Annotated in this window: 46 protein-coding genes and 2 pseudogenes (1 of these 48 running past the window's edge); 24 read left to right on the plus strand and 24 right to left on the minus strand. The window is 53.4% G+C overall.

Annotation, left to right across the window (positions count from 1 at the left end):
- Positions 1 to 26 precede the first annotated feature (26 nt).
- Both GTPT_RS03440 and GTPT_RS03445 read right to left on the minus strand, forming a co-directional pair.
- Entirely contained in the window at positions 27 to 2,417 is a 2,391-nt protein-coding gene (locus GTPT_RS03440) for a membrane-bound PQQ-dependent dehydrogenase, glucose/quinate/shikimate family (protein WP_029990727.1), read from the minus strand.
- A gap of 362 nt (positions 2,418 to 2,779) precedes the next feature.
- Entirely contained in the window at positions 2,780 to 3,739 is a 960-nt protein-coding gene (locus GTPT_RS03445) for a LysR family transcriptional regulator (RefSeq protein WP_029990726.1), read from the minus strand.
- Between the two features lie 94 nt (positions 3,740 to 3,833).
- On the opposite strand from GTPT_RS03445, the gene GTPT_RS03450 reads away from it, so the two are divergent.
- The 3 genes from GTPT_RS03450 to GTPT_RS03460 all read left to right on the plus strand — a co-directional run bounded on the left by GTPT_RS03450 (position 3,834) and on the right by GTPT_RS03460 (position 8,462).
- Complete coding sequence (locus GTPT_RS03450) at positions 3,834 to 5,036, plus strand: MFS transporter (protein WP_025904073.1); 1,203 nt, start codon at positions 3,834 to 3,836, stop codon at positions 5,034 to 5,036.
- Positions 5,037 to 5,217: 181 nt separating this feature from the next.
- On the plus strand, positions 5,218 to 6,186 hold the full coding sequence (locus GTPT_RS03455) for a helix-turn-helix transcriptional regulator (protein ID WP_025904074.1): 969 nt from the start codon (positions 5,218 to 5,220) through the stop codon (positions 6,184 to 6,186).
- A gap of 128 nt (positions 6,187 to 6,314) precedes the next feature.
- Positions 6,315 to 8,462, plus strand: coding sequence for a TonB-dependent siderophore receptor (locus tag GTPT_RS03460; protein ID WP_051170813.1), 2,148 nt, complete (start codon positions 6,315 to 6,317; stop codon positions 8,460 to 8,462).
- Between the two features lie 67 nt (positions 8,463 to 8,529).
- On the opposite strand, the gene GTPT_RS03465 is transcribed toward GTPT_RS03460, so the two are convergent.
- The 4 genes from GTPT_RS03465 to GTPT_RS03480 form a co-directional block, all read right to left on the minus strand.
- Entirely contained in the window at positions 8,530 to 9,843 is a 1,314-nt protein-coding gene (locus GTPT_RS03465; protein WP_029990724.1) for a sigma-54-dependent transcriptional regulator, read from the minus strand.
- Positions 9,836 to 11,707, minus strand: coding sequence for a sensor histidine kinase (locus GTPT_RS16670; RefSeq protein WP_025904077.1), 1,872 nt, complete (start codon positions 11,705 to 11,707; stop codon positions 9,836 to 9,838). The genes GTPT_RS03465 and GTPT_RS16670 overlap by 8 nt, the downstream gene beginning before the upstream one ends.
- A 101-nt stretch (positions 11,708 to 11,808) precedes the next feature.
- The gene (locus GTPT_RS03475; RefSeq protein WP_025904078.1) at positions 11,809 to 13,473 is read right to left on the minus strand and encodes an aspartate:alanine exchanger family transporter; all 1,665 of its coding nucleotides are present in this window, start codon (positions 13,471 to 13,473) and stop codon (positions 11,809 to 11,811) included.
- 77 nt (positions 13,474 to 13,550) lie between these two features.
- Entirely contained in the window at positions 13,551 to 15,176 is a 1,626-nt protein-coding gene (locus tag GTPT_RS03480; RefSeq protein WP_025904079.1) for an NAD-dependent malic enzyme, read from the minus strand.
- A 306-nt stretch (positions 15,177 to 15,482) separates the two neighbouring features.
- Here GTPT_RS03480 and GTPT_RS03485 point away from each other — a divergent pair, with 306 nt between their 5' ends.
- The 7 genes from GTPT_RS03485 (at position 15,483) to GTPT_RS03520 (ending at position 21,828) form a co-directional block, all read left to right on the plus strand.
- Positions 15,483 to 15,752, plus strand: coding sequence for a hypothetical protein (locus GTPT_RS03485; RefSeq protein ID WP_025904080.1), 270 nt, complete (start codon positions 15,483 to 15,485; stop codon positions 15,750 to 15,752).
- Positions 15,753 to 15,970: 218 nt separating this feature from the next.
- Positions 15,971 to 16,126, plus strand: a complete 156-nt coding sequence (locus GTPT_RS16910) for a YlcI/YnfO family protein (protein WP_071780125.1) — start codon at positions 15,971 to 15,973, stop codon at positions 16,124 to 16,126.
- 449 nt (positions 16,127 to 16,575) lie between these two features.
- Complete coding sequence (locus tag GTPT_RS03495; RefSeq protein ID WP_029990718.1) at positions 16,576 to 17,886, plus strand: CitMHS family transporter; 1,311 nt, start codon at positions 16,576 to 16,578, stop codon at positions 17,884 to 17,886.
- A 354-nt stretch (positions 17,887 to 18,240) separates the two neighbouring features.
- Positions 18,241 to 19,572, plus strand: a complete 1,332-nt coding sequence (gene aptA, locus GTPT_RS03505; protein WP_029990716.1) for an omega-aminotransferase AptA — start codon at positions 18,241 to 18,243, stop codon at positions 19,570 to 19,572.
- 708 nt (positions 19,573 to 20,280) lie between these two features.
- Positions 20,281 to 20,511 carry a transcriptional regulator gene (locus GTPT_RS03510; protein ID WP_038010889.1) on the plus strand — a complete coding sequence of 77 codons (231 nt, stop codon included), beginning with the start codon at positions 20,281 to 20,283 and terminating at the stop codon, positions 20,509 to 20,511.
- A complete protein-coding gene (locus tag GTPT_RS03515) occupies positions 20,496 to 20,810 on the plus strand; it encodes a HipA N-terminal domain-containing protein (protein ID WP_025904086.1) in 315 nt (104 codons plus the stop codon). Before GTPT_RS03510 ends, GTPT_RS03515 begins: the two co-directional genes overlap by 16 nt.
- Positions 20,800 to 21,828, plus strand: a complete 1,029-nt coding sequence (locus tag GTPT_RS03520) for a type II toxin-antitoxin system HipA family toxin (RefSeq protein WP_029990713.1) — start codon at positions 20,800 to 20,802, stop codon at positions 21,826 to 21,828. The genes GTPT_RS03515 and GTPT_RS03520 overlap by 11 nt, the downstream gene beginning before the upstream one ends.
- A gap of 344 nt (positions 21,829 to 22,172) precedes the next feature.
- Here the strand turns inward: GTPT_RS03520 and gorA are convergent, their stop codons facing one another.
- Positions 22,173 to 23,525 carry a glutathione-disulfide reductase gene (gorA, locus tag GTPT_RS03525; protein ID WP_025904088.1) on the minus strand — a complete coding sequence of 451 codons (1,353 nt, stop codon included), beginning with the start codon at positions 23,523 to 23,525 and terminating at the stop codon, positions 22,173 to 22,175.
- A gap of 196 nt (positions 23,526 to 23,721) precedes the next feature.
- Here gorA and rnz point away from each other — a divergent pair, with 196 nt between their 5' ends.
- Positions 23,722 to 24,630: a ribonuclease Z gene (gene rnz, locus GTPT_RS03530; protein ID WP_025904089.1), complete on the plus strand. Its 909-nt coding sequence runs from the start codon at positions 23,722 to 23,724 to the stop codon at positions 24,628 to 24,630.
- A 4-nt stretch (positions 24,631 to 24,634) separates the two neighbouring features.
- Here the strand turns inward: rnz and GTPT_RS03535 are convergent, their stop codons facing one another.
- Positions 24,635 to 25,477 (minus strand): 23S rRNA (adenine(2030)-N(6))-methyltransferase RlmJ, encoded by an 843-nt coding sequence (locus GTPT_RS03535; protein WP_025904090.1) that lies wholly within the window; start codon positions 25,475 to 25,477, stop codon positions 24,635 to 24,637.
- Positions 25,478 to 25,819: 342 nt separating this feature from the next.
- On the opposite strand from GTPT_RS03535, the gene prlC reads away from it, so the two are divergent.
- The gene (gene prlC, locus GTPT_RS03540) at positions 25,820 to 27,862 is read left to right on the plus strand and encodes an oligopeptidase A (protein ID WP_029990712.1); all 2,043 of its coding nucleotides are present in this window, start codon (positions 25,820 to 25,822) and stop codon (positions 27,860 to 27,862) included.
- 6 nt (positions 27,863 to 27,868) lie between these two features.
- The gene (gene rsmJ, locus GTPT_RS03545) at positions 27,869 to 28,639 is read left to right on the plus strand and encodes a 16S rRNA (guanine(1516)-N(2))-methyltransferase RsmJ (RefSeq protein WP_029990711.1); all 771 of its coding nucleotides are present in this window, start codon (positions 27,869 to 27,871) and stop codon (positions 28,637 to 28,639) included.
- Positions 28,640 to 28,690: 51 nt separating this feature from the next.
- Here rsmJ and uspA read toward each other — a convergent pair whose 3' ends face one another.
- Positions 28,691 to 29,122, minus strand: coding sequence for a universal stress protein UspA (uspA, locus tag GTPT_RS03550; RefSeq protein ID WP_025904093.1), 432 nt, complete (start codon positions 29,120 to 29,122; stop codon positions 28,691 to 28,693).
- Positions 29,123 to 29,425: 303 nt separating this feature from the next.
- Between uspA and uspB the strand changes: the two genes are divergently transcribed.
- Positions 29,426 to 29,761, plus strand: coding sequence for a universal stress protein UspB (uspB, locus tag GTPT_RS03555; RefSeq protein WP_025904094.1), 336 nt, complete (start codon positions 29,426 to 29,428; stop codon positions 29,759 to 29,761).
- Positions 29,762 to 29,980: 219 nt separating this feature from the next.
- Here the strand turns inward: uspB and pitA are convergent, their stop codons facing one another.
- Positions 29,981 to 31,468 (minus strand): inorganic phosphate transporter PitA, encoded by a 1,488-nt coding sequence (gene pitA / locus GTPT_RS03560; RefSeq protein ID WP_029990710.1) that lies wholly within the window; start codon positions 31,466 to 31,468, stop codon positions 29,981 to 29,983.
- 233 nt (positions 31,469 to 31,701) lie between these two features.
- Here pitA and GTPT_RS03565 point away from each other — a divergent pair, with 233 nt between their 5' ends.
- Complete coding sequence (locus tag GTPT_RS03565; protein ID WP_025904095.1) at positions 31,702 to 32,889, plus strand: BaiN/RdsA family NAD(P)/FAD-dependent oxidoreductase; 1,188 nt, start codon at positions 31,702 to 31,704, stop codon at positions 32,887 to 32,889.
- 147 nt (positions 32,890 to 33,036) lie between these two features.
- Here GTPT_RS03565 and GTPT_RS03570 read toward each other — a convergent pair whose 3' ends face one another.
- From GTPT_RS03570 to yczE, 3 genes are all read right to left on the minus strand, one after another.
- Positions 33,037 to 33,354 (minus strand): hypothetical protein, encoded by a 318-nt coding sequence (locus GTPT_RS03570; RefSeq protein WP_025904096.1) that lies wholly within the window; start codon positions 33,352 to 33,354, stop codon positions 33,037 to 33,039.
- Positions 33,355 to 33,453: 99 nt separating this feature from the next.
- Positions 33,454 to 34,326: a helix-turn-helix domain-containing protein gene (locus tag GTPT_RS16675; RefSeq protein ID WP_051170812.1), complete on the minus strand. Its 873-nt coding sequence runs from the start codon at positions 34,324 to 34,326 to the stop codon at positions 33,454 to 33,456.
- Positions 34,327 to 34,758: 432 nt separating this feature from the next.
- Complete coding sequence (yczE, locus tag GTPT_RS03580; protein WP_029990708.1) at positions 34,759 to 35,376, minus strand: membrane protein YczE; 618 nt, start codon at positions 35,374 to 35,376, stop codon at positions 34,759 to 34,761.
- Between the two features lie 90 nt (positions 35,377 to 35,466).
- Between yczE and yczR the strand changes: the two genes are divergently transcribed.
- From yczR to GTPT_RS03615, 6 genes are all read left to right on the plus strand, one after another.
- Positions 35,467 to 36,897 carry a MocR-like transcription factor YczR gene (gene yczR / locus GTPT_RS03585; RefSeq protein ID WP_051170810.1) on the plus strand — a complete coding sequence of 477 codons (1,431 nt, stop codon included), beginning with the start codon at positions 35,467 to 35,469 and terminating at the stop codon, positions 36,895 to 36,897.
- A gap of 413 nt (positions 36,898 to 37,310) precedes the next feature.
- Positions 37,311 to 38,879, plus strand: coding sequence for an ABC transporter substrate-binding protein (locus tag GTPT_RS03595; protein WP_029990705.1), 1,569 nt, complete (start codon positions 37,311 to 37,313; stop codon positions 38,877 to 38,879).
- On the plus strand, positions 38,879 to 39,931 hold the full coding sequence (locus GTPT_RS03600; RefSeq protein WP_029990703.1) for an ABC transporter permease: 1,053 nt from the start codon (positions 38,879 to 38,881) through the stop codon (positions 39,929 to 39,931). The genes GTPT_RS03595 and GTPT_RS03600 overlap by 1 nt, the downstream gene beginning before the upstream one ends.
- Positions 39,928 to 40,779 carry an ABC transporter permease gene (locus GTPT_RS03605; protein WP_029990701.1) on the plus strand — a complete coding sequence of 284 codons (852 nt, stop codon included), beginning with the start codon at positions 39,928 to 39,930 and terminating at the stop codon, positions 40,777 to 40,779. The genes GTPT_RS03600 and GTPT_RS03605 overlap by 4 nt, the downstream gene beginning before the upstream one ends.
- Positions 40,769 to 41,608, plus strand: a complete 840-nt coding sequence (locus tag GTPT_RS03610) for an ABC transporter ATP-binding protein (RefSeq protein ID WP_025904104.1) — start codon at positions 40,769 to 40,771, stop codon at positions 41,606 to 41,608. Before GTPT_RS03605 ends, GTPT_RS03610 begins: the two co-directional genes overlap by 11 nt.
- A complete protein-coding gene (locus GTPT_RS03615; protein ID WP_025904105.1) occupies positions 41,605 to 42,282 on the plus strand; it encodes an ABC transporter ATP-binding protein in 678 nt (225 codons plus the stop codon). Before GTPT_RS03610 ends, GTPT_RS03615 begins: the two co-directional genes overlap by 4 nt.
- 458 nt (positions 42,283 to 42,740) lie before the next feature.
- Here the strand turns inward: GTPT_RS03615 and proP are convergent.
- From proP to GTPT_RS03660, 8 genes and pseudogenes are all read right to left on the minus strand, one after another.
- Positions 42,741 to 44,212 (minus strand): annotated as a pseudogene (gene proP / locus GTPT_RS03620) (glycine betaine/L-proline transporter ProP).
- Positions 44,213 to 44,813: 601 nt separating this feature from the next.
- Positions 44,814 to 45,605, minus strand: a complete 792-nt coding sequence (locus GTPT_RS03630) for an N-formylglutamate amidohydrolase (RefSeq protein ID WP_029990697.1) — start codon at positions 45,603 to 45,605, stop codon at positions 44,814 to 44,816.
- Between the two features lie 147 nt (positions 45,606 to 45,752).
- Positions 45,753 to 48,068: a molybdopterin-dependent oxidoreductase gene (locus GTPT_RS03635; protein WP_029990694.1), complete on the minus strand. Its 2,316-nt coding sequence runs from the start codon at positions 48,066 to 48,068 to the stop codon at positions 45,753 to 45,755.
- A 52-nt stretch (positions 48,069 to 48,120) separates the two neighbouring features.
- Positions 48,121 to 48,732, minus strand: a complete 612-nt coding sequence (locus GTPT_RS03640; RefSeq protein WP_025904109.1) for a methylthioribulose 1-phosphate dehydratase — start codon at positions 48,730 to 48,732, stop codon at positions 48,121 to 48,123.
- Between the two features lie 276 nt (positions 48,733 to 49,008).
- The gene (locus GTPT_RS03645; protein WP_051170808.1) at positions 49,009 to 50,358 is read right to left on the minus strand and encodes a glycoside hydrolase family 28 protein; all 1,350 of its coding nucleotides are present in this window, start codon (positions 50,356 to 50,358) and stop codon (positions 49,009 to 49,011) included.
- Between the two features lie 158 nt (positions 50,359 to 50,516).
- Entirely contained in the window at positions 50,517 to 51,623 is a 1,107-nt protein-coding gene (locus GTPT_RS03650; protein ID WP_025904111.1) for an amidohydrolase, read from the minus strand.
- Positions 51,624 to 51,686: 63 nt separating this feature from the next.
- Positions 51,687 to 52,154 (minus strand): YjiG family protein, encoded by a 468-nt coding sequence (locus GTPT_RS03655; RefSeq protein ID WP_025904112.1) that lies wholly within the window; start codon positions 52,152 to 52,154, stop codon positions 51,687 to 51,689.
- On the minus strand, positions 52,147 to 52,830 hold the full coding sequence (locus GTPT_RS03660) for a nucleoside recognition domain-containing protein (RefSeq protein ID WP_029990691.1): 684 nt from the start codon (positions 52,828 to 52,830) through the stop codon (positions 52,147 to 52,149). Before GTPT_RS03660 ends, GTPT_RS03655 begins: the two co-directional genes overlap by 8 nt.
- Before the next feature lie 416 nt (positions 52,831 to 53,246).
- On the opposite strand from GTPT_RS03660, the gene GTPT_RS03665 reads away from it, so the two are divergent.
- The gene (locus tag GTPT_RS03665) at positions 53,247 to 54,155 is read left to right on the plus strand and encodes a LysR family transcriptional regulator (protein ID WP_029990689.1); all 909 of its coding nucleotides are present in this window, start codon (positions 53,247 to 53,249) and stop codon (positions 54,153 to 54,155) included.
- A 149-nt stretch (positions 54,156 to 54,304) separates the two neighbouring features.
- Here GTPT_RS03665 and GTPT_RS03670 read toward each other — a convergent pair whose 3' ends face one another.
- Positions 54,305 to 54,628, minus strand: coding sequence for an AzlD domain-containing protein (locus GTPT_RS03670; RefSeq protein WP_025904117.1), 324 nt, complete (start codon positions 54,626 to 54,628; stop codon positions 54,305 to 54,307).
- Complete coding sequence (locus GTPT_RS03675; RefSeq protein WP_423838519.1) at positions 54,618 to 55,289, minus strand: AzlC family ABC transporter permease; 672 nt, start codon at positions 55,287 to 55,289, stop codon at positions 54,618 to 54,620. Before GTPT_RS03675 ends, GTPT_RS03670 begins: the two co-directional genes overlap by 11 nt.
- Positions 55,290 to 55,393: 104 nt before the next feature.
- Between GTPT_RS03675 and GTPT_RS03680 the strand changes: the two are divergent.
- Positions 55,394 to 55,933: pseudogene (locus GTPT_RS03680) on the plus strand (helix-turn-helix domain-containing protein); the annotation flags it as partial.
- A 54-nt stretch (positions 55,934 to 55,987) separates the two neighbouring features.
- On the opposite strand, the gene GTPT_RS03685 reads toward GTPT_RS03680, so the two are convergent.
- Positions 55,988 to 57,052: an ABC transporter substrate-binding protein gene (locus tag GTPT_RS03685; protein WP_051170816.1), complete on the minus strand. Its 1,065-nt coding sequence runs from the start codon at positions 57,050 to 57,052 to the stop codon at positions 55,988 to 55,990.
- A gap of 518 nt (positions 57,053 to 57,570) precedes the next feature.
- Here GTPT_RS03685 and GTPT_RS03690 point away from each other — a divergent pair.
- Positions 57,571 to 57,671: the beginning of a FecCD family ABC transporter permease gene (locus GTPT_RS03690; RefSeq protein WP_025904121.1), read on the plus strand. Its footprint extends 970 nt past the window's final position; 101 of the gene's 1,071 nt are visible here — the first part of the coding sequence; its start codon is at positions 57,571 to 57,573; the stop codon falls past the right edge of the window.

The following is a 57,671-nucleotide window of genomic DNA, read 5'->3' on the forward strand; positions in this document are numbered from 1 at the left end:
ATTTCAGGCGGTAATACGTGAGGTCATCAGTTCAGTGCGTAGGCAATCACATAATCACCCACATTGGTTCGCATAAAGTGATGCCCGCCCGCCATAATCACCAGATACTGTTTACCCCCCACAGAATAAGTCATCGGTGTGGCCTGGCCTCCGGCAGGTAACGTATCGCTCCAGACTTCTTTACCGGTGTTACTGTCGTAAGCCCGGATCTTGTTATCGGTGGTGGCCGCCACAAAGGTCAGTCCGCCTGCCGTAATGACAGGACCGCCATTATTCGGTGTACCGATGTTGATCGGTAATTCGGTAGGCAGACCAAACGGACCGTTCTTCTCAGCACTGCCCAGCGGGTGCTGCCAGAGCACCTTCTGTGTATGCATATTGATCGCGGTGATCATGCCATAAGGGGGTTCGTTGCACAGCATGCCGGTCAGCGGTGCGAAGAACGGGGAGACATTAATCCCGTAAGGTGTATCCGCCATCGCGCCGTTACCCTCCGCACCCCCGCCACCAGGCTTATAGGCCGGTGAATCGATAGAAATCAGCCCCTGTTTGTCGGCTTCTTTCCTGCTGACCAGCTGGTCATACATCGGGGTATTGTTCCAGTTTGCGATAAGTAAACCGGTCTGCGGATCATAGGCCACACTGCCCCAATCGCTGCCGCCGTTATAACCGGGATATTCAATCCAGGGTTTGGTGATCGACGGCGGGGTAAATTCACCGACATAATTGGCTTGTCTGAATTTAATCCGGCAGGCCAGCTGATCAAACAGCGATATCCCCCACATTTTGGCTTCGGTCAGCGGTTTCATCCCCAGGCGAGGCATATCCACAGACCAGGGTTGCGTCGGACTGCGCGGGTCGCCCGGGATCACTCCGGCAGGTGCCGGTTTTTCTTCCGTTTTACTTAACGGCTGACCGGTGGCCCGGTTGAGGATAAATGTCTGTCCCCGTTTGGTCGGCACGATCATGGCGGGAATGCTCTGACCCTTTGTGCCAGGGAAGTCAAACAGGGTGGGTTGTGAACCGATATCGTAGTCCCAGACATCTTTGTGTACGGTCTGGAATACCCATTTCTCAGCACCTGTTTTAACGTCCAGCGCCACGATAGCAGAAGACACACGGTTCTCGTTCGGTGAACGCAGCGCACTGTAGTAATCGGCGGCGGAGTTACCGGTAGGGACATAGACCAGACCCAGTTTATCGTCACCGGTCATGGCGGCCCAGGAGTTCGGGGTGCCGCGGCTGTAATAGTGATCACCTGTCGGTTCGCTGTGCACTCCCGGGTTATTGACATCCCATGCCCATTTGAACTTACCGGTTTCTGCATCATATCCCCGGATCACCCCGGAAGGGGCCCAGCGACGCTGCCCGTCCAGCACTTCGTGGTTCACAATAATCACACCATCGACGATGGGTACCGGTGCCGTAACGGCGACGAACCCGGGCACAGTATGCCCCAGGCCGGTTAACAGGTTAGTCTGGCCGTGATCACCAAACTGCTGACATGACTCGCCGGTCCGGGCATCCACTGCAATCAGACGTTCATCAAGGGTACCGACGATCAGGCGGTTATGGCATGCCTGGCCTTCCAGAACCACATGAGAGGTATACCAGGTCAGACTTTTGCAGGCCGCGGTATACGGAATACTTTCATATTTGACGCCACTGTCATGCTTCCAGATTTGTTTCCCGGTGGCGGCATCCAGCTTGATAATATTATTGCGCGCTGAACACACATAAACGGCATTGCCGACCTTGATCGGGGTATTTTCTGCGGCCCATTTGTTGACCTGACCGGGTTGTGGCAGGTCACCGGTGCGGTAAGTCCATACCCGTTTCAGTTGGCTGACATTACTGGTGTTGATCTGACTCAGCGGAGAAAAACGTGTGGCATGAGTATCCCGGCCGTAATAGGTCCAGTCGCTGTCAGGCTGAGTGACCGTCGGAGGATTATCCTGACGGGCCAGAGGCGAATCCGGCGGGGGTGCCGAAGAACGATAGGTGTGAAACGGCACGAAAGCCATGCCAAAGGCCGCGACGAAAATAACCACGAACAGCCCCGTCAGACCACGGCTCAAGCCTTTTTTACGGCCACCATTTAGCGACGGGAGGGCCAGAGACAATAAAAACCCGAGTACGGTCAGTAAAGACAGTCGCGGTACCCAGCCCCAGTAATCGCTGCCACTTTCGTACAGTGTCCATAACACTGAAGCCACATACAGCACAAAAAACAGCCCGATCCCTGAGCGCCTGCCTTTAAACAGCAGTACAGAGGATATCAGCAGCACAATCCCGGCGAGCAGATAGTACCAGGACCCGGACAGAGAGATTAAATAACCGCCGCCAAAAATGAGCGGAAGGGCACAGAGGAACAGGATAACCGCCATTATCCTGACAAATAATGGTACTTTTTTCATTAGTACATCCCCGATACGCAGAAGACTTTCTGCCTTTGGTAAAGAAATGTCTTTCAGGTTAATGTTATGTTAATTATTAGTTCATTTAATGTAACCTTTCAAATAATGATCTCACTTATTTTCATCAGGTAATCATGAAATGGCGGGGTACATCCGACAGAAGGGTTTGCATGGGAAGGGGTTATACACCGGCCACAGGTCCGGCGAGAGAATGAAATAAAAGAGATGGGATTTTAGAGGGTTACGAAGAAAAAATGTGGCTCCGGCGGGTTTTCCCGGGGGGATGCCGATGGCCCCATGTGACCTCACCATACGGACAAATATCCCGGGGAGGCCGGTGCCGGTGAACGAAGAGTGCTCTGTTAGTTTTTCCGGACAGACGAGTCAGTTGCCGCAGGACGGATACCGGTGAGGGTCGGCATCACCTGTTTGATCATGGCAAGAAAATGGCGCATCCTGGCCGGATAATAGCTGGCCCACGGATAGGTCAGCCAGACCGGTAATGCTGTGGCCTGCCATTCAGGCAGCGGTTCCTGCAGGCGGCCAGCGGCCAGATCATCTTCTGTCACCCAGGAGGAAATCAGCCCGACGCCCAACCCTGAAAGTGCTGCTTTATGTATGGCGAAGATACTGTCACTGCTCAGACGGGGATGAATAGTGATGGTCTGGCTGATACCGGTATGTACATTCTTCAGTGTGACCTCGGTGCGATAGAAAGTACTGAGCGACAGCCAGGGAAGGGCTGCCAGTTCGGGAAGCGTCTTTAGTTCCGGAGCAAGGGCTAACAGGTCCGGAGTCGCAACGATACGTCGCGGAACTTCGGCAATCTGTATCGCCACCAGTCCCGGATCACTGAGCGCGCCTACCTGAATAGCACAATCGATGTTTTCGGCGACGAAATCCGGTGTCCGGTCATTCAGCATCCACTCGATATTCAGCTCCGGGGAGTGCTTCAGCCAGCGCACCAGTGGCCCGATCAGTTGATCCTGACCGAAAGCATGCGGAGCGCGTACCCGTAAGGTACCGACCGGTTCATCGCGGGTCTGGGTCAGATCATCTTCCAGGGCATGCCAGTTACCGACCAGTTGTCCGGCATGGCGATAGCAACGCTCCCCGTCATCCGTTAATTTCAGGGCATGAGTGGTTCGCAGGATCAGTTTCTGGCCAAGCATGTTTTCCAGGGCCTGAAGTCGCCGGCTGATGGTCGGCTGGCTGACACCTAGCTGCCGTGCCGTGGCCGACAGACTGCCACTTTCAACGATCCGGATAAAGGTTTGCATCAGTTCAATGCGGTCGATGCTTCCCGCGGGGATTATTTTCATACGCTACAGGTATAACAGTTCTTCTTTATTTACGTCTACCATGTATTACCTGTTTCAGGTCTACTGAGCGCAACTCAGAGACGGAGAAACTATCATGTCAGCAATTGAGCAGACCATGAACGAACAGAAATTATCAGCACCGCTGCTGTTTACCCTGGCCACCGGTGCAGGGTTGAGCGTTGCTGCCATTTATTACAGTCAGCCCCTGCTGGGGATTATGGGGAAGCAGTTTAACGCCACTACAGCTCAGTCAGGTCTGATCCCGATGCTGACCCAGATAGGATATGCCCTGGGGATCCTGTTACTGACACCGCTGGGCGATCGGTTTGATCGCCGCAAACTGATCGCCCTGAAAGGCCTGATGCTGGTACTGGCATTAGTGCTGTGCGGAATAGCCCCCGGGCTGAATTTATTGCTGGTTGCCAGTCTGCTGACCGGCCTGGCCGCCACGGTCGCACAGGATATTGTTCCGGCATCGGCGGCTCTGGCCCCGGAACAGAGTCGCGGAAAAACGGTGGGAACGGTAATGACCGGACTACTGACCGGCATATTATTGTCACGGGTGGTCAGCGGGGTGATTGGTGAGTACCTGGGCTGGCGCAGTCTGTATTTCCTGGCAGCGTTTTCGGTCTTACTGATCACCCTGGCATTGTGGCGGAGACTGCCGGCGTTCCGGCCGGCGGCGCCGGTGCCGTGGACAACACTGATGCGTTCGCTGTGGCACCTGTGGCATGAGCATACTACTTTGCGCCGGGCCGCCATTGCTCAGGGCCTGTTATCGGTGGCCTTCAGTGCCTTCTGGTCAACGCTGGCGCTGATGCTGTATCAGGATTTTCATCTGGACAGTGCGGTTGCCGGGGCATTCGGGCTGGCCGGTGCCGCCGGGGCTTTAGCTGCACCACTGGCAGGAGGGATGGCCGATAAAATGGGTCCGGCCCGGGTCACACAGTTGGGGGCAGGTCTGGTGATTGTGGCTTTCGCTATCATGCTACTGATGCCGTTTCTGCCGGCTCACGGACAACTGGGCCTGGTTATCCTGAGTGCGGTGATCTTTGACCTGGGGATCCAGGCCTCGCTGGTGGCTCACCAGACGCTGGTCTTCCGGCTGGTGCCTGAAGCCCGAAGCCGCCTGAATGCTCTGCTGTTTACTGTGGTGTTTATTGGTATGGCCGCAGGTTCTGCACTGGGAAGCCTGGCACTGACTCACGATGGCTGGAACGGCGTGGTCGTGGTGTCCATCGTGGCCGCGATAGCCGCGTTAATCGTACGCTTGTGCAGTCGTCATTTGCATAATTAAACCTGTCGCCGGGGCGGTTCAATACCGCCCCGGCCAGTCCTTTCCTGCGTCGACCTCGTCCTTATTTGCTATAAATGCAAATGCTTATCATTTGATTTACTGTTTGCCGGCCTCAGTGCTACTATGTTCCCTTGTCCCTAAATTGCAGAAACGTCCTGCCCTGGCCGACCCCTTAATACCTATGGATCACATACTTTCTGAACCCGGTGAACAGTCATTCTCTGTGGCGGATTTTCTCGAATTTGGTCACCGGTACGCGATTGATTACCGTTTTCCGGCAACGGATGAACAGACGGCTGTGGTGCGCGGAAAGGTAGAAGAGTGGCAACTGGCGTCCGGCCTGAACGTCACTCACTCTGACTTACACATTCTCCGGCCTTATGAGTCAACCTCCGCCGGGCATTCGCCACTGTTTTTGCTGGTGGTATTAGAAGGCTGTGTGGATTTACGCCTCAACGGCCGCCCCTTAAAGATTACGGCAGGAACAGTCTTAAGTACCAGGCTGGGGAAACAAGGCATTCTTCACGCCAGTCACCAGAAAGATCAGCGGCTGGTCACTGTCTCACTGGGCATTAATCCTTCTCAGTTTTCTGTGAACCCGTCGCGGGTCACACTGCCGGAAAGCTGGAGAAAGCATACCTCGCCCTGTGCCGTCTGGACGATGCCGGACCATATGATGATCAGCATGCGTTTTGCTATCAGCCGGCAGACACCGGCCATTGCCCGTGAACTGATGCTGGAGGGACTGATGCTTCAGCTACTGGGCCTTACGATGGATCAGCAGATCAGGAACGGCGTGCCGCGTATTCCGGCATTACCTGACGGCCATTACCGGCTGGAGGCTGTGCGTCAGTTACTGGAGTCCAGTCCGGAACAAAACCATACGCTGGATTCACTGGCAAAAACGGCGGCGATGAGCAGCAGTAGTCTGCGAACGAAGTTCCGTCAGGCTTATGGTGAGTCAGTGTTTAATTATCTGCGGGACTGCAGACTGGCGCTGGCCCGTCGTTATCTGTTGCAGGGATACAGTGTGCAGCAGGCGGCGTGGATGTCCGGTTATCAGCATGCCACCAACTTTGCGACCGCGTTCCGGCGTCGTTACGGGATTGCCCCCAGCGGCCTGAGCAGCGATCTCTCTTTCAGAGCCTGAAAAATGCCTTAAACCCGCCAGTTTTGTCGTTTGCCATACATAAACCGTCACCAGGCATAGCGGCTGACGTCATGAATACCGCAATAATAGCGCGCGAACAGTCAATAAAAAAAAGGTTGAGACGCTTTATGGCAAGGCAGATTACGGCAACACATTTCCGGTTACGTTTATGCGGGCTGGCAGTCAGCTCTGCATTAGCATTATCGCCCTCGTGGTGTGCGGCGGCGACAGACACTCTGGTGGTGACGGCCAGCGGAGGACAGGATCCACACAATGCTGTCGCACCTTATGTGAACAGTGCGACCAAATCGGCGGTTCCGGAGAGCCGTACGCCACAAACGATTGATTCGATCAGCCAGCAGGAAATTGCTCTGCGTCATGCGAATTCGCTGAACGAAATCCTGCGTTACGATGCCGGTGTTTCGACGGAGTTACGCGGGGCGACCACGTATATGAGCGAATATAAAATCCGTGGTTTTGATGCTGAGCATGAATATTATGACGGGCTGGAATTGCCCTATAACGTCACCGGGAATACTAAAGCCTCCATTGACCCGATCCTGATTGATAAGGTCGATATCCTGAAAGGACCTTCGTCGGTGCTGTATGGTAATGCTTCACCCGGCGGGCTGGTGAATATCCAGGGTAAAAAGCCTCAGTCAGTACAAAGTGCTGACGTTGGGTTCACCACCGGGAACCGCGGCCTGAAAGAAGGGTATATCGACTCCACCGGTCCGATTGCTGACAGCGACTGGGATTATCGCCTGATCGCTAAAGGCAGTGAAGGGAATGACCAGGCCGTGACCACGAAACATGAAAGCTATCTGATAGCGCCGTCGGTCAGCTGGCAACCGGATGATCATACCCGCCTGACACTGGATGCCTTATATCAGGATCAGCCCAGTCTGACACCTTCCAACCCGCTGCCACTAGCCTATTTACGCAGTGGCTATGCCTCGCGCCGGGCTTATGCCGGTGACCGCTGGAATGGTTTCAGGCAGCGTGAAGGGATGCTGGGTTACAGTTTTGAACATCAGTTCGACAGTGGCTGGGGCGTGGTGCAGAAAGCCCGCTATTTCAGCGTGGACACCCATCAGCAAAGTATTTATGCCACCGGCACCGGCAGCAGTGATACTCAGCTTTCCCGCTTTGGTTACACGACTGACGAAGGGCTGAAAAGCATCAATATCGATAACCAGCTGACCCGGACCGTCCGTCTGGGGGAGTGGCAGCACCATCTTCTGGCAGGGTTTGACTACCAGCACCTTAGCTCGCATATGACCTACCGGTATGGGACCGCCTACCCGGGCATCGATATGCTCAGCCCCGACTACAGCCAGGTGACCAGCGATAACCTGGGGCTGTATACTGCCACTAATGACCGGCTGAGTTTCAACCAGCGCGGCTATTATCTGCAGGACCAGGTGGAATATGGTGCGCTGAATCTGATGGCGAGTCTGCGCTATGACGATTACCAGTCCGCCACCACCGACTATCTGAACGCCGGCAGTCAGCAGGCTATCGATCAGCATAAAGTGAGCAAACGCCTGGGCGCGTTGTATCAGTTCCGCAACGGTATCGCGCCTTACCTCAGTTATTCTGAAGGCTTCCTGCCGGTATCTCCGCAGGGAACGCTGACCGCCAGCCAGGCGAAAGCGACGACCAGTAAACAACTGGAAGGCGGGGTAAAATATTTATTACCTGACTACGCCACCACCGTCACGGCGTCCGTTTTCTCTATCAGAGAGAAAAATGTTCTGACCACGGACTATACCTACACTGCCGCCGGATTACTGAACTACCGCCAGACCGGTGAAGTGCAGTCGAAGGGGGCTGAGGTGAGCCTGGTCAGCCGTCCGCTGGATAATGTGAATATCATTGCGAATTATGCCTATACCCATGCCGTGAATACGAAAGACGCGCTTTATCAGGGCAAGCGGGTGACTCAGGTGCCGGAAAACAGCGTTAACCTGTGGGGAGATTACACTTTCACCCATGGAACACTGAACGGCTTAATGCTGGGGGCCGGAGCGCGTTACTTCGGTAAGAGCGAGATAACCGCAGACAATTCCCTGCCCGCCCTGGGAGGAAATACGCAGTATGATGTGGCTGTCAGTTATGACATGGGCGTGCTGAGCTCATCGCTGAAAGGTCTGACCGTGAAAGCCGGTGCGCAGAACCTGACCAATAAGATGACCTATACCTGTTACAGCAGCAGCTATTGCTGGATAGGCCGTGATCGTACCTGGCAGGTCGGTGTTAACTATCATTTCTGATCCCGGCAGGCCCCCGGCGGAGTGAGGGTCGCGGGCCCCGCGAGACAGATGGCGGGGCCCGCCCGGCTTATTGCAGGGCGTACTTTTTCACTTTATCAAACAGTGTACTTTTGGCGATGCCCAGCGCCTCGGCAGCCTGCGAGATATTACCGTGATGCTTACTGAGCTCGGAGATGATCAAATCCTTTTCAAAGTGTTCAACCATCTGTGGCAGGCTCAGTACATGGTCAGAACCATGACGCCCGGCTTCCCCGGTCATCCCCAGTACGCAGCGTTCCGCTTCGTTACGCAGTTCACGTACATTACCGGGCCATGGCCAGGTCAGGTAATTCTGCATTTTGACGGTATCAATTTCCGGGATCTCCCGTCCGAAGGTGGTGGCCGCAACCCCGGAAAAATACTTAAATAACAGCGGAATATCTTCCCGACGCTCACGTAATGGCGGGATGGGCAGCTCAATGACATTCAGGCGGAAATTCAGGTCAGCACGGAATTCCCCCTGCTCAGCCAGTACGCCGAGGTCGGCTTTTGTCGCGCTGATCACCCGGATATCCACGGGAATGGGCTGATTGGCACCCAGCCGCTCAATCTGCCGCTCCTGCAGGACACGCAGCAGTTTGATCTGCATCGCCATCGGCATACTTTCGATTTCATCGAGGAACAGCGTTCCCCCCTGGGCATATTCAATTTTACCGATACGCTTCTGGGTGGCTCCGGAAAAGGCCCCGCGCTCGTGACCAAAAATCTCGCTGTCAAACAGGGTCTCCGGCAGGCCACCACAGTTGAGGGCCACGAAATTACCCGGCCTGCCGCTCAGGTCATGAATACAGCGGGCGAGTAATTCTTTTCCTGTGCCGGTTTCACCATGGATCATGACATTGGCCGGGGTGGAAGCGATGTTTCTGACCATTTCCCGCAGTTCACACATGGGCTGGGCATGGCCGATAAAGCGGCTGTCCAGGTCACTGACATGCGCCAGTTGCTGACGTAATTGAGCCACTTCCAGCGTCAGCTTACGCTTCTCCAGCGCACGTCTGACCTGCTGGATCAGCACCTGGGGAGAAAAGGGTTTCGGTAAGAAGTCATAAGCGCCACTGCGCATGGCTTCTACCGCGGTCAGAATATCGCCATGCCCGGTGATCATGATAATCGGGATGGCAGGGTCGCTGGCCTGCATCTGTTGCAGGAAATCCATGCCGCTCAGTCCGGGCAGGCGCAGGTCGGTGATGATGACGCCGGTAAACGCGGGCGGAAGCATCTTTTTGGCTTCTTCTACCGAGCCGGCACCACTGGCAGTGATGCCTTCAATCTCCAGAGACTGAATACAACTGGTACGGACAGACTCATCATCTTCAATAATTAATACGTCATAGTCAGCCAATGAGATCCTCCTGCTGTTCAGGACTTAATTGTAGTCTGATAGTGAAACGTGCTCCGCCCTGACTCAGGTTGTCAGCACTCAGACTACCGTTGAAACCTTTGATAATATCTGCCGAAATGGCTAATCCCAGCCCGAGCCCGGTGGTTGTTTTGGTGGTAAAGAAGGGCTCGAAGATATGATCGATAATGTCATCAGAAAGGCCCGGGCCGTTATCGGTCACTTCAATAATGGCTTCGGAAAAGAAACGAAACAGACGAACACTGATGACCGGAGATTCGCGATTATCCAGCACATCAATGGCATTCGCCAGCAGGTTAATCAATACCTGTTCCAGCCGCAGCCCGTTACATTCCGCGTAAATCCCGGTCGACTGAACATCCTTATGGATGACGATATGTTTTTTCTCCAGCCGGTGCTTCAGCAGCATCAGGACATTGTCGATACACCGGCTCAGCCGGACCTGGCTGACACTCTCATCTGAAGGGCGGGCGAAGGAGCGTAACTGGCCGGTCAGCGAGCCGATGCGCTCTACCAGAGCAGTAATCCGCAGCAGGTTATCCTGTGTTGCTTGCAAATTTCCGCGTTGCAGGAAAATGATCGTATTCTCTGAATAGGCCCGGATAGCGGCCAGAGGCTGATTAATCTCATGGGCCAGGCCTGCAGATAACTGGCCAATGACCGCCAGTTTCTCGGTACGGATCAGCTCTTTCTGCAGGTTTCGTTCCCGTTCTTCAAACCCGAGCCGCTCGCTGATTTCTTTCTCCAGCTCAATATTTTTATTCTGCAGTTCGCGGCTTCTTTCGGCGACCAGGACTTCTAACTGACCGTAGGCATTGCGGATAGCGTCATTATTCTCGGCAATTTTCCTCACCAATTTCATCCGTTGACTGACCAGATACCCAAAGAAAATAATTGAGGTCAGAATACTGTCCAGTAACGCAATACGCAGCCAGACATTGCGGAAGACCGGCGAGGCTGAAGCCATTCCGGTTAAGTACATGGACGTTCCGGGAATATCAGCACGGGCGGTGATAAAGGTCTCACCGCGGACAGACATTAACCGGAGATCGTCTCCGCAGATGCTCACGCGGATATCCGGCAAAGGCGTGATTTTATATCCCCCGAACTGGCGGGTATTTTCCACGGCCCGCAGAGAGTCGGCACCGGTTTCGGAAAAGGTGTGATATTTCCAGCCCGGAATATTGGAGGAGATAATAATTCCTGCGGCATCAGAAAGCGCAAGTGGCTCGCTGAGAGGAGCATCCGGAATAAACAGATGATCCATATTAATTTTTAATGCCAGTAGTCCGATATTTTTCCCCGCGACTGACATGCGGGTAGAAAGATAATATCCCGGCATATTTTGTGTGGTCCCGACGGCATAAAAGGCCATCACCTGCCCGGTAACCGCCTGGCTGAAGTAGGGACGGAAAGTAATATCATGACCCCGCAACGCATTCGGGCCGGACGTCTGTTCCGACGCGACGATGATCCCTGACTGAGAGGCAAGAAAAACCTGGTCAGCACCAATCGCATGACTGATATTTTTGAGTTTCTGGCTGATATTTTCATAGGGGTAATTCTGCGGAGACAGCAGATAATTTTGCAGGTCACTGTCCATGGCCAGTGTCAGTGGCAAATAACGGTATTTATCGAGATTACGTTCAAAGGTATTAATTTTCCGCTGAAGACTGCGGTGAATATCGGATTGAGCCTGACCCAGTAACCGGGGAACGAGGTAATGATAGCTGAGCAGATTGGCGGCTAAAACAAAGAAGATAAGACAAACTGCCAGTAGCAGACTTTTACGAGAGAAATTAAAAAAGCTATTACCTTGCGATGTGTTGTTTTCTTCCTGAACCATAACCTCTTGTCCTGCATCTTTTATTTTTTTGCCGGATCCGACCGCCGGGCAGAGACCGGCGGTCGGGAACTGAGGAGTGTTTCAGACGTCCCGGATAGCTGTCAGTAAATATTGATCAATACAATAGTCAGTACCGCCATCACCAGACGCGATACGGCGTATCCGACGGTATATCCGATAGCGGGTACGGAGCTTTTCGCTGCATCCTGAATTGCCCCTAATGCCGCTGTGGTTGAACGTGCACCGGCACAGACACCGAACAGGATCCCCGGATGGAAACGGAACACGTAGCGTCCTAATAACAGCCCTACAATCAGTGGAACCATTGTAACAATAATCCCACAGATAAATAAGGGGAGCCCGTAATGTTTCAGTCCGCCGATAAAGCCGGAAGCGGCATTAATACCGACAATGGCAATAAATCCGTTCAGGCCCAGATTGTTTAATAACCAGATAGCCGGGTTCGCGATTTTACCGAAGGTCCGTTTGACTGAACGGATATAACCACAAATCACCCCGGCAACAATGGCACCGACATTGGTTCCCAGGCTCAGAGGAATACCACCGACATGAATGGTGATAGCCCCTACCAGGCAACCAATGGCAATCCCGGCACACATAAACATTAAATCTGAACTGTTGCTGTTACGGTCAGCATAGCCGGTTTTCACCGCCAGAGCTGCCACATCTTTACCTTCACCTTTGACGGTCAGGACATCACCTGTTTTCAACGGTCTGTCCATATCCAGCGGCAGCGTTTCATCCGCACGGCTCATGGATAACAGGAAGATACCGTGGCCCGGGCGATTAAATTCGCTGTAGACCAGGTCGCCCAGCGTTCTGCCTCGGGTGGCGGCTTTACTCAGGACGATATCCACTTTTTCGGTGGCAAAGTTCAGTAAGTTAACGTCGGCACTTTCCGGTCCGATTAATGACTGGCTGGCAACGATATCTTCCAGACGACCGGAGGCAATAATCTCCGCACCTTCAGTCAGGAGGGTATCGGCTTCACACTGAGTGACCGCGCCTTCCGGTTGCATACGGATACGACGGATAAAGACTTTGTGACCCAGCATGTCTTCGGCTTCTGCGACAGTTTTTCCTACGAAATCAGGGTTTCTGACATTCAGTGCGCGGGCAACATGGCTGATGTAGGCCGAATCTTTAACTTCCTGCGAACCGCCGTGGGTTTTTTCATAGTCGCGGCAGGCCTGAGGCAGATCGATTTTCATCAGTTTCGGACCAAGAGTGGCCAGGAACCAGGCTGAACCTGCGGTACCGAACGGATAGGTCACGGCGTAGGCGACAGGGAGTAATGCGGCGGCCGCGGCAGCATTCTGAGACATCACGCTGGAGGCGACGCCCAGCACGGTGGAGTTAGTATATCCCCCGGATAACAGCCCGGCGGTCAATGCAGTGTCGTAATGGAAGATTTTACCCAGGGCGAAAGCGGTTCCCAGGCCGGTTAAGCAAATAATAACGGTGAAAATAACCTGAGGTAATCCGTCGCTTTTTAATGCACGGATAAATTCAGGGCCTACGGCATAACCGACGGCGAATAAAAACATATCAAAGAACGTGGATTGCATGACCGGAGAAATATGCAGGCCCAGCTGACCAATCAGCAGGCCGGCAATTAATGTACTGGTGACCACGCCGAGACTAAATTTTTTAATTGTAAATGTGCCGAACCATGCCCCTAATGCCAGAGTCAGATATATCGCAATATCCGGATTCTCACGCAGAGTGGAAATTAAGAAGTTCATGATTTTCTCCTGAAGGAAAAAAGCGGGGCGGCTCGCGCCCCGAAAAGATAATCCCTGAAATAAATCTGAATGAGTAATTAGTACTGCGGGTTATAAAGTTTTTCTTCGATCCAGCTACGGATATTTTCCGGACGTTCAGCCTGTGCCAGGCCATTGTCGAACATATATTCGGCAATTTTCACTGCGGTAGTAATTTCTGTTTCCAGAATGTTGTGCTGGCTTGGGTAGAGCATGCCTTTTTTCTGCATGTCAGCAGTGACCTGATTTGCGGTGGCATGGGCTGCAACAATAAAGCACTCATCGTCTAACAGCAGTGGTCGGGCAGCGTAAGTTGCCAGGCCAATCGCAGGATAGATGTAGAAGTTGTTGGCCTGACCTGGCAGGAAGGTTTTACCGTTCATTTCAAATTCAGGGAACTGAACACCGGCAGCAAACAGAGCTTTACCTTTTGACCAGGTGTAGGCTTGTTCTGCAGTACATTCGACTTTACTGGTTGGGTTGGACAGGGCAAAAATAATCGGACGTTCATTAATTTCACTCATTTTTTCAACCACCGCCTGAGTAAAGGCACCGGCACTGGTACTGACACCAAACAGAATTGTCGGTTTAAAATCATTGATGACTTTAACCAAATCCCGGGTAGGTTCGGCATTCAGTGCGAATTTCTGTTGTTCAGGGCTCAGATCGTCACGGGAAGTTTCAATCAGACCATTGATGTCCATATAGGCCACACGGGAGCGGGCTTCTTCCTCTGACAGACCCAGGTCGCGCAGTTCTGAACAAATCAGTTTACCGATACCGATACCGGCTGAACCTGCTCCGTAGAACAGAATGCGTTGTTCTTTCAGGTCTCCGCCTGTGATATTCATGGCACTGAAAACACCGGCTAATGCGACGCTGGCAGTTCCCTGAATATCATCGTTGTAGCACAGGACTTTATCTTTGTAGCGATCCAGATAGCGGATAGCATCGGTGCCTTTCCAGTCTTCGAAATGGATGCAGCAGCCAGGGAATACAGTCTGTACAGCCTGAACAAACTCTTCGGTCAGTTCATTCAGTTCTTCTTCACTTACCGGCGCTTCACGGGTACCCAGATACAGCGGATCGTTACGCAGTTTTTCGTTAGTGGTACCGATGTCGAATAATACCGGCAGCAGGCAGTCTGGTGGTACCGCAGCACAGGCAGTGTACAGCTGCAGTTTACCGATAGGGATGCCCATACCGTTCGCACCGATATCACCCAGGCCCAGAATACGACCACCGGTAGACACACAGATAAAGCGGACGTCTTTGACTGGCCAGTTTTTCAGGACTTCCGCCATACGGCCTTTCATGTGGCGGGTGATATACATACCGCGAGGACGGCGGTAAATATGACCGAATTCCAGGCAGGCATCAGCAACGATTGGATCGTACAGGATAGGGATGAAGCGCATAGGGTCTGACATGACGGTTTTATAGAAAACCACTTCATTACGTTCTTCCAGGCCGATCAGATAGATGTAGCGTTCCAGATCATCCTTTTTGCTGTCCAGGTGATTGAGTACACGTTGTACCTGCAAATCCAGCGACTCAACAGAAGGAGGTAACAGACCTTCCAGTTTTTTGTTTTTACGTTCCTGGTCGTTAAAGGCAGTACCTTTGTTGTGTGCTGCATTATGCAGTAATTCGAGACCTGAAAGGGTAGTGGTTTCCATTGTCATGATATAGCTCCTGTAGATAAGGAATAAATCAATTAAGTAACTTGCTCGCTAATACTTATTGCAAGGGGTGTGCCAGTTTTTATTTAAAATTATCCCCATGAAAATAAAGGTTTTTTTATTTTAGGCTTTTTTGCGGCGTGCGGAATTCCGGAAATAGGCAAGTAAATCCGGCTGGTTTCCCGACCGGGAGTTATTTTTGTACAGACCGAGGGGTTAAATTAATGTAGCCGGAAGACCCTATAGGTTAAATCAGGGGAGGCGTTTTTTAGCATTTTTTTAAGGTTACGTCCTGTCCGGAAAAATAGCATGACTTTGAGTTTCATCCGGACGACAGCTTTTATTCCGGCGGCTAAGTCACGTAATAAACAATTATTGCGTAATGGCGATTTTGTGAACGTCAGCCGGCGATCAACGCGCTTTCAGCAGTCCGTCGGCGTCGGTTTTGTCCGGTTTTCCGTCCCGTATCTGTTGCCGGCCAGGGAAACCTGGCGTGTCACCGGATTTCCGGTTTGCCGGAAGGTATCCGGAGTCCTGAGACCCGGTACTTATAAAGAAGAAGGGAAGCCGGATGGATAACACAGGATTGCGGAGCCGTAACGCAGGGCCGGCAGGCGGGGAACATGTAATGGCACAAAAATTCATGACCCGTAATATTCATCTCTGTTGTAATTATTTCCTGTTGAGCCCTCCGGCTTTCGGTCTTTTTTATACCGGCCCTATGGGTCAGACAGAGGGGCATTTCACCGGGCGATCATCTTTCTGCAGTGAGTAAAGCATTAAAGGAGTCAGAAGTAATGAAAATGAGCACGTCAAAGACACGGGCTAAACATATTCGTTTTCCGCATCAGATGCTCAGTGATATTCAGGAGTCTCTGAAACAAGAGAGCAGTGAAAATTTCTCCGCCTGGGTGATTGAAGCCTGTCGCATCAGACTCAGAAAACGTAACTGACAGACGTTCCGGTGATCCGGACAACGTTTGTTGCTGGCCCTGACGGGCCTTTTTTGTCTCTGTGATTTACCGCCCGGCACAGCGAATGGGCTCAGCGGAGTTCCCTGCCGGTATCCGTCTTTCCTGATATACCTTTAGTCTCTTTCACCGTCTCCCGGCTGCTGTGAGCCGGTCATACCGGTTACTCCGGGACCGGCCGGTCGGACGGTGTTCTGATGTGGCTCACAAAATACCCTCTGCAGATCCCGAAAACATGATGCACCTCGCTTTTCAGTATTAAAGTTGCATGAATGTTAAATTCTATTGCTACTTTATTTCTATTGCCTCTGTGTGAGGCAAAATATTTCTGAATGCCGGGCGCGGAGTCTCTGACGAAAAACGGGGCCTGCATGCAGGTAGTCAGGGGCCGAAATGCGGATGAGTCAGTGAGCAATGACGGGGGTAGCACTGTGTTAACCATACTGGGTTTTGCGATGGTTGTCTGCTTTATGTATCTGATCATGACCAAACGGATGTCGGCGCTGATTGCCCTGATCATTGTACCGACAGTGTTTGCCCTGGCGGGCGGCTTTTATCACGGTCTGGGAGAGATGATGCTCAGTGGTGTGAAGGCGCTGGCACCGACCGGGGTGATGCTGACTTTTTCGATCCTTTATTTCGGCCTGATGATCGATGCCGGGCTGTTTGATCCGCTGGTGCGTTTTATCCTGAAACTCGTTCGCGGGGATCCTCTCAAAGTTCTGATGGGGACTGCCATCCTGACGTTGCTGGTTTCGCTGGACGGTGACAGTTCTACTACCTATATGATAGCGATTGCCGCGTTTCTTCCGCTGTACCGCAAGCTCGGTATCAATATTCTGGCGATGACCTGCCTGGTCAACCTGGCCAGCGGAATTATGAACCTTTCTCCCTGGGGCGGACCGACGGCCCGTGCCGCCGCCGCGTTACGGATTGATGCACTGGATATTTTCATTCCGATGATCCCGGCGATGTTACTGGCTTGTGTGACTCTGGTGGGTGTGGCCATCGGGTTCGGTCTTCGTGAACGGCGGAGAACGGGCGTACTTCAGGCCGAAGCCCATGACTATGACGTGATCAGCCTGGGGGCCGGCGATGAGAAAGAGTGCGAGGCCAACCGTCGTCCGAAAATGTTCTGGCCAAACTTTATCCTGACCACCGTATTGCTTGTGCTGCTGGTGATGGGGGCATTACCGATCCAGATCCTGTTTATGCTGGCGTTTGCTGTGGCCGCGATGCTGAATTACCCGTCCCTGAGCCAGCAGAAAGAACGGATTGGTGCATATGCCGGGAACGTGCTGGCGGTCACCTCATTAATCTTTGCTGCCGGCATTTTTACCGGCATCCTGTCCGGTACCGGAATGGTGGATGCAATGGCGAAAAGTCTGCTGGCCGTCATCCCTCATAGTTTTGGTCCTTATCTGGCGGTATTCACGGCTATCGTCAGCCTGCCTTTTACCTTTTTTATGTCTAATGATGCGTTCTATTTCGGGATCTTACCGGTCATCGCGCAGACGGCCGCAGGCTATGGTATTTCTCCGGCGGAGATAGCCCGGGCTTCCATTGTTGGTCAGCCGTTCCATCTGCTGAGCCCGCTGGTTCCCTCGCTTTATCTGCTGGTGGGGCTGGCGAAAGTGGATATCGGTGATCACCAACGGTTTTCGATCAAGTGGGGGATCCTTATCAGCCTCTCGCTGTTGATCGGCGGGATCCTGTTCGGGGCGATCCCGGTCTACCGCTGACCGATCCGGCGATCGTTAACCGGAGAGGGGTCAGACGGTTATCTTATATTTATGGATATATCAGGCTGGCACCTTCTGCATAGGGCCAGCCTTCTGCAACCTACCTGCCTGACCGGGCGTCAGCGCAGAACTGGCCTGCACCCTGCCATTACCGATGCCGGGCCCCGGAAAACCAGCCTGACAGGTCCGGGGCGGGCAGGTGATGGAGATCGAGGGTCGCGTTATCACGGCAGGGCCGGTCATCTGTTTTTCCTATAGGTTAGTTTTTCGATAACCAAAGGTTCAGTAATCGGGATTTAACTTACCTGACCGCTGATTGCACACTGTTCCTTATCACTGTTATGGGGAATGACTATGTCTGAATCTATCGATACTTCCGGCCTTAATTTGCAGTCGCACTGGATGCCGTTCAGTGCTAACCGTAACTTCCGGCGAGACCCTCGTTTTATTGTTTCCGCAAAAGACCGCTGGCTGACGGATGATAAAGGTCGTCAGTTATTCGATAGTCTGTCAGGGCTGTGGACCTGCGGCGCAGGCCATTGCCGGAGTGAAATCCAGGCTGCGGTCGCTAAGCAGCTGGGCTCTCTGGATTATGCACCGGCCTTTCAGTATGCCCATCCGTTTTCATTCCAATTGGCAGAAAAGATAGCGCAACGTATGCCGGGCGATCTCAACCATGTCTTTTTTACCGGTTCGGGGTCGGAGTCCGCCGATACGGCGGTCAAAATGGCCCGCGGCTACTGGCGTGCGAAGGGGTTACCGGCAAAAACCAAATTTATCGGCCGTGCCCGCGGGTACCACGGGGTCAATATTGCCGGGACCAGCCTGGGGGGCATTGGCGGTAACCGTAAAATGTTCGGACAGTTTATGGATGTGGATCATTTACCCCACACCTTGCAGACAGATCTGGCCTTTACTCCGGGACAAGCCACCACCGGCGGGGTGGAACTGGCCAATGAGATGCTGAAACTGATTGAGCTACACGATGCGTCTAACATTGCCGCGGTCATTGTCGAACCGCTTTCCGGCTCTGCGGGGGCGATTATCCCGCCACAGGGCTATCTGCAGCGGCTGAGAGAGATTTGTGACCAGCATAATATTCTGCTGATATTTGATGAGGTGATCACCGGTTTCGGGCGTATGGGGCGCTGGACAGGGGCTGAGTATTTTGGTGTGACGCCGGATATCCTGAACTTCGCAAAACAGATCACTAACGGTGCGATCCCGATGGGCGGTGTGGTTGCCCGTAGCGAAATCTATCAGACCTATATGTCCCAGCCCTTGCCGGAACATGCGGTTGAATTCGGTCATGGCTATACCTATTCAGGGCATCCTGTCGCCTGTGCCGCGGGGCTGGCCACCCTGGATCTGCTGGAAAAAGACGACCTGATCAGCCGCTCAGCAGAACTGGCACCGGTATTTGAGAAAACACTGCACAGCCTGCGTGATTGCCCGAATGTCGTGGATATCCGTAACTGCGGGCTGGTGGGTGCCATTCAGCTGGCTCCCCGCGACGGCGATGCCGCCATCCGGCCTTTTGATGCCGGTATGGCACTCTGGAAAGCCGGTTTCTATGTGCGTTTCGGCGGAGACACGCTGCAATTCGGACCGATGTTTACCACGCAGCCTGAGGAGCTGGATCGGCTGTTTGATGCGGTGGGTGAATCCTTACACGGAATTGACTAAGTCCCGTCGGACACCACAAAAATTGTATCGGCCGGGCTTATGCCCGGCTTTTTTGATCTCGCTGGCCGGGCAAAAAGGAACGGGCGTTCAGAGGTATCCGGCAACTGTGCGGCCTGCGGGGATGAGAAGTGTTGGCAGTTTCTGACGGATATCAATGCCTGCAGATCCTTCTTCCGGGATCCGGATAGGGTACCCTGACTGGCGGACAGCTCAGTAAAAACCCACTTTTCAGTATACCGTTTAAACTCTGCGCTGAAATTCCTTTTGATTTAAACATCTGTAATGTTCTGAGATGAGCATATGACCTTTCAGGTGGCTAAATTCAGTGTGCCGCTACAGCTGAGTTTTAGCCATTGTCTGGCAGAGATCCTCCGGCTTGCCATGGCCCACGTCGGGGCCGTCCCGGGTATCTGAAACACTTCTGCAGGCTTAAGCCCCCTCCGGGACGCAAGTTGTAATATAAAAGAAAAAGCAGGCCAAAGACGTTAAAATATCCGCAAAAAAATACCGCTCACCTTGAGCCTTTCGTGTTTACCGGGAGGGGATTTTTTCTTTATTTGCAGACTGAAAAAAATAGCTCTATGACACAGATATGGCCGGCAAAAAAACGGCCACTCCCTTATTTTTTCCTGATTATGGTGTCATATATGACACTTTGATATATATATGACAATGATAATGTCAAATTCGACAAGGTAAGGTTCATATATGACACTTTTTCCTGAGCGTATTTTTTCCACTCTGAATGAGGAGGAGCTAAGTATTGAACTGAAAAAGCGCATGAAAGAGCTTCAGATCAATTATGAGGATATGTCGTTACAGATTGGCGTATCACTCTCTACCTTTAAGCGAATGATTAACCGGCCATACCAGGCAAAGTATAGCCAGGTGGTCGATCTTGTTCGTGAGCTTGGGGGGGCAATTTGCATAGAAATGTAATGGTTTATCTGCACAGCACTCTGGCCGGCATGCTGACTCAGTCGGATAAAGGGTATACATTCAGCTATCAGCCTGATTATCAGGGCCGTGCAATATCGCTCAGTCTACCCCTGAATGGCGGGCCTTTTTTTTCTGAAGTCCTGCATCCCTTTTTTCAGGGACTCGCGCCCGAAGGATGGCTTAGAAAACGGTATTCGGAGATTCAACACCTTGATGAAAAAGACCTGCTCGGAATGCTGATTGCGAACAATCAGGACTTGCTCGGAGCGATTACCCTGGAGCTAAATAATGACGTATGAAAGGTGCCTGATAGGGCTTCATCCGTTGAAGCAGAAAGAAAAAGCCGCAGGGCGATGTGTGAAAGAATCACAAGCCTTATTCGGTAAAGACAGTGATATATATCAGCTGCCATTTACCCGCAGTGATTTTGTCAGGACACAGCCCGCTAAGCAGAAGGGGATGAGTATCTCCGGCGTGCAGCCAAAACTATCTTTACGGATGAGTGATCAGGGCCAGCTTGAGGTTACACCCACCAGCGGGGAATATATTCTTAAGCCCTCCCCTGAGCAATTCCCGGGGCTGGCAGAAAATGAACATGCCATTATGTGCTGTATGAAGGAACTGGACTTTGATATTCCTGGTTTCGGGCTGATCCCATTCGCTGGAGAGGACGGGCAGGAGCGGGCTGAGCTGGCTTTTATTATCGAACGTTATGATCGCCATGGCAGCGTTAAAGTTCACCAGGAACAATTAGACGGTGCGATGTCCGTGAATGATAAATATGGCCTGAATGCCGTGGGGCAGCCAGCGATCAGCTATGAGCAGGCAGCACGCTTTCTGGTAACGAACGTGGATGGCTCACTGCAGTCGAAACGAGAAATTTTCAAACGGGTTGTTTGTGCTTATATGCTCGGAAATAACGACTTTCATCTGCGAAATATTGGTATTATTCACCCTGCGAATGGGCCTCTGTTACTTGCGCCGGTTTATGATTTTGTGAGTGTTGTGCCGTACCATGAATCGTTCGGTTCGACTCTGGCCCTCCCGCTACTGGCGCGTGAAGAATGCGACCAGTCATTAGCTGACGGCCTGGACTCGGGTATTGGTGAATATATCGGGTATGACTTCCTGGAGTTTGCCCGTGGCATAGGACTGAATGAAAATCTTGCTAAGAAAGAGCTCGATAAGCTTCTGCTTGCACAAGAAAAAATCTTCGGGATCATCAACGACAGTTATATGTCAGATGAACATAAAGAAAAGGTCACTCAATATATTAACAGGCGGATGATGCTGCTTGATATGACAGATAAACCCTGATAATCCATCCTGTTGTAAATATGACCCAGGCTTCTTATCTCCGGACTGTCGGACGACCAGTCAAAACCGTATTTTCAGGGAGTTGATAACCGATTAAAAGTCCGGCTTCTGATTTCCTGCTGAAGCCGCTCTTCAGGCTATATTCGGAGGCAGTCCGGCGGCGATTTTACAGGAGAAAAGATAATCTCGTTGGGTACGTTTGAACTCAGTCATTATCACGTTTTCCGTAATAGGGTCAGAAAGTGTTAACGCTATTCAGGGCGGGTCAATATCAATAAAAAAGCCCGTCGGTGACGGGCTTAATGCAGACATTAGCACCCGGCTGACCCGGATGCGGGCTGTGATCAGCGCATTGTCACAAATTCTTCTGCCCCGGTCGGGTGAATAGCGACGGTGTTATCAAAGTCTTTCTTGGTCGCGCCCATTTTCAGTGCGACCGCAAAGCCCTGCAACATTTCGTCCATACCAAAACCGATGCCATGAATACCGACGATTTTTTCTTCCGGACCGGCACACACCAGCTTCATACGGCAGGGCTGGCGATGCTGTGTTACCGCGGTATACATGGCGGTGAAGGAGGAGGTATATACCTTCACGGCGTCGTCACCATACTGTTCACGGGCCTGAGGTTCGGATAAACCTACGGTGCCGATAGGCGGGTGACTGAAGACCACCGTCGGAATATTGCTGTAGTCCAGATGCTCGTCCGGTTTGTTGTTAAACAGACGTTCGGACAGACGACGACCCGCAGCGACTGCGACCGGTGTGAGTTCAACCGCTCCGGTATTATCGCCGACGGCATAGATGCCAGGCACGGAGGTGTTCTGGAATTTATCCACCACAATGTGCCCTTTATCGTTCAGTTCGACGCCGGTGACCGCCAGGTTCAGGTTATCCGTCGCCGGTTGACGGCCAATGGCCCAGACCAGGCAATCGACGGTGTAGCTGTCGCCGTTTTCCAGTGTCAGTGTCAGGCTGCCATCTGCATTTTTATCGACTTTCTGCGGCGTCGCATGGGTATGCAGGAGTGGCCCTTCGGCATTCATCACTTCGACCAGGGTTTCCGATAATAACGGATCAAACTGACGTAACGGTGACTGCTTACGAACAAACAGATGGGTCTCTGCCCCCAGGCCGTTGACCACGCCGGCAATCTCGACGGCAATATATCCGGCCCCGACCACGGCGACACGTTTTGGCAGTTCCTGCAGGTCAAAGAACCCGTCAGAATCAATACCATACTCAGCCCCCGGGATGTCCGGGTGGCTCGGACGTCCGCCGGTCGCAATCAGAATATGATCAGCGGTGATTTGCTCACCGTTAACTTCAACGGTATGGGCATCAATAAAGCGTGCAAACCCTTTGATAACGTCGACTTTATTTTTACCCAGAACATTGTCATAGGAATTGTGGATACGATCGATATAGGCCGTACGGCTTTTCACCAGCGTTGCCCAGTCGAAATGGTTTACGGTGGTATCGAAACCATAATCCGGACCATACAGCTTAATGGCTTCGGCGATCTGTGCAGCGTGCCACATGACCTTCTTAGGTACACAGCCGACGTTCACACAGGTGCCACCCAGCTCTTTTGCTTCAATCAGGGCACATTTCCTGCCATACATCGCTGCACGGTTAATGGATGCAATACCGCCACTGCCGCCGCCAATAGCAAGATAGTCATAATGTTTAGTCATTGAAAATGTCCGTCCGTTTCGGGTTGAGCAGAATGTTGTGCCTGGCTCAGGCCATCACCGGATAGCCGCAGGCAGTGTCTGCTGTACTGTATTTCATGCCGACCAGTGTAACGCGACTCCGGCAAATGCCGCAAAGTTTGCACCTATGGTTGTGATAGGATGCCCACTGGTCTGACTCAACTACTGGAAGCATAGCATGTACCTGACTTTTCTGGGCACCTGCGCAGGGGTTCCCAGCCTGCAACGTAATGTCACCGCCATCGCGCTGTCGCTGCCGCCGGGAGGTGACTGGCTGTTTGACTGCGGTGAAGCGACCCAGCACCAGTATATGCGCAGTGCGTTAAAGCCCGGCAAACTGGAAAAAATCTTTATCACGCATCTGCATGGGGATCATATCTTCGGATTGCCGGGCCTGCTGACCAGCCGGTCGATGGCCAGTATCAGCCAGCCGCTGACGATTTACGGCCCGCCCGGGATCAAAGCCTTCGTGGACAATGCACTGTCACTCAGCAGTTCCTGGGTGAGTTTCCCGATGGAAATCATAGAGATTGAAGCCGGCGTGGTGCTGGATGACGGTGAATATCGCGTCACTGCGTACCCGATGAACCATGTCGTACCCTGTCTGGGTTACCGTATTGAACAACACGATAAACCCGGCACACTGGATGCAGCCCGGCTGAAGGCCGACGGGATCCCTTCCGGTCCGTGGTTTCAGTTACTGAAACAGGGAAAAACCGTGACACTGGACGACGGACGTCAGATTGACGGCACCGCGTATCTGGGCCCTGCCGTGAAAGGAAAATCGGTCGCTATTTTCGGGGATACGGCACCGGCAGAAGCCAGTCTGAGCCTGGCGCGAGGGGTGGATGTGATGGTGCATGAAACCACGCTGGAAGCGGCTATGGCAGAGAAAGCCAACAGTCGGGGCCATTCAACCACGATACAGGCCGCACAGATAGCCCGCGATGCCGGGGCCGGTCGGCTGATTGCGACACACTTCAGCTCACGGTACGGGGCACAGGATATGCCCCGGTTACTGGCAGAGTGCCAGTCAGTGTTTACAGCCACCGGACTGGCACAGGATTTTGCCGTGGTCGAAATCTGAGAAATTACTCCGGGACCACCCAGTTCACCAGGGTGTGTCCGGTGCCGGCAGGCGAAAGTTGTTTGTGCAGCCACGGCAGCACCGCTTCCATTTCTGCCGCCAGCTTCCACGGGGGATTAATAACAATCATACCGGAGGCAGTCATACCGCGCTGGTCGCTGTCCGGACGTACCGCCAGTTCAATCTGCAGGATGCGCTTAATCCCGGTCGCCTGTAATTCGCTCAGCATACGTTTAATCTGCTGACGCAGAACGACCGGATACCAGAGAGCAAATACCCCGGTGGCAAAACGTTTGTAGCCTTCACGGATCCCGTCAACTACGGCCTGGTAATCGCTCTTCATCTCGTAGGGAGGGTCAATCAGGATCAGGCCCCGGCGCGCCGCCGGCGGCAGTTTTGCTTTCAGTTGCTGGTAACCATCGCCACGGGCAACGCGTGCGCGGTCATCTTTCAGAAATTCATTACGTAATAACGGATAATCTGTCGGATGCAGTTCGGTCAGTTCGATAGTGTCCTGCGCTCGTAACAGATGACGGGCAATCAGCGGGGAGCCAGGGTAATACTTCAGACGACCGGATGGATTCAGTGCACTGACCGCAGAAAGATACGGTTGCAGTTGCTCCGGGGCTTCCGGGTTTTGCCAGAGACGACCAATGCCTTCCATATACTCCCCGGTACGCTCCGCATGCTCACTGTTCAGTAAGTAGCGCCCGGCACCGGCGTGAGTATCCAGATAGAGAAACGGTTTCTCTTTTTCACTGAGTGACTGGATGATCAGGCTCTGAACGGTATGTTTTAACACATCCGCATGATTACCTGCGTGGAAACTATGACGATAGCTCAGCATGTCGTTAACCTTCTGATAAAAACTGTATTCTGTGAGGTGTAAACCCGGCTATCGTCACACCCTCACGGCAAAGACAAAGCAGGGTCTGCCAGGCAGTGCTCCTCTGTCGCGGGCGCAGAGTATAGCAGTATTGCCGGTAGCGCAGTAGCAACGCTCATGATTTATCCGTCCGGTTCAGCGAACCCGCGGGGAAGACGGGGATGTTTTACAAGGCGCTGAGAAGCGTTGCGTTTCGCATCCCCGTGGCCTGCTGATGGCGGATCATTGATTTTCTGTGTGCCAGCCCCCATGCTTCTTTTATTGCGCAAGCAAAGCGCCCTCTAACACCAACAGGATTGTGCTATGACTAACCCATTACTGACACCGTTCATACTGCCGCCGTTTTCGTTGATTAAACCGGAACATGTGGTTCCTGCCGTCACCGAAGCGCTAAAAGACTGCCGTAGTGCGGTTGAAAAAGTCGTTGCTCAGGAAGGCCCTTATACCTGGGAAACATTGTGTGAACCGCTGGCAGAGAGTGATGACCGTCTGGGGCGTCTGTTTTCTCCGGTCAGCCATCTGAATTCGGTGCAGAACAGTCCTGAGTTACGTGAAGCTTACGAGCAGGTATTACCTCTGCTCTCTGAATACGGTACCTGGCTTGGACAGCATGAAGGGTTATATCAGGCCTATGTCAGCCTGAAAGAGAGTGAGAACTACGCGACCCTGACCCTGGAACAGAAAAAAGTAGTCGATAACGCCCTGCGTGAATTTGAGTTATCCGGCATCGGTCTGCCGAAGGATAAACAGCAACGTTACGGTGAAATCGCTGCCCGTTTATCTGAAATCGGCGCGGCTTACAGTAACAATGTGCTGGATGCCACCATGGGGTGGAGCAAGCTTATCACCGACGAAGCCGAGCTGGCCGGGATGCCGGAGAGTGCGCTGGCCGCAGCGAAAGCCCGTGCGGAAGCGAAAGAGCAGCAGGGCTGGTTACTGACGCTGGATATCCCGAGCTACCTGCCGGTGATGACCTACTGCGAGAACCAGGCGCTGCGTGAAGAGATGTATCGCGCTTACGGCACCCGGGCCTCCGACCAGGGGCCGAATGCCGGTAAATGGGATAATGGCCCGCTGATTGAAGAAGAGCTGGCATTACGTCATGAATTTGCACAACTATTAGGTTTCGGGTCATTTGCGGAAAAATCGCTGGCGACCAAAATGGCGCAGTCCCCGCAACAGGTGCTGGATTTCCTGAGTGATCTGGCGAAGCGCGCCCGGCCACAGGGTGAGAAAGAGCTGGCACAGTTGCGTGAGTTTGCCAAAACCCATTACGGTGTCGATACCCTGGAACCGTGGGATATCACCTGGTATGCAGAGAAACAGAAACAGCATCTCTACACCATCAGTGATGAGCAACTGCGCCCTTACTTCCCTGAAGACAAAGCCGTCAGTGGTCTTTTTGAAGTCGTAAAACGTATTTACGGCATTACGGCGAAAGAGCGTACGGATGTGGATGTCTGGCATCCGGATGTCCGTTTCTTTGAACTGTATGATGAGAGCGGTGAGCTGCGTGGCAGTTTTTACCTCGACCTGTATGCCCGGGAAAATAAACGTGGCGGCGCCTGGATGGATGATTGCGCAGGGCGCCGTCGCCGTGCCGATGGTTCAGTGCAAAAACCGGTCGCGTACCTGACCTGCAACTTTAACCGTCCTCTGAAAGGTCAGCCGGCGCTGTTCACCCATGATGAGGTGATCACTTTATTCCATGAATTCGGTCATGGTCTGCACCACATGCTGACAGAAGTGGATACCGCAGGCGTTTCCGGCATCAGTGGCGTACCGTGGGATGCCGTCGAGCTGCCAAGCCAGTTTATGGAAAACTGGTGCTGGGAGCCGGATGCACTGGCCTTTATCTCCGGCCATTATGAAACCGGTGAGCCATTACCTCAGGATCTGCTGGAAAAAATGCTGGCAGCGAAAAACTACAATGCGGCCATGTTTATTCTGCGTCAGCTGGAATTCGGACTGTTTGACTTCCGTCTGCACGCCGGTTATGACCCGGCGAAAGGCGCCCGGGTACTGGAAACCCTGCAGGAAGTGAAGAAAGAGGTCGCGGTCGTACCTTCCCCGTCCTGGGGACGTTTCCCGCATGCTTTCAGCCATATCTTTGCCGGCGGATATGCTGCAGGCTATTACAGCTATCTGTGGGCAGATGTGCTGGCTGCCGATGCTTACTCGCGCTTTGAGGAAGAGGGGATTTTCAACCGGGAAACCGGGCAGTCATTCCTCGATAACATCCTCAGTCGCGGAGGATCTGAAGAGCCGATGGTGTTATTCACCCGTTTCCGCGGACGTGAGCCGGAGCTGGATGCGATGCTTGAGCATTACGGGATCCGGGGATAATTCCGGGTGAACATTTGTCTGATTGACGAAACAGGCGCCGGAGACGGCGCCTTATCTGTTCTGGCACAACGCTGGCAGTTAACCCACGACGAAACCGCCCCGATGGCGCTGGTGATGACGCCGGAGCGGCTGGAGTTACGAAAGCGTGATGAACCCAAACTCGGCGGTATTTATGTCGACTTTGTGTCCGGCGCGATGGCGCACCGCCGTAAATTCGGTGGCGGGCGTGGAGAAGCGGTGGCGAAAGCCGTCGGCATTAAAGGCAACTACCTGCCTGATGTGGTGGATGCCACGGCGGGATTGGGCCGGGATGCTTTCGTACTGGCGGCGACCGGTTGCCGGGTCAGGATGCTGGAACGTCATCCTGTCGTGGCTGCGTTACTCGACGATGGTCTGCAGCGTGGTTATCGTGATGCAGAAATTGGTCACTGGTTACAGCAACGTCTGACGCTTATCCATGCCACCAGTCAGCAGGCACTGACAGAAATCAGCCCGCGCCCGGATGTGGTCTATCTGGACCCGATGTATCCCCATCGGCAGAAAAGCGCCATGGTGAAAAAAGAAATGCGGGTCTTTCAGTCACTGGTGGGAGCCGATGAGGATGCCGATTCTTTGCTGACACCGGCCCGGTGGCTGGCAAAAAAACGGATAGTGGTTAAACGTCCGGACTACGCCGAACCGCTGGATGGTGTGGCGACCAGTTCTGCAGTCGTCACCAAAAGTCACCGGTTCGATATCTACCCGTCACTGGACCCGGTGACAGAGAGCGCAGACTGACGGAAACCGGCCCTGTCCCGGGGGACAGGGCCGGGGCCGGTTCAGTGACGATTATTCGTCATCCTTCATAGGAACAATCAGCATATCGATATGCACGGTGTTGATGAGCTGGCGTGCGGAAGACATCAGTTTGCTCCAGAAATCCTGGTGGTGACCACAAATGACCAGGTCAACCTGATAACGATTAATCGCGTCCAGTAAGACCTGTGCCAGGTCGCCGCTGCCGCTCAGTGTCTGGCTGATCTGATAGCCGGCATTGGTCGACAGTTCGGTCAGCGCCGTTTGCGTTTCCTGGGAGATGCGTTTTTGCATGTCACCGAGATTCACGTCAATCAGTCCGGTGTAGAGATCTGAATAGTTCACGTCTACATGAATTAAAGAGACTTTAGCTTCATAGGGGCTGGCGAGAGAGACCGCTTTCTCAACCAGCAGCTGACTTTCCGGTGAAAGGTCAACTGCGACCAGAATATGTTTATAAGACATGACAGACTCCTTAAAGCGGAAAAGTAAGGGTCAGCAGCATAGACAATGTGACACGCCTGAGCGGGTAAGCCGCCGACCACGATGACGATTTTCTGTTGTGTTCTGTGGATTTATCCTACCATACGGCTCTTCAACTGAGTATAGAAGTATTGTCTGCCGGCCGGTAAGCGGGAAGTGTGAAGCAGGTCAAAAGGACGTGATATAACCCGTTAACCCGGCCTTCAAACATATGACAACCGATCGCGGGGCGCCAGAGGCTTTGGCAGGCCGCGTGATACCAGTTTCAGGGGGAACATAGACGATATGATGACTATCACTGCACTTTTTACCGCCACCGTTATTGTCTGTGCGATAAATATAGTGCGGTACTTTTCGGCGTTACGGACCTTACTGGCTGTCATGCGTACCTGTGACCCTCATCTGTACCAACAGGTGGACGGAGCAGGTTTCTTTACTCCGCGGGGACGTCCGGCTATGCAACTGCAACTGGCCCGTTACCTTTATGAACGACGTTACCGCGGTCATCACGAATATGAATTTATCTTTCATTGCGAACGGGTGCGCCGCCAGTTCATTCTTACCAGTGCCCTGTGTGCTGCCGTGATCATCGCTCTGGCGGGGCTGCTGATACTGCATTGATGACAGCACGGGCCGGGATTAGCATGATGTTCTGAAAGCCGGTAAAACCTGGCTAACAGGCAGGATGGCATATCATCACCGGGAGATCCGGCTCCGGAGGGGGCGCGGCATTGTCCCCGGTCAGGCGCATAGGCCAGAGGGCCCCTCATAGCCTGATGGCTACGCAAAACGCATAAAAAAGGCTGCCCGTGGGCAGCCTTTTCTTTCAGGACAAGGGCATCAGATAATCTGCAAGGCAATCCAGTATAGCGATGCGGATAACAGAACAGAGACCGGCAGGGTTAAAATCCAGGCCATCGCAATATTCTTGATCGTTTTACTTTGCAGACCACCGCCATCAACCAGCATGGTTCCGGCCACCGAAGATGACAGGATATGCGTGGTGGAGACCGGCATTCCGGTATAACTGGCAATCCCGATGGAGGCTGCGGCAGTCACCTGAGCAGACATCCCCTGAGCATAAGTCATGCCTTTCTTACCGATTTTTTCACCGATAGTTGTGGCCACGCGACGCCAGCCCACCATGGTTCCGGCAGAGAGCGCCAGAGCAACGGCAACAATGATCCAGACCGGGGCATATTCGATAGTGCCCAGCAGGTCATGACGCAGGTCACCCAGGTAACGCTGATTTTGCGCGCTGGTCTGTGGTAGTTTTGCCACTTTATCTGCCGTGTCAGAGATACACAGCAGTAAGCGACGCAACTGCGCACGGTTGTCCGGGGTGAGCTGATCATAGCTGGTCAGGTTAGTCAGCATACCGCGGGCATGAGCGACCGCTTCCAGCGCACGTTCGTTGCTGCAGTGGAATTCTTCAACCGGTGTACTCATCGCGGCAGGCGTCAGCGCCGGTGCAATAATGGTTTGCAACGACTGGCTGTTCTGCTGGTAGTATTGCTCCAGATGGTCAACGGCATCCCGGGTACGGGTAATATCGTAGCCTGAGGCACCCATATTCACCACAAATCCGGCCGGGGCAACCCCGATAAGCACCAGCATAATCAGGCCGATACCCTTCTGACCATCGTTAGCGCCATGGGAGTAACTGACTCCGATCGCCGAGACGATCAGCGCAATCCGGGTCCAGAAAGGAGGCTTTTTCTTACCGTCAATCTTCTCACGTTCTGCCGGTGTCATGTGGATGCGGGAGCGCTTACGCGTACCGCTCCAGTACTTACGCAGCAGGAAGATCAATAAGCCCGCTAATACCATACCGACAATCGGTGACAGGATCAGTGACATAAAGATGTTGATCACTTTCGGGATATTGAGTGCTTCAACCAGCGATGTACCGGTGGTTAACGCATTCGTCAGTGCTATACCGATAATAGCCCCGATAAGTGTATGCGAACTGGATGCGGGTAAACCGAAATACCAGGTACCGAGGTTCCAGATGATTGCTGCCAGCAACATGGAAAAGACCATGGCCAGCCCGTGAGAAGAACCCACGTTAAGCAACAGGTCGGTCGGCAGCATATGGACGATAGCATAAGCTACGCTGAGTCCGCCTAACAGAACCCCTAAGAAGTTAAAGATCCCCGCCATTGCGACAGCAAGCTGCGCACGCATTGCGCGGGTATAAATTACCGTTGCAACTGCATTAGCGGTATCATGAAACCCGTTGATTGCTTCGTAGAACAAAACAAACAACAGGGCCACTACCAGTAACAGGCCAGTACTTAAATCGATACCAGCAAAAAGATGTAGCATAACGTTGCGCCATTTTTTGGGGACATGAACCTGGCGCATTATCAGCGAGAGAGGTGCGTTCAGGAAAGGAAAATATCGCTTTTTTTGCGCTTGCGGCCAGAATCCTGGAAAATTAATTTATAAAAAATCTTTTAAATTAGTCAGTTATGTTAAAGCCTGCCATATAAGAAATTTTCATTCTGGAGTCCGTAACACCATCTCTTTACAATCAGCCGTTTTTAGCCGGGGGAAGCATGGAAAAGTTTGACGTCATCATCGTCGGAGCGGGGGCCGCAGGCCTGTTTTGTGCCGCTCAGGCCGGACAGCGTGGCCTTAATGTTCTGGTGCTTGATAATGGTAAGAAAGCGGGACGCAAAATCCTTATGTCCGGGGGCGGCCGTTGTAATTTTACCAATCTGTATACCGAACCCGGTGCGTACCTTTCACAAAACCCTCACTTTTGTAAGTCAGCACTTGCTCGCTATACACAGTGGGATTTTATTGAGCTGGTGGATCGGTATGGTATCGCGTGGCATGAAAAAACACTCGGCCAGTTATTTTGTGATGACTCGGCACAACAGATAGTCGATATGCTGCTGGCGGAATGTGAGGCGGGTAATGTTACTCTGCGCCTGCGGACAGAGATCCTGCAGACCGAACGGACGTCCGACGGGGAGTACCGGTTACAGCTTAACGGAATGGATGTAAGTACCCGCAAACTTGTTATCGCTTCCGGAGGGCTATCCATGCCGGGTCTGGGGGCCACTCCTTTCGGTTACAAACTTGCCGCACAGTTCGGGTTACGGGTACTACCGACACGGGCAGCACTGGTCCCCTTTACCTTGCATAAGCCATTGCTGGAACAGCTCCAGCCCCTGTCCGGGGTGGCCGTGCCGGTGACGGTGACGGCGAGTGGTGGAAAGCAGTTTAAAGAAGCGATGCTGTTTACCCACCGTGGCCTTTCAGGCCCGTCCATGCTGCAGATTTCCAGTTACTGGCAGCCGGGAGAAGCCTTAGAGATTGATCTGGTGCCCGAAACGCCGCTGGATGACTTCCTGAACCGGCAACGTGAAACGCACCCGAACCTGAGCCTGAAGAATTGTCTGGCAAAACTGCTGCCGAAACGGCTGACCGAGGTACTGCAGCAACAGGAGGTGGTGCCTGACCTGACACTCAAACAGCTGAATAGCAAACAACAACAACAGCTGGTCGGGCAACTGAACCGCTGGACGGTGCAGCCGAACGGTACCGAAGGTTATCGCACCGCGGAAGTCACCCTGGGAGGTGTCGATACCGACCAGCTTTCCTCGCGAACCATGGAAGCCCGTGATGTGCCGGGGCTCTTTTTTATCGGGGAAGTTGTGGATGTGACCGGCTGGCTGGGCGGATATAATTTCCAGTGGGCCTGGAGTTCTGCTGCCGCCTGTGCTGCGGCGTTGTAAGCAACGCATAACGTAACGCGTGATGCAATCAGACCTTCACTGTGCCGGTTTGCGGCCCGTCAGTGAAGGTCTGCTAACCTCCGTTCAGGCCTGACTTCTGGTATCGGAGAGGCCTTCAGCAAGACAGGGTTGTTCATGCCGGGAATATCAGTTCATGGCATAACATTTCGACGTCGCCACATTCTGGTCTGAACCGCTACCGGCACCTTTCAGCATACAAAAAATGTAATGTTTGCCTTTTCGGATAGTCACTAGCGGGCCGTCAGTCCCGAGGGACGAAGAAATGATCACCGCGCCCTGATCCAGCATCTGTTCCAGTGAACTGTTAACGGCGGAGAGACGAGTAGGATACTCCAGGGCATTGCCAGGAACCTGCGCCCCGGTTTCCGGTGGCCATTGGGCGGCAGCGGTAAAGCTAATGGCTGAAGTAAGAACAGCAAAACATAATGCGGAACGAAATTTCACGGCAACTCCTGGTGTTGACCATGGGAAGGTGCCTGGGGATCCCCTGAGCAGCGCACACGGTTTATCCCATCCCATGGTGATGGCTTTGTACCGGATATCTTACATACAGGGTGGCTGTGGGTCACTACCGGAAGCCGAGACCGGAATATAGTACGACCCGGAGAAGGTATCGTTCAGTTCCGGAGAGATGACAGGCAATTCCGGATGGCAGACAAAAAAATCGGGTCCCTGGCGGCGGGCTTCCGGGCGGAAAGGCATCACATACTGGTAGATATCCGCCTGCATATTGATCAACTGTTGCCGGGTGCCGGAAAAACGAAAGCGCAGAAACCTCTCAGGGGAAGCGTTCTGGTAGCGAATTTCCTGTACATGGCGATGGAATGTCAGGGTAAATTTTACACGACCGCAGTTCGCATCGGGTTCGAAATTTTCAGCGACAACCTGGGGTAGTGTTCCCTTGAATACCGAGACAGCTTTTGATAGTAAGTGCTTACGTTGTTCGCAGTGATAATTCACATCTTCCAGGTCACTATAGTCACAAAAGTAGCTCAGGCTCAGGCCGGGAATGATACCCGGACCATGGGTCACACTTTCGGCTTCAGGAAGTTCTGACAGGTTAACGGTGGGCCGGGCCACCATACCGCGGAAATTCCATTCACTGGAATCCCGGTATTTCCCAGGAGCTGCCCCGAAATGACGGGTAAACGATCGTGTAAACGTCTGCTGGGTACTGAACCCCAGTAACTCGCTGATTTCGACTGCCGGCATATGGGTCATCTTGAGGATCATCGCCGCTTTATTCAGTTTACGATAACGAATATAAGAGGCCAGTTGAAAGCCGGTATCTTCCCTGAAAATGCGTTGTAAATGCCATTTACTGTAGCCGGCTTTCGCTGAAACATCATCAATTGTCAGTTTGCCGGTGAGATTATTCTCTATCCACTCCAGCAGATCACGGGTAAATGTATTCATCAACGCAGCCTCCCTGATATTGTTAATATCTTAGCGGCAAAGTTTACGAATATCTATAATCAGGGATAACGATATATTTAATAGTAATTATTGATAATTTAACTTAATAATTACTATTGTAAAACTTCCGTTATCCGGAAAATATTCAACGATGTTACCCGGTTGGAAATCGTTATTTATAGCCGCACGGATATAATCATCGCTGTTTATACCCGTATCTCCGTTATTCCTTGAGTATTCCGCCCCTGACAAAGGGCTGAAAGGGGCATGCTTCCTGATAAACCGCGCGTTCCCTGGCAATGGCATGATTGGCAGAACCGGTTGCTGATAAATAAGGGCCGGCAGATCATCATTGTTTAAACCGGCTCGTGACTTTGCACCCTTTTATTTCACTGATCACTCACCGGCACTTCCGAAAAGGGGTGTGGCAGCTCAGACAGACTTTTCTGTGACAGGTTTCCGTTGTGTCAGTTCGCTGTGGCCGTTGCGGAACCAGGGTAAAAAGAACTGAATTAACGGGCCAATAGTCAGGGCATAAATCAGGGTGCCGGGCCCCACCGTGCCGCCTGCCAGCCAGCCGGTCAGTAAAACCGTCACTTCGATAACGGTACGAATGAGCCGTAATGAAATACCGGTACGACGGTGTATGCCGGTCATCAGGCCATCACGGGGGCCTGGACCGAAACCGGCACAGATATACATGACGGTGGCAATCGCGTTCAGGATAATGGCTGCCACCAGCATCAGACAACGTGCTGCCAGCGAGGTGAGCGGCGGCATGACCGCGAGGGCGGCGTCAGTGGCCAACCCGAGAACGACAACATTACTCAGCGTCCCCAGGCCCGGGCGTTGCCGCAGAGGGATCCAGAAAAGTAATACCAGTGCGCCGGTCACAATCATTACGGTACCGACATTCACCGAAAGCCAGCGGGCGACGCCCAGATGAAAGACATCCCACGGGTCAGCACCCAGTCCGCAATGGATATACAGGGCACACGAAATACCGTATATCGTTAATCCGCAATAAAGTTGTATCAGTCGTTTCAGCATCATTTTTTCCCGGTGGCAGGTTGACAGCAAAATGATTGTTATCTGAAATGGATCGATAATTAATAGCCAGTTTAAATAAAGTGGATCTCTATGTCTTTAAGACGCCTTGGTCATCACTCTCTGATAGAAATGCTGGGAAACTGGCAGCAAACACCTTCCCGGATCCCGCTGTGGCAGCAACTGGCGTCTGCCTTACGGTTGCTGGTTCTGGACGGGCGACTGGTACAGGGAACCCGCCTGCCCGGTGAGCGTGAACTTGCCACGGGACTGAAGATCAGTCGTACAACGGTCAGCAGTGCTTTATCCCTGTTGCGGGAACAGGGTTTCGTGCGAAGCCGGCAGGGCAGCGGCAGTCGCATTACGCTGCCGGAGGATGCTGTGCATATCCCGGGCTCGATGTCGGCGGGGAGTGCGCTGGATTTATCGACGGCTTCCCTGAGTGCCGGACCGGAAATTCATCAGGCATTTCGTCAGGCTTTACTACGCTACCCTGAGTATTCACTTGCCACGGGCTATGATCCCCGGGGATTACGTTCGCTGAGAGAGGCCATTGCACGCCGTTATTGTTCCCGTGGTTTACCCACACGACCGGACGAAGTGATGGTCGTGAACGGTGCGGTCAGCGGTCTGGCGTTGATTCTGCGGTGGCTGACCGGCCCCGGTGACCGGGTACTGGTCGATCATCCTACTTACCCTTCTGCACTATCGGCTATCCGCGGGGCTTCCTGCCAGCCAATCGGTGTCTCTTTTTCAGAGGGACGCTGGGATCATGGCGGGCTGGCTGCCGCCCTGGCACAGACCTCGCCCCGGCTGGCGTATCTGATTGCGGATTACCATAATCCGACCGGGTACTGTATGGGGGAAGAGAGCCGTGCGGAAATCACTGCACTGGCTGCCCGTTACCGGACGCCGCTGGTGATCGATGAGACGCTGGCAGAATTATGGTATCAGCAGCCTCCGCCGGCACCGGTGGCCGCTTTTGCCCGGCCGGGCGAAGTGATCTGCCTGGGCTCGGCGTCGAAAAGTTACTGGGGTGGCTTAAGGATTGGCTGGATACGGGCATCTGCATCGCAGATTGCCTCTCTGGTGCAGATACGTGATTCGCTGGATCTGGCTTCCCCGCTCACGGAGCAGGTGGTCTGTGAGTGGTTGCTGGATAACAGCGATCAGTTTTTACCGCAGCGCCGGCAGATGCTGCAACAGCGGCGGGATATCTGTGGTCAACTGATGCAGACCTGGTTTCCGGCATGGAAATATCAGGTACCGGCGGGCGGCTTGTCTTTCTGGGTTGAGCTGCCGGGCCGGCTGGCGACCCGCTTTGCGTCACGTGCCAGTGAGGCGGGCATTCTTCTGGGGACCGGGACACGCTTCGGGATTTCAGGCGCGTTTGATCGCTATCTGCGTATGCCTTTCAGCGCAGATGAAGCCACATTACAACAGGCCTTTCAGCGCCTGCAGCCGCTCTGGTCATCGTTACCCGATATGCCGGAGTTACCGCCTTCAGGCCGGTCAGTTTACTGAATACCGCTGTCAGGCCATCAGTATTGCCGAGGTTGTTTTACCCGAATGACATCTGTCCGGACAAAGATAAGAATGACATATCGTTATGTATAAAGAGCCTGCCGGCCCGGCGATTTTCGCATTTATAGCAATGTTTCTGATGGTTCAATGCGGACTGGTGTGGGAGGAAAGGGCACTGATCAGCCTGCGGGAATGTCTGCCGTTTGCGGATCCTGCTGTCAGTCAGGGGTTAGTCAGTGTAAAGGAAACGACTTTATCGCTGACAACCCTAGCCGAACTTAATAAAATCCGATAAATTACAGAAGTGATAAGTAATTGTTTATATATAACAATAAAGAATAACAAACTAACTTCCCGTTCCGGACGACGGCTTCCGGTTCAGGTGCGTTGTTAGTTCTCAGCAAGGAACTCAGATGAAAAAAACATTGATAGGTCTCGCGCTGGCTATGATGACGACGTCCATGGCCGCGTTCAGTGCAACTCCTCCTGACACGCTCGTTGTCGCTCAGTCTCTGGATGATGCTATCAGCTTCGATCCGGCACAGGGTTTTGAGCTGTCGACCGTACAATCCTTTAACAGCCTTTATCAGCGCCTGTTGCAATCTGATCCGTCAAATCCGGTGGATCTGCGTCCGACGCTGGCTTCTTCCTGGAAGGCGGGTGCGGATAATCGCAGCCTGGTGTTTACGCTGCGTGACGGAGCCAAATTTGCCAGCGGTAACCCGGTGCGTCCGGAAGATGTGATCTTCTCTCTGTCACGTGTGGTGAAACTGAATCTTGAGCCTTCCTTTATCCTGACGCAATTAGGCTGGAACGCGAAGAACGTCGATAGCGAACTGACCAAAGTGAGTGACAATCAGGTTGCTATCCACTGGACCGCCGATGTCAGCCCGTCCTTTGTCCTGAGCCTATTATCTGCACCGGTTGCTTCTATTGTTGATGAAAAAGAGGCCGATAGCCACCAGGTGCAGGGTGATTTGGGTCACCAGTGGCTGAACACCCACTCCGCCGGTAGCGGCCCGTATCAGATCCGTCGCTATGTCCCGCATGAAGTTCTGCTGATGACCGCCAACCCGGACTCTCCGGCAGGAGCGCCTAAGCTTAAGAATGTCCTGATCAAAAACGTGCCGGAAGTCGCTACCCGCCTCTTACTGGTTGAGCAGGGCGATGCGGATATTGCCCGTAACCTGGGCAGTGATCAGTTCAGTGCATTGAAAAACAAACCCGGCGTGAAGCCGGTCGCGGTCCCTATCGCATCACTTTACTATTTATTGTTTAACGTGAAGTCTTCTCCGGTGATGGCTAACCCGGCATTCTGGGAAGCTGCACGTTATCTGTTTGATTATAATGGTATTGCTAATGATCTGCTCAGAGGCCAGTTCTCTGTGCATCAGACCTTCTTGCCGGATGGTTACCTGGGCGCGTTAAAAGATACGCCATATACCTACAACCCGGAAAAAGCGAAAGCCATCCTGGCGAAAGCCGGACTGAAAAATGTCAGCTTCAACCTGATCGTCAATAACCAGCCACCTTATCTGGATATTGCTCAGGCATTACAGGCAAGTTTTGCGAAAGCTGGCGTGAAGGTTACCCTTATCCCGGGGATCAGCAGTGAAATTACGGCGAAGATTTCCAGCCATAAATTCGATGCGACGGTCACGTCCTGGGGGCCTGACTACTTTGACCCGAACTCAAATGCGGCCGCTTTTGCCTCAAACCCTGAAAATGGCAGCAGTACACTGGCCGCCCGTGCAGGCTGGGATATTCCTGCATTAACGGCAGAAACGAAGCAGGCTGTCGGTGAGAGCGATAACCAGCAACGTGCCGCGATGTATCAGAAACTGCAGCGTCAGGTACTGAAAAGTTCGCCTTATGTGATTGGTCTGCAGGCGCGTCAGCTGATCGCATTACGCGATAATCTGAAAGGTTATCAGCAGGGCATGAACCCGGATATGGTGTTCTACAACCAGGTGACGAAGTAATGGCAACCTCAGCGCAACCTTCGAGTCGCGCTGCGGGTTTGGGGCGGCTTGTACAGCGCCTCGCCGGTAACCTGTTATCACTGGTAGTGACACTTTTAGGTCTGCTGGCGTTTACCTTCACGCTGTCTCATCTTTCACCTGTCGATCCGGTGTTACAGCTGGTGGGGGATCATGCGAGTGCGTCTACGTATGCGCAGGTCCGCCATCAGCTGGGGTTAGACCAGTCTGTGCCGCGGCAGTTCTGGGATTACCTGAAGCAACTGGCCCACGGTAATCTGGGGATTTCACAGAGCACCGGGCAGCCGGTACTCAGTGATTTACTGCGGACTTTCCCGGCGACATTCACGCTGGCCACCTGCTCGCTGATTGTCGGTGCCGTCTGCGGCATCAGCCTGGCGCTGATTTCGGTCTGGCGTCCGAAAAGCTGGATCGATCATCTGGCGCGGATTGTCTCTTTGCTGGGCTATTCCGTCCCGGTATTCTGGTTCGGCCTGCTGGGCTTGCTGCTGTTTTATGCGGTACTGCACTGGTCAGCCGGTCCCGGCCAACTGGATGATTTGTATACGTATACGCTGGAACCGAAAACAGGAATTGTGCTGATTGATAGCTGGTTGTCCGGTGATCGTGCCATGTTTATCAATGCATTAGCCCATCTGTGGCTGCCGGTGGCGACGCTGGGATTATTATCCACCGCATCGATTACCCGCCTGTTACGCGCGACCTTACTGGAAGAGAACAGCAAAGAATATGTCACTCTCGCTCTGGCGAAAGGGGCAAGCCGCTGGCGTATTCTCTGGCATCATTTACTGCCGAATACCCGGGGAACATTGATTACGGTGGTGATGCTTTCCTATGTGTCTCTGCTGGAAGGCTCCGTCTTAACAGAAAGCGTTTTTTCATGGCCCGGCATGGGACGTTATCTGACGAATGCGCTGTTTGCTGCTGATTTCCCTGCCATTCTGGGGACAACCTTAGTAGTGGGTGCCTGTTTTATCCTGATCAATGCGCTGACTGATGCGCTGGTCTGGCTCACAGATCCGAGAACACGATGACTGAATTAACTTCCCGTTCATCTGCGACCCAATCCCGGCGCAAGATCCCGTTTTTACTGGCGCTTGGCTGCGGATTATTAACCCTGCTGGTGCTGGCGGCGATTTTTGCTCCCTGGCTGGCACCGTTTGACCCGAATGCACAGAATATGGCTGGCCGGTTACTGCCGCCATCAGAGCTTCACTGGCTGGGGACCGATAGCTTTGGCCGGGATCTGCTTTCCCGGGTGATTTACGGTACCCGTCCGACCCTGGTGCTGATCATTTTTATTCTGGTATTAACCGTCCCGGTCGGGATGGCGGTCGGGATGGCGGCTGGCTATTTAGGTGGCTGGACAGAACGGGTCCTGATGCGTATTACCGATATTTTTCTGGCACTACCCAGCCTGGTGATTGCACTAGCGATGGTGGCGGTCCTGGGTCCGGGGTTACTGAATGGCGCATTAGCCCTGGCACTGACCAGTTGGCCGCCGTTTGCCCGTCAGGCCCGGGCGGAAACCCAGCAGTTGCGCCGCAGTGATTATCTGGCTGCTGCCAGAATGCAGGGTATTCGTGGACTGCCATTGATTCTGGGCCACATTTTACCGCTCTGTTTACCGAGCGCCGTCGTGCGTGCTGCGCTGAGTCTCGGGGGGATTATTCTGTCCGCTGCTGGCTTAGGCTTTCTGGGGATGGGGGTTCGTCCACCGACCGCGGAATGGGGCTCCATGGTTGCTGAAGGGGGCAAAGTGATTTTCGACCAGTGGTGGGTGGCTGCGGCACCGGGCGGAGCCATTTTGCTGGCCAGCCTGACCTTTAATTTCATTGGTGACGGTCTGCGCGACCGACTGGATAGCCGTCATGACAGTTGAATCGACTCCTTTTATTATTGCGGAGAGGTTATCCATTGGACTGCCGGAAGGTCGTGCTCTGGTTAACGATATCTCATTCCGTCTGGGGCGTGAGCGTGTGGCGCTGGTGGGTGAATCCGGGTCAGGGAAGTCACTGACGGCACGCAGCCTGATGGGGCTGCTGGCGCCGACGCTGACAGTGAATGCACAGGAACTGACGATTGCCGGGAATAATGCTCTGACACTCACTCCGCGTGACTGGACACGGTTACGTGGCGGTAAGGTCGCTATGGTCATGCAGGACCCGAAATATGCCCTGAACCCCTCCCGCACCATCGGCTGGCAGGTGGAAGAGCCATTGATCCTGCACCGGTCACTCAGCCGCCGCCAGCGTCGGGAAAAAGTGCTCGAAATGCTGGATGCGGTAGGGTTACCGAATCCGCAACAGCTGATTAAACGTTATCCGAATCAGCTATCCGGCGGGATGGGGCAGCGCATTATGCTGGCGATAGCGTTGATCACCGATCCGGAGTTCCTGATTGCCGATGAACCGACGTCGGCGTTAGACCATAGGATGCGTGACCAGGTGCTGGCCTTGATCCAGGACCTGGTGTCACAACGGGATATGGGCCTGCTGCTGATCAGTCATGATTTACAGCAGGTCGCAGACCATTGTCAGCGTGTGATGGTGATGTATAAAGGGCGGATTCTGGATTCTCTGCCGGCGTCAGAACTGGCCCATGCCAGCCATCCTTATACCCGTACCTTGTGGGCGTGTCGTCCGGGCCTGGCGACGAAAGGTCAGCGCTTACCCACCTTAGATCGTGCAGCACTGGAGGCGTTACCATGAGTGTTATCCGGCTGACCGGCGTGAATGTCTATCACCCGGAGGGCTATCATTTGCGCCAGGTGGTGGAAGATGCCAGCCTCAATGTCGCTTCCGGCGAATGTTTTGGTCTGGTCGGCCCTTCCGGCTGCGGGAAATCTTCTCTGCTCTGGGTGATGGCGGGATTGAATCCTCACTGGCAGGGAGAAATGACTCTGGCGGGGACTGACGTTTTACCGGGTAAAGAATTTACCGGACAGGTGCGTCGTGATGTCCAAATGGTATTCCAGGATCCGTATGCCTCGCTGCACCCGCGTCACCGGTTACGCCGTACACTGGCAGAGCCGCTGAAACGGTTCGGGTTCGATAACATCGATGACCGGATCCGCCAGGGGTTCCGTGAGGTAGGGCTGGATACGGCGTTAATCGACCGTTACCCTCATCAGTTATCCGGCGGACAACGTCAGCGGGTGGCGATAGTCCGCGCATTGTTACTGCAGCCAAAGATCCTGTTACTGGATGAACCGACCTCGGCGCTGGATATGTCAGTGCAGGCGGAAATCCTTAACCTGCTGAATGATCTGAAACAAAACAGCCAGTTAACCATGGTGCTGGTCAGCCATGACCCGGATGTGATTGACCATATGTGTGATCGCTCCGTCGTGATGAGCGCAGGACATCTGTCCCATAGCGCCTGATCGTCCGGCATCACCCCGGGATAAGTCCGTACTTATCCCGGGGAAGCGACACCATGTTTAACGCCTTATTCCCGCCGATACGTCCCTTGCGACTTTTTTTCCCCTGTCATCCACCCATCGATAGTGTTCTGACGTCCGTGCCTGTTCCTTACCACCCGTCATACTTTGCAGGGCCGCTATGCAGCGAAACCCGTGTTTGCGGCAAAGGCGGTTACGGACAGGAGAGCCTGATGTCTGCCCTGAGCTGAGCCGGGCGGAGAGCAGGAGTGATACCCGTTTACCGCATGGAAATATCGCCGCAGGGGTTCCGGGGCCGGTCGCGGGATGCAGAAAGAACAAGGAGATCGGTTCGCGGTTCACGGGTGTCAGAACGACAAAGGGAACAGACGAGGGAATGCTGGCCGGAGGGCAGATAAAAAAACGCCGGGCAAGGTGCCCGGCGGGAATGACCGCAAAAATTACTGTGGTGTCGTGTTTTTCGCGTCAGTTTTCTTGTTGCGGCGCTGGAGCTTTTTGATCAGGTTCAGCGCTTCTGCTTTAGTGGCGACAGCAGGTGTTGAGCCACGCAGTGGCTTACGGGCTGTTTCACGCAGAGTAAATACGGTGATCAGACCAATCACCCCGGCGGCCATCAGGTAGTAAGCCGGGATCATCAGGTTATGTGTTTTCTCAACCAGCCATGCGGTCAGCAACGGTGTCGTACCACCGAACAGTGAGACGGAGAGGTTAAATCCGATCGCCAGGGCACTGTAACGGATATCGGTGGTAAATAATGCCGGCAAGGTGGCAGGCATGGTGCCGCTGAAACAGGTATGGACGAAACCAAGAATGATCAGGCCGAAAAAGACGCCCCACATGCTCCCTGAACCAATCAGCATCAGGCAGGGAACGGACAGAATAATCAGACCAATTGCACCCCCGGCAATCACCGGACGACGACCCACTTTATCTGTCCAGTGGCCCCAGAACAGGGTCAGAGGCATCATCACAAACATCACCACCATCACCAGGATCAGGCTGCTTAACTCGCTCAGACCCAGAATACCGGTCAGGTAGCTTGGCATATACGATGTCAGCATGTAGTTTGAGACATTGAACAGCAATACCAGACCGATACATTTCAGCATCTGGGCGCGGTATTTATGCATCATCTGGAACAGACCCAGGCGCGGCTTGCTGTGCTCCAGGGCTTCCTGTTTTTCCATGTGTTGCTGGAATGCTGGTGTTTCTTCCAGTTTTAAACGCACATACAAACCGAACAGGCCGAGCGGTGCGGCAATAAAGAACGGAATTCTCCATCCCCAGTCCAGCATGGTCTGTGCAGGCATCACGGAGGTCAGTCCTGTCACCAGACCGGCACCCAGCAGATAACCCCCCAGAGTACCGAACTCCAGGAAACTGCCCATAAATCCACGGCGCTTATCGGTGGAGTATTCAGCGATAAAGGTCGCAGCACCACCATATTCCCCGCCGGTGGAGAAGCCCTGCAGCAGACGCGCGGCCAGTAACAGGATAGGCGCCATAATGCCGATACTGTTATAAGAAGGGATCAGCCCGATACAGAATGTGCCGATGGCCATCATAATCATGGTGATCGCCAGAATTTTCTGGCGACCATACCGGTCTCCCAGCGGGCCAAAGACCATACCGCCTAAAGGACGCACCAGGAAGGCGGCAGCAAAGGTACCGAAGGTGGCGATAAGCTGTGCAGCCGCGCTGGTGTCTGCAAAAAAGACTTTACCGATGGTGACAGCCAGATAGCTGAACACACCAAAGTCGAACCATTCCATGGCATTACCCAGAGCTGCGGCACCGACGGCGCGCTTCAGCATGTCGTTATCGACGATAGTAATATCATCGACCGTCAGCTCTTTCGGTTTTTTTTGTTCCAGAAATGCTTCTTCTGTTTTTCCGTCGTGTTGCTCGTCATAGAGTCCTCAAAACGTGATTAATGAGGGCGTCGCATAGCTTTCGTTGCCATTAATAAAACTGATAATAAGTGAAGGGAATGAAAGCTATAAGAAGCCAGTGATGTGGGCTTAAATCAGGTCAATGCTTATTGACGTATATTTACCTTAGTATAATGATGCTATATACATCAAGTTTTTGACCAGAATTGCTGGGAATTTACATAAGAATAGGCTGATATTCTGATTATTATGTTAAATGGGGAATATATCACTGCCCGGGAGGCGGGTGATACATGCCACCTGTGCTGCGCTGTCGGCAGCCAGGGCGATTCGTTTAGGGAACAGCCCTGCTGAAACGGGGTGAACCGTTGCTCCTGATTAACTATAGCAGGTCATTGCCGGGTGTCATGTCATCCCCGCTGGCGGAGTCTGTTGCAGCAAACCGGCTGAGCAGCCATTGCCGGAGCTGCCTGACCTCCGGCCAGGCGGCTTTCTGTCACGTTTATCGCGGGCGTATGCCTCAGCGGCCTGGCCGCAGGCATTTTATCTGATCGGCTGGGTAGCGCTCGCCGGCGGGGTGGCAGCCCTGAATACCCCCCGACGGCAACCTCAGCCTGACTCTCAGGCTGACAGCCCGTCATGTTCTTTGCGGTAGTTCTGCCAGGCGGCCTGAAGCAATGGCGCAAGCGCCTGAGCCCAGGCCGTCTGACCCTCTGCCTCAGTGATCAGATCCTGGCGGATCTCAATCGCGACCGACGGATAGCCATTTTTCTCTGCATGTTGGGGGATTGCGTAGTCCGTTTCATCGGAAACGGAATAGGGCTGGTTATCGCCGACGACCCAGTGATGCTGAGCGTTCAGTTGCGCCAGCAGTGCCTGAGGATAGGCAGGCAAGCGGTGATACAGCAGGCCGATATGCCAGGGACGCGGTATGTCCAGATATACCGGCGTGAAACTGTGCACAGAGATAATACAGGTTGCCTGCCCGCGCAGACGACGTTGCGCCAGGATCCGGCGGATCTCTTCATGGTAAGGGGTGAAGATCTCCTGCTGACGTGCCCGTTTCTGTGCTGCGGATAGCCCCTGGTTACCCGGGATGTCGGTGGCTTCAGAAACCAGCGGGATTGAACTCACGGCGGCGGGTGGCCGGTTACAGTCAATCACCAGCCGCGACCAGGTCTGGGAAATCAAGGTGGCGTCCAGCAACTCACTTAACTGCTCTGCGACCGGCAGAGCACCGATATCCCAGCCGATATGGCGGTCAATTTCCGCCGGGGGTAATCCCAGCGTGCCGAGCCGCCGCGGAATGCGTTTTCCTGCATGATCGCAGATCAGCAGAAAAGGAGAGGCACCTTCAGGGTTGACCACCGTAAACGGGGCGGGTTCATCCGGAGACAACAATGTATCTGACATCTGGCAGCTCCTGCTGATAGCACTGATTTGAAGAACAGCGGGCACGCTCAGCCCGATGAGCATGGATATGCGGCCGGACGGGATCCCTCCGGCCCGGGCCCGGGAAACCCGGCTCCGCCTGTGGCAGCGGAACCGCAGAGTCAGCCGTTATTCACTTCGATCACAGAATGGCGGAGGTGAAAAGGCGGTAATTTCCGGCAACGGTTGTTCCCAGCGTTCAATTTCGACTTTACAGCTCTGGGCACTGCATCCCTGACCGAGGCGTGAACTGCCACGGTCTTCGGTCAGTACATTCGGGTTACCGTGTTTATCGAGTGAGCCAGGCGTTGACGGGTCCTGCGGGTCGTACCAGGCCCCGGTGGAAATCTGTACCACGCCCGCCAGGATCTGGTCGCTGATATGGACACCGGCCAGCATAGCACCGCGCTGGTTAAAGACCCGGACCACCGAGCCTTCGGTGATGCCGCGTTCGGCGGCATCCTGCGGATGCATCCAGACAGGCTCACGCCCCTGAACTTTGGTACTGCGGCTGAAGCTGCCGTGATCATACTGGCTGTGCAGACGGGAGCGGGGCTGGCTGGACAGCATATGCAGTGGCCAGGTCTGTGCCTGTTCCTGCTGGAATTGTTCTTCCTGCGGGTCCCAGAAAGGATATCCCGGGCATTCACGGTAACCGAATGCAGCGATAGTGTCGGAGTAAAGTTCGATCTTTCCGGACGGCGTCGACAGCGGATGTTTTTCAGGATCGGCACGGAAATCAGCTAAGAAAATCTGCGGCCTGGAAGGGCGTTCAAACTCCAGCTTTCCCTGTTCCCAGAAATCATCAAATGCAGGCAGGGTGATCCCGTCTTCTTCTGCCCGGGGCCTGGACTCTTCATAGATGTGGCGCAGCCACTGATCCGGATCACGGTTTTCAGTAAACTGTTCCGCAAACCCCAGTTGCTCCGCCAGGCCGCTGAAAATCTCATAATCATCACGCGCCTCACTGACCGGCGGAATATGCTGGCGCATGGCCACCATAAAGCCATCATGACTGCCGCTGCCGATATCATTACGTTCCAGCACGGTGGTGGCCGGTAACACGATATCGGAAAACTTAGCCTGCGCCGTCCAGTACTGCTCGTGCACGACAACGGTTTCCGGACGTCGCCAGGCCTCGACCAGACGGTTCAGATCCTGATGGTGATGGAAGGCGTTACCGCCCGCCCAGTAAACCAGACGAATATCCGGGTAGCGACAGTCCTGACCATCAAACTGATATTCCCCGCCCGGGTTCAGCAACAGGTCAGAAATACGAGCGACCGGAATTTCGGTTTTGACCTTATTTTCGCCGGCCGGCAAACGGGGACCGGAAAAACCGACACGATCCGCTCCGGCCAGGTTGGTGCAGGCATAACCGAACGCCAGGCCGCCTCCCGGTGTGCCTATTTGTCCCAGCAGGGCCGTCAATGCCACCGTTGCCCAGTAGGCCTGTTCACCCTGGCGGGAACGCTGTATAGACCAGGAGATATTCACCATACTGCGGTGGCTGGCCAGTGTCCGCGCAAGCCCGGTAATTTGTTCTGTGCTCAGCCCGGTAATGGGGGCCGCCCAGGCGGCATTTTTTACCACCCCGTCTGTTTCTCCGCTCAGATAGCGGCGCAGCGGACCAAAACCGACGGTATGGCTGTCGATAAATGCCTGGTCATGCAGATTTTCACTGACTAAGGTCTGGCACAGCGCCAGCAGCAAGGCCGTGTCAGTTCCCGGTCTGACCGGCAGCCATTCGGCGTTACTGACGGCGCTAAGATCATTTTTTACCGGGCTGACATTAATAAATTTCACCCCGTTCCCCTGCATCGTTTCCAGCCAGTGCTTCAGCATATGATCACTGGCACCGCCGACGTTTACCTGAGAATTCCTGACCGGCAGCCCGCCGATGGCGACAAAGACTTCACAATGCTCTGCCAGCACGGAGAAATGGGTATGTTTTTTATGCAGCGGGCTGAGCGGGCCGATAATATGAGGCAGAATACGCTCACCGGCAGCACTGCTGTAAGTATTGGTGCTGGCGGTATATCCGCCAAAACCTTTCAGAAAACGGTGCAACTGACTCTGTACGTGGTGGAAACGCCCCGCGCTTCCCCAGCCATAGGAGCCGCCAAAGATGGCTTCGTTGCCATGACGGGCTTTTACTGACTGCAGATCACGGGCGACCAGAGATAAGGCTTCTTCCCAGCTGACTTCAACGAAGGGTTCTTTGCCGCGGCCTTCCCGGGAGTCCGGGCCGTGTTTCAGGTAGCCCAGGCGGACCGCCGGGCGACGGATCCGTGTGTTACCGGTAATGGCATCCGGCATCGACTGACCAATCCGCGAGGGGTTTTTATCCCAGGGCACGGGCTTCATCGCCGTGACCTTATCTCCGGAGGTTTCGACTTCGTAAGTCCCCCAATGGGTGGAGGTGAGTAACTGCTCAGTTTTCATTATTATCTTCTTAACCCGGTGGATTGGCGATGTTGTCAGCGTGGCAGGAGACTTATTCGGTGGTATAAAGCCGGCGTTTCAGTTCGCATTCGAACAAAAATTCCAGCCCTTCTAAATGACGCCGGGCTTCACTGACATCCTTCCCCCAACAGGTCAGGCCATGACCCCGCAGCAGGAAGCCATAGTGAAGCGGGTGCTGCTGTGCATAGGCTTCTATGCGTGCAGACAAGGCAGCAATATCCTGATCATTTTCAAAGATTGCGATGGGTACGGTATCCAGATGGCTCTGCTGGCCGGTCAGGGACTTCTGCATCTCATAGCCGGACAGGGCCAGCTGTGCATTTTTTTCAATACGTGAAAGTACCGTCGCATTTACGGTGTGCACATGCAGTACCGCATTGGCCTCCGGAAACAGGCGGTAAATCAGTGTGTGCAATCCGGTTTCTGCAGAAGGGGTACGGCCGGAAGGTGCCTGTAAGGTGGCGATATTTACCTTCAGAAAATCGTCGGTAGTCAGGGTACCTTTATCGCGCCCGGACTCACTCAGCCAGCACCATTGTTCATCCTCGCGGACTGACATATTACCGCCGGTGGCCGGTGCCCAGCCTTTACTGCCAATCCAGTGGCAGGCGGTTACTAATTGTGTCAGTCGTTGTTGCCACATACAGGTTCCTTTATATTACAGAGAAGTTATTTTTAGCCATCTAAACGTCTGGCTGGATGTTAACACTGTGTCGACAGGGGAGCAATAATTCTCTGGAGTGCCCTGCAGGAAAGGGTTTGTTGCCGATAACTTCGGATTATTTGAGTCGCCGTCGGCCATACCCGGCACGCTTTTGTGCGGGATTGCTGTGCGGGAATATTGTGCCGCCTCTTTCAGACTGACCCGGTGTATTGCGTGAACGGCCTCCAGAGGAGGCCGCTGTTGTGTTCTCTTGGGTTAACTCTTTCTCCAGTGGCTTCCCGGCCCCTGTTGCAGTGACAGCGGATGCTGATCTGAGGTGATTTTCACATTGTGCAGCGTGCCGTTTGCATAGCGGCTTTGCATTCCCGAGACAGAAGAAATAGTAATATTTTTCAGGCTAATGTTGCTTAACGGGGCTTCCGGCAGTCCGCTGATCATTCCTGCCATTCCGGCTCCGCTGGCTTGCAGATGGTTAACGGAGATATCGTGAATAAACGGCGTGTAACGACTGACGGGCTCAGGGGAAATCGCGCTGAGACTCTGGTGACTGTAGCCGCCGTTACCTCCATAGCTGTCGGTGATCACCAGCGGTACTCTGACGCCGGTCATAACGATATTATCGGCACTCAGTGGCCCGATCTCGCTTCCCCGATCACGGCCGGATTTCACACGGATCCCGTTCTCTGTCCCCCGGAAGCGGATATTTCGCACAGTAATACGCCCGATACCGTTGGCCGTTTCACTGCCGACCGAGATGCCGTGGCCGTTGTCGATTTCACAATCCTCGATAGTAATATCCCGGCTTGCAGGGGCTTTTCCGGTCGTTGCCAGTCCGGACTTGATCGAAATATCATCATCTCCGGTGGAAAGCCTCAGGTCACGCAGCAGGACATTCTGTGAGGAAACCACATCGACCCCGTCAGTATTCGGGGAGTCAGGGGGATTGGTGACAGAGCTGTGGCTCATGACGATATTTTGGCTGTCGCGGAAGACCACATTCCACATCGGTGAGTTGATCACTTGCACATCCCGGAGTTTCCCGCCACGGACGTGATCAAATTCAATCAGCCAGGGGCGGGGCATACCGTTAGCGGCTGGAACCCCTTTCCAGTGGCTGGCAAACCATCGGGTATCACCCCGTTTCAGATGGTTACGGGCATCCGTCGCGACCGGCCACCAGGCATGCTGGCCCTGGCCATCCACCGTACCGGGCCCGGTGATCGCCACGTCCCGGACGTGTGTGGCGATAATCAATGCTTCACGGGGCTGCAACGGTTTACTGATAAACGCGGCGTTAAAATCAGCCGGATTACCGGTTGAGGTTAACCGGCTGCCGGCAGCCAGATGCAAAGTGACATGACTTTTCAGCATCAGCGGTCCGCTTACCCACACCCCTGCCGGTAAGGTCACGGTTCCGCCCCCTCGCGTGCTGCAGTGATCAATAGCCTGCTGAAGCTGGCCGGTGATCGGTGCCTGTCCTGCGGTGAGCGATAGCGCACATTCATGAGCGTTTGCCAGCGCACTGGCTGAGCTACACAGTGCCGGAAAGGCCAGAACAGAAAAAAATAAGCCCCGAAAACGCGGGGTCTTTTTTGCGCAAGTCATACGGCATTCCTGAGTTCATCGAAGAAAAAAGAAACAATAACAATCTATTAGGGTGAAGGTGTCAGCAACAGAAAGATTAACGTATCTGAATGTATAAAGATTTTTCAGACAGAGACATCCTGCATAAGGGTGTGGCCCCCGGGCGAGGGCCACAGAGATTATTCGCCAAGGACCTGCTGAACACAGGATTTAAAGATGCGTACCCCGATGGCCAGCGCATCCCGGTCAAAATGCATTTCCGGATGATGCAAACCCGGCACCAGGTTGGCGCCGAGGCCCCAGAATCCGCCTTTTACCTGCGGGCACAGGCGTAAATAATGGAAAAAGTCTTCGCTGCCCGGTGTGGTTTTGTTCGGTAACAGGGCATCTTCTCCCAGTTGCTGGCAGATAGCGCGGCTGATCACCGCCGTGGCTTCTTTATCGATGATCGCTGCCGGCATTTCTTTAAGGATTTTAATATCGACGGTGGCACCCAGGGCGGCGGCACTGCCTTGCAGAGCTGCAGTCACTTTTTGTTTCAGTTCCTCCATCGGGGCATTTTCCGCCGAACGAAGGTCCCAGCAGACACGGGCTTCAGAAGGAATAGAGTTAGTGACCCCGGCATCGGAAATAAAGCGGGTGGCCTTGGCGCTGAAGGTGAGTGACGGAGAAAGGTGGAGAGTATTCACCGCCTGCACCGCCTGAACGGCCGCATCCAGCGCATTGACGCCTAAATGCGGGCGGGCAGCATGGGCCGCTTTTCCGGTAAATACCGCTTCAATGGTCGCGGATGCGGAGTAATTCATCGCAGCCACGGCCTGACCCATCGGGCACTCTTCTACCGGACGCAGATGGAAGCCCAGCAGCATATCCACGTTATCCAGAGCCCCTCCCTCCACCATGGCGATGGCCCCGGTCCCCAGTTCTTCCGCTGGCTGGAACAGGATCCTCAGTTTGCCTTTTTTTACCAGGCCTTCACGAAGGGTTTCCTCTGCGGCGGTCAGCACGACAGAGGAATGACCGTCATGGCCGCAGGTATGGCGTGCCACATGCTGACCGTCAATAATGTGGCCGAGGGCATCCATATCTGCCCGCAGGGCTAATACCGGCCCCGGCTGTCCACTGTCCAGTTCGGCGACGATCCCTGTGGTGCCGTTGATCTGGCGGGTGACAGTAAAGCCAGCGGCTTCCAGCGCAGAAGCGATATACGCAGACGTTTTAAATTCTTCAAATCCCAGTTCGGGGATTTCGTGCAACACATTAAAATGGTCTAAGGTACGTGACATAGTTAACTCCGGTGATCTGCTGACCGGCAGTATCCGGACTGCCGGTGCGAATAATAATGAGTGTCAGGCGATAAAACGCATCACCAGCATAGAGATAACGGCATTAACGATGCTGGTCAGCATCAGTAACGGCCAGTATTTTTTAGGCACATCCGCCACCCCCAGTAAACGGCCCATATACTGCAACTGGGCACCCATCAGAAAGATAGCGGGAATAAGAATGGTGACCTGAGCGGGGTCCAGCGTTCCTTTCGTCAGCAGACTGACAGCCACACCGGTACCCGCCGACGAAGAAAGCCACGCGGTGAGTAAGACGGTAATCGCTTCGCCCGGCAGGCCAAAAATACCCATCAGCGGGGCACAGAGGTGGCCAATCATCTGCATAATACCGAGCAGGTTCAGGATTTCGGCAATCACATAGGCCATGACGACATTTGGCATCAGATTGTTAATGGCAATATTGAACCCTTTACGGGCACCGATGACAAAGATATCAAACGGATTGGCACTGGTTTTAAGCTGATTACTCATTGATGAAATCCTTTCTGTAGACCGTATTTAATGCGACTCTTACCAAACCCGCTCCGACAAATTTCAGTACAAACATTAATAATAACGGGACAATTAACGGGGTGGTCAGAGAAGCAAATAATGCCGAACCGATAGCGAAGTAGTTATTAATCAGTCCGGCGCCGGAATATTGCCAGGATCCCATAATCACGACATGTTTACGGGTGATTTTTTTGCTGTCATAAAGTTCTTTACTGAGAGCCGCGCCGGCATCGGTACTTTGTAAATCCGTGATTAATGCAAGCCCGGTATAACCGGGTAACCCCAGCAGCGGTTTCAGTAACGGGGTTAACAACCGGTGGGCTGCACGGATAGCGCCATAATGGGTAAAAATCTCCAGTAATCCCAGCGCCAGCATCACCGTCGGGACTAATGACAGTGCAAACAGAAAGCCTGCTTTCGCCCCGACCCCTCCGCTGCCAACGAAGGTCCCTCCGGCCCCGTCCTTCATGGTCCCGAAGGCTCCGCCGAGCGTAGTAAAGTCAAAGGCCCCCAGCCAGGCCATGTCTTTGACTTTAAAAAACAGTCCTGAAAAGACCAGTAAAACGGCTATCAGAGCTATCCATGCTCCTGGCGTCACTTTAAGGGCGTTTTCGTCCTTATCCTGACTTTGGTTGCTGATGTTGTTATCGCTCATAATTATTCTCTGTATTTATTGTAGTGATAAGTTTCCCTGGTGTCGGAGAACCTGAGTTAATATTTTGTCTGTCCACAAAATAGATGTTTAACAACTTTCATACCGGGTTTAAAACACAGGCATAAAAATCCGCTAACCTGCTGTTTATAAACTCTGTAAAATTTATAAATAACATAAAAAAGGAAAATAGCTTTATTGTTATTAATATATTTCACTGTTTATCGTGGTGCAGTTCGCACTCTTCTGGTGCTTCCCTGAAGTGCAATCAGAAAATTATTTTTTTATATCTGATGCCTCGGTTTTATCCGATTATCGTTAAGGTTTATAAAAATATAAATGTCCTGTGAACGGTGTTATTGTTGCTTCCCGGTCAACAGTTAACAGAGACTGACGTGCAGAAATTTCATGAAAAACCGATGAGTTATTTGTATGAAGTGGGTGTCCAGGGAGGGATCCGCCGCGCAGCAGATATCCTGGGGATTAATCCTTCGGTGATCAGCCGCCAGATCTCGCAACTTGAGCGGGAATTACAATTACCCCTGCTTGAACGGCGTGGCCGGATTGTTGTTCTGACCGAAGCGGGACGTTTACTGGCCGGAGATTACTTCGAAAGTCGCCAGCGGCGATATAAGCTGGAAGCGCACCTGCGGGATTTACGGCACATGAAAGGGGGAAGTGTTTCGGTCCGCATCGGTGGCGGATTAGTCAGCACTTTTATCCGTGAGATTATGACGACCTTTTCCGGTGCCTATCCGCAGGTTTTTGTCGATATCACCGTGGCCAGTATGCATGAAATGCTGAATGCCGTGGTTCATGGGGACACCGATATGGCATTGGCCTTCGGGCCTGTCGGCAGCCCGGAGGTCAAACGATACAGTTTTCACTGGGGACCGGTTTGTGCCGTCATGACGCCGGATCATCCGTTAAGCGGCGAGCCACGGGTGACTATCGAAACGCTGGCCGGGCAACGACTGATTGCTCTGACGGATCAGTTCGGATTACAGCGATATATGAATACCATGTTCCGTCACAGTGGCCTGATTTTTACGCCATCTTATCGGTGCAATCTCTTTTCTACCGCACTGGAACTCAGTGCGGCGGGTCTCGGTATCGCCTGCATGTCCGCCAGGGCGGCTGAGCCGATGATTTCCTCAGGGCAACTGGTCGCAATACCAATAGACAATCCGGTCGCACATGAAACGCAATGCCATTTGCTGCGTAATTCAGATCGCCGTTTTACCCCGGCGGCACATCATCTGTGGCAGTTATTGCGTAACTATTTCAGTGAAATGACTGACGACGACCAGGCAATATCAGGTCGCTGACGGACGCGGAACGGCTGTTTGCTGCTGTTTTGCGCCTTCGGTCAGGCACTGTGTCAGCATTCTGTGCAGTGATAACCGCTGGTTCATATCCCCCGGCCGGAACCGGTATTTCTGCCGTCAACTTGCCTGCACATCCCCCTCACCACCGCTCAGGGAATGCCCGCGAGACGCAGAAGTGCGGTGACTGCTGCCGCCGACAGGATCACTCCAATTAACGGGGTACGGCGTAGCGTCAACAGCAGTGCGACCGCGACGCCGCCTGTCCGGGCAAAACCTGCGAAATGGTTATCATGATAAAAGGTGGCAATCACCGCCACCGAAAGCAGTAAGGTGGTGGCGGCGTCGGATAAGCGCTGTTGCCATGATTCCGGAAGTACCCACCGGTGTCCAAGACGGCTACTGATATAGCGCATCAGAAAGGTGCCCGCCCCCAGTAAGAGAATGCACCCCCAAAGTGCCGGACTATTGCTCATTTTTTTTGCTCCCCATCACCAGCCCGGCGAGCGAGACCAGTACCGGTAAGCCTGCAGGCAGCCAGGGAACTGTGGCCAGGGCCAGCAGAGCACCGGAACCGGCGCGCTTCCGGGTGACTTTTTTCTTCAGTGATGGGATCACCAGCGCCAGCATAATGGCCGGAAAGACGCTGTCTAAACCGATCACTGACGGGTCCGGCAGAAGTTTACCCATCAGGGATCCCCCCAGTACACCTGCGGGCCAGCAGAGGGCGATACCGGTACCACACAGCCAGTAGGCGGCTCGTTGCTGATGTTTATCCGGACGCGATAACCCGAATACAACACTTTCATCATTCATCATATGGCTGCCGGCAATACCTCGCCATCCGCGCCCGGTCAGGTCACTGACGGCAATACCAAACGGGATATGGCGGGCATTTACCAGCAAGCCGGCAGCCGCTGCCGCCAGAGGACTCCCCCCGGCGGCAACGATACCGATAAAGATAAATTCAGACGCGCCTGCCATCACGATCACGGACAGCGCTAAAGGTACCCATAGCGGGAATCCGAGACTGCCGGCCAGTGATCCATAAGAGACTGCCACAACACCATCGGCCAGACAGACCAGGAAAATAGCTTTAACAACATCACGGGGTAAGGCGGAATAGAGTGGAGCCAGCATAGGGATACCGTTAAAATGAACGTTGATATACTTATAATGAACACCCTGACAGTGTTTTTCAACAAGAACGTTTCGTTCTTTATAGCGAACGGTGAGGCCCTATGAAACCCCCTATCAGTATTATTTCGCGCAATCTGTGTCAGGAGCGGCAGAGAGCCGGTCTGTCACTGGCTGAAGTGGCCCGCAGAGCCGGGATTGCGAAGTCCACACTGTCTCAGCTGGAATCCGGCAGCGGTAATCCCAGCCTGGAAACACTCTGGGCCTTATGTATGGCACTGGATATGCCATTTGCCCGGTTACTGGAAGACGGCAGTACGGCCATCCGGTTATTGCGAAAGGGGGAAGGGATGGCTGTCGATTCCGGACAGGCAAGTTACCAGGCGATCCTGCTGGCCAACTGTCCGCCCGGGGCAAGACGCGATATCTATACCCTGCAGGTCCAGCCAGGCAAGGACAGGTTGTCACAGCCACATCTGCCGGGTTCTGTTGAACATATTATTCTGGTGCGCGGGCGGGCATTAGTCGGATTGGCGGATAATCCGGTGGAGCTGAATGAAGGCGACTACCTGTGTTACCCGGGGGATCTGCCGCATATTTTCCGTGCGTTAGAAAAAGATACCGAAGCTTTACTGGTGGCAGAACATCGGGCGGATGTCCGGGCAGGGAAGCCCGATACGGGCTTCCCCTGGCAGGGATTACTGACTGACCGGTGAATAACTCAGATTGACCGGGTCATTCGGTAACTGCGTGAAATGGGTCACGATATAGTGGTAATCGGCAGTCGGATCCAGCGAAGCAAACTGCTGCGGATAGAACCAGTGCGCCAGGATTTCCACCCCTATAATATTCCACGGATGGTTGTAGAAATGATGATACACCCCGCCGACATGCCCTTCAGAGACCGCCGGGATCGTCGCGACAGCAGTACGTTTTAACAGGTTGTCAAAGCTGGCTTTGATCTGTGTGATTTGGGTATTGTAACCGAACGGCAATACCGGGTTCCCTGCCGCGCCACGTTTTGAACCGGTCATCAGGTACCAGTCAGGGCGCATCGCAATAATTTTTTCAGGGTTAATAAAGCCGGATGCCCCTTTCAGTAATTCGGAGCCGATATTAATCCCGCCCGCAGCAGCCACTAATCCGCCCCAGCCATTGGTGCCGTGAGTGAAGCAGCAGTTATCTGAATTACCGGCGATAGGTTCGATGAAGACCAGCGGCTTTTTCGGTGCTTTGCTGACGACAGATTCAATCCGGTTCAGGCGTTCGGTATAAAAATCAGTGAAGGCTTTGGCGTTACTCTCTTTATTAAGCACTTTCCCCAGTAACGTAATGCTGGGTACCGTATCCTGAATAGGGTGGAGTTCATAATCCAGGAACAGTACGGGAATATGCAATTCACGGAAACGTTTTAAAACACCGGTTTGTTCCAGTGCCGGTTTGGCCCGCAACTGTGCAATGAGCAGGTCCGGGTGACTGGAAATCACCGTTTCAGTATTCACTTCCCCCTGGTCTGAGAATCCCATATCCGGGATAGCCGCGGCCTGAGGCCATTTTCCTTTCAGAACTGCCCATTCCTGACCGTCCTGTTTTTTGATCAGATTATTCCAGCTAATGACCCGCGCGAACGGGTCCGCTCTGTCGAGCAGGGCCAGCGCCATAATATCGCGGCCATCCTGCAGAATAATTCGTTTCGGTTCATGGCTGATAACGACAGTCTGGTGATCCATATCCTGTACGGTCAGCGGGTAATCTGTTGCCATCGCGGCCAGAGGGGAGAAACACACCGCGGCAGTGACACAATGACGGGCATAGCGTATGAGAGGATGACGACGTTTAATGGCGTTATTCATTAGCTTTCCTGAATTGTTTCTCCCTCGTGGCCATGGGGTAAGCCGAAAAAGAACAGGGCCGGAGAGGTGGTTGAATGAGAATCTATATCATAATAATTATTAACTATAATTTGAGCTGCAGATATCTGCTGTATGTTACCGGGAGTAACTATCTGCCGTGAGATGTTTCCGCAACCCGTTGTTCCGGCCCTGACCGGCGGAAAATACAGGCTTTATATTGCGGCTATTCACGTTGTGTAAACTGTTTAGCGTTGTATTCATTCGGTTTCGCGGTATCATTCGGAATGATTATTATTATATTTTGTCGCGGACGGATCAGGGCAGGATCACTGCCACTCTTCACCGGTTTATCGCTGTCACCCTGATACGGCGAATGAATAAGCCGCACAAAACAATATCGTTAGTTCCGGAACGTGGAAATATCATTAATGAGTACTGTGACAGAATCCGTTACCCATGAACGTGGTGGTATCGGTGCCGAGTATCGAAAACTTATTCGTAAACGTGTCGTCCTGTTGTTGGTATTGGT

Source organism: Tatumella ptyseos ATCC 33301 (assembly GCF_000735525.1).
GTDB lineage: Bacteria > Pseudomonadota > Gammaproteobacteria > Enterobacterales > Enterobacteriaceae > Tatumella > Tatumella ptyseos.

What these genes read in the sequence shown, in the direction of transcription:
- GTPT_RS03440 (WP_029990727.1), bottom strand. Translation starts at nt 2,417, where the DNA reads ATGAAAAAAGTACCATTATTTGTCAGGATAATGGCGGTTATCCTGTTC.
- GTPT_RS03685 (WP_051170816.1), bottom strand. Translation starts at nt 57,052, where the DNA reads ATGGCAACAGATTACCCGCTGACCGTACAGGATATGGATCACCAGACT.
- GTPT_RS03665 (WP_029990689.1), top strand. Translation starts at nt 53,247, where the DNA reads ATGAGTTATTTGTATGAAGTGGGTGTCCAGGGAGGGATCCGCCGCGCA.
- GTPT_RS03595 (WP_029990705.1), top strand. Translation starts at nt 37,311, where the DNA reads ATGAAAAAAACATTGATAGGTCTCGCGCTGGCTATGATGACGACGTCC.
- GTPT_RS03645 (WP_051170808.1), bottom strand. Translation starts at nt 50,358, where the DNA reads ATGACTTGCGCAAAAAAGACCCCGCGTTTTCGGGGCTTATTTTTTTCT.
- GTPT_RS03510 (WP_038010889.1), top strand. Translation starts at nt 20,281, where the DNA reads ATGACACTTTTTCCTGAGCGTATTTTTTCCACTCTGAATGAGGAGGAG.
- prlC (WP_029990712.1), top strand. Translation starts at nt 25,820, where the DNA reads ATGACTAACCCATTACTGACACCGTTCATACTGCCGCCGTTTTCGTTG.
- gorA (WP_025904088.1), bottom strand. Translation starts at nt 23,525, where the DNA reads ATGACTAAACATTATGACTATCTTGCTATTGGCGGCGGCAGTGGCGGT.
- GTPT_RS03655 (WP_025904112.1), bottom strand. Translation starts at nt 52,154, where the DNA reads ATGAGTAATCAGCTTAAAACCAGTGCCAATCCGTTTGATATCTTTGTC.
- GTPT_RS16670 (WP_025904077.1), bottom strand. Translation starts at nt 11,707, where the DNA reads ATGGTTCAGGAAGAAAACAACACATCGCAAGGTAATAGCTTTTTTAAT.
- GTPT_RS03650 (WP_025904111.1), bottom strand. Translation starts at nt 51,623, where the DNA reads ATGTCACGTACCTTAGACCATTTTAATGTGTTGCACGAAATCCCCGAA.
- GTPT_RS03455 (WP_025904074.1), top strand. Translation starts at nt 5,218, where the DNA reads ATGGATCACATACTTTCTGAACCCGGTGAACAGTCATTCTCTGTGGCG.
- GTPT_RS03565 (WP_025904095.1), top strand. Translation starts at nt 31,702, where the DNA reads ATGGAAAAGTTTGACGTCATCATCGTCGGAGCGGGGGCCGCAGGCCTG.
- GTPT_RS03450 (WP_025904073.1), top strand. Translation starts at nt 3,834, where the DNA reads ATGTCAGCAATTGAGCAGACCATGAACGAACAGAAATTATCAGCACCG.
- GTPT_RS03670 (WP_025904117.1), bottom strand. Translation starts at nt 54,628, where the DNA reads ATGAGCAATAGTCCGGCACTTTGGGGGTGCATTCTCTTACTGGGGGCG.
- yczE (WP_029990708.1), bottom strand. Translation starts at nt 35,376, where the DNA reads ATGCTGAAACGACTGATACAACTTTATTGCGGATTAACGATATACGGT.
- uspA (WP_025904093.1), bottom strand. Translation starts at nt 29,122, where the DNA reads ATGTCTTATAAACATATTCTGGTCGCAGTTGACCTTTCACCGGAAAGT.
- GTPT_RS03535 (WP_025904090.1), bottom strand. Translation starts at nt 25,477, where the DNA reads ATGCTGAGCTATCGTCATAGTTTCCACGCAGGTAATCATGCGGATGTG.
- GTPT_RS16910 (WP_071780125.1), top strand. Translation starts at nt 15,971, where the DNA reads ATGAAAATGAGCACGTCAAAGACACGGGCTAAACATATTCGTTTTCCG.
- GTPT_RS03480 (WP_025904079.1), bottom strand. Translation starts at nt 15,176, where the DNA reads ATGACAATGGAAACCACTACCCTTTCAGGTCTCGAATTACTGCATAAT.
- GTPT_RS03520 (WP_029990713.1), top strand. Translation starts at nt 20,800, where the DNA reads ATGACGTATGAAAGGTGCCTGATAGGGCTTCATCCGTTGAAGCAGAAA.
- pitA (WP_029990710.1), bottom strand. Translation starts at nt 31,468, where the DNA reads ATGCTACATCTTTTTGCTGGTATCGATTTAAGTACTGGCCTGTTACTG.
- GTPT_RS03610 (WP_025904104.1), top strand. Translation starts at nt 40,769, where the DNA reads ATGACAGTTGAATCGACTCCTTTTATTATTGCGGAGAGGTTATCCATT.
- aptA (WP_029990716.1), top strand. Translation starts at nt 18,241, where the DNA reads ATGTCTGAATCTATCGATACTTCCGGCCTTAATTTGCAGTCGCACTGG.
- rnz (WP_025904089.1), top strand. Translation starts at nt 23,722, where the DNA reads ATGTACCTGACTTTTCTGGGCACCTGCGCAGGGGTTCCCAGCCTGCAA.
- GTPT_RS03635 (WP_029990694.1), bottom strand. Translation starts at nt 48,068, where the DNA reads ATGAAAACTGAGCAGTTACTCACCTCCACCCATTGGGGGACTTACGAA.
- GTPT_RS03605 (WP_029990701.1), top strand. Translation starts at nt 39,928, where the DNA reads ATGACTGAATTAACTTCCCGTTCATCTGCGACCCAATCCCGGCGCAAG.
- GTPT_RS03660 (WP_029990691.1), bottom strand. Translation starts at nt 52,830, where the DNA reads ATGAGCGATAACAACATCAGCAACCAAAGTCAGGATAAGGACGAAAAC.
- GTPT_RS16675 (WP_051170812.1), bottom strand. Translation starts at nt 34,326, where the DNA reads ATGAATACATTTACCCGTGATCTGCTGGAGTGGATAGAGAATAATCTC.
- GTPT_RS03615 (WP_025904105.1), top strand. Translation starts at nt 41,605, where the DNA reads ATGAGTGTTATCCGGCTGACCGGCGTGAATGTCTATCACCCGGAGGGC.
- GTPT_RS03485 (WP_025904080.1), top strand. Translation starts at nt 15,483, where the DNA reads ATGACTTTGAGTTTCATCCGGACGACAGCTTTTATTCCGGCGGCTAAG.
- GTPT_RS03475 (WP_025904078.1), bottom strand. Translation starts at nt 13,473, where the DNA reads ATGAACTTCTTAATTTCCACTCTGCGTGAGAATCCGGATATTGCGATA.
- yczR (WP_051170810.1), top strand. Translation starts at nt 35,467, where the DNA reads ATGTCTTTAAGACGCCTTGGTCATCACTCTCTGATAGAAATGCTGGGA.
- uspB (WP_025904094.1), top strand. Translation starts at nt 29,426, where the DNA reads ATGATGACTATCACTGCACTTTTTACCGCCACCGTTATTGTCTGTGCG.
- GTPT_RS03640 (WP_025904109.1), bottom strand. Translation starts at nt 48,732, where the DNA reads ATGTGGCAACAACGACTGACACAATTAGTAACCGCCTGCCACTGGATT.
- GTPT_RS03630 (WP_029990697.1), bottom strand. Translation starts at nt 45,605, where the DNA reads ATGTCAGATACATTGTTGTCTCCGGATGAACCCGCCCCGTTTACGGTG.
- GTPT_RS03460 (WP_051170813.1), top strand. Translation starts at nt 6,315, where the DNA reads ATGGCAAGGCAGATTACGGCAACACATTTCCGGTTACGTTTATGCGGG.
- GTPT_RS03600 (WP_029990703.1), top strand. Translation starts at nt 38,879, where the DNA reads ATGGCAACCTCAGCGCAACCTTCGAGTCGCGCTGCGGGTTTGGGGCGG.
- GTPT_RS03445 (WP_029990726.1), bottom strand. Translation starts at nt 3,739, where the DNA reads ATGAAAATAATCCCCGCGGGAAGCATCGACCGCATTGAACTGATGCAA.